This is a genomic window from Pseudomonas cremoricolorata DSM 17059 = NBRC 16634 (genome assembly GCF_000425745.1).
Lineage (GTDB): Bacteria > Pseudomonadota > Gammaproteobacteria > Pseudomonadales > Pseudomonadaceae > Aquipseudomonas > Aquipseudomonas cremoricolorata.
Genome location: NZ_AUEA01000017.1, coordinates 1 through 55,367, shown reverse-complemented (window position 1 = coordinate 55,367; position 55,367 = coordinate 1). Strand labels below are relative to the sequence as shown.

Below are 55,367 nucleotides of genomic sequence, written 5' to 3'. Positions count from 1 at the left end.
GATCAGCGAAAAGCGCCTCGCCAGCGGCCAGCTGCGCAGCGCTGCGCGAATCGTTCGGCATCGGCATCAACCGCCCACGCGGTTCGACGGGGGTCTGATCCGCAGCCAGCGGCAAGCTCGGCAACACCCCGGCGCCGACCAGCAGACGATTGGCTTCGGCGTAGCACGGCCCCATGCGGCGCAGCACGTGCGGCTCGAACAGCACGAGCAGTGCCTGGGTGCTCGCAGAATCGATAGCCCGCTCGGTGCATACCTCGACGAAACTGCGGCACAGCCACGCCGGGCTCAGCGGGTTACGCTGGCTGACCTCCAACGGCAATTCCAGCAGTGCCTCGAAACGCGCGTTGAGCTGCTCCAGCGCGGCGCCGTCGCGCAGCATGGCGCGCTCGATCATGGCCGCATCCGCTGCGTCGTCGCTCGCAGGCGCCGTGCCGGCGCTGCGCTGGAGCAGGGCGTCGTCGAGCAAGGCCATGCCATGGCCCTGAGTCAGTCGCGAAAAGGCCTCGTGGAACTGGTCGAGCACGCCCAGCTCGATGTGCTTGCGCTTGAAGCGCACCTCGCGCACCGCTTGCAGATAGCGAGGCTGCTCGGCTGCGTCGGCCTTGTCGACACGCTCGAGCAAGGTTTCGTCGGCGGCGTCGAACAGCGCCTGCAAGCCGTTACCCAATTGCACAGCGGCTTTGTCGCGCACTCTCAGCATCAGCAGCGGCAGGCCCGGCGCGAGCAGCGCGGCACGTCGGTCGATGGCCGAAGTCAGAGGGATAACGTTGCCTTCGTGGCGCATTTCAAGCTCCTTGCTGTTCATGGGCGGGGGTCAATCCGTGACGGCGCGCCGGCGCAGGTGTTGCTGTTTTTCAAAGACATAGAGCGACCGCTGCGGGGTTCGATACTGATTGACCGAAAAACGTTCCCGCTGCTCCCCTGGCCAGACCAAAGGTTGCCTGGCCAGCGGGTGTACACACCCGCCCCCTGCCCTATAATCGCCGCCACCTAGCCTGTGGAGCCGACCATGCCGAACCTACGCCTCGCCGACCTGACTGCCGAAATCGAAGCCAACGTGCGCCGCGCGCTGCTCGAAGACCTCGGCAGCGGCGACATCACCGCCCAGCTGATTCCCGCCGAGCGCCTGGCCAAGGCCACCATCATCACCCGTGAGGCATGCGTGATCGCCGGCAGCGCCTGGGTCGACGCCGTGTTCCGTCAGCTCGACCCGCGCGTAGCGGTGCATTGGCAGGTAGTCGACGGTCAGCGCGCCGAGGCCAATCAGGCGCTGTTCCACCTCGAAGGCCCGGCCCGCTCGCTGCTCAGCGGCGAGCGCACGGCGCTGAATTTTCTGCAGATGCTGTCGGGCGTGGCCACCCGGGCGGCCGCGCTGGCAAGCCTGGTAGAAGGCACTGGGGTGCGCCTGCTGGACACCCGCAAGACCCTGCCGGGCCTGCGCCTGGCGCAAAAGTATGCGGTGACCTGCGGCGGCTGCGACAACCATCGCATCGGCCTGTACGACGCCTTCCTGATCAAGGAAAACCACATTGCCGCCAGCGGCGGGGTTGGCGCTGCGGTCAAGGCCGCACACGGCATCGCCCCGGGCAAGCCGGTGGAAATCGAGGTGGAAAGCCTGGAAGAGCTGCGTGAAGCGCTGGCAGCGGGGGCCGATATCGTCATGCTCGACGAACTGAGCCTGGATGACATGCGCGAAGCGGTGCGTATCACTGCCGGCAAGGCCAGGCTGGAGGCCAGTGGCGGGGTCAATGAGCAAACCTTGCGGGTGATTGCCGAAACCGGGGTGGACTACATTTCCATCGGTGCCATGACCAAGGACGTCAAGGCGGTCGACCTGTCGATGCGCCTGAGCCTGTAACCCTGCCTCAAGGCACGACGGCGGTGGTCACCCGCCGTCGGCGCCCGATCAGAACGAAGCGTTGGCCAGGCCGTCGAGGTAGCGCTCGACGTCCAGCGCGGCCATGCAGCCAGCACCGGCCGAGGTGATCGCCTGACGGTAGACGTGGTCGGCCACGTCGCCTGCGGCGAACACGCCCTCGACATTGGTGGCTGTGGCATTGCCTTCACGGCCGCCATTGACCACCAGGTAGCCGTCCTTGAGGGTCAACTGACCTTCGAACAGCGAGGTGTTGGGGGTGTGGCCGATGGCGATGAACACGCCGTCGACGGTGATTTCGTCGAAGCTGCCATCGTTGTTTTTCAGTCGCGCACCGGTCACGCCCATGTTGTCACCCAGCACTTCGTCGAGGGTGGCGTTGAGCTTGAGTTCGATCTTGCCTTCGGCCACGCGGGCGTTGAGCTTGTCGATCAGGATCTTCTCGGCGCGGAAGGTATCGCGGCGGTGGACCAGGGTCACCTTGCTGGCGATGTTGGCCAGGTACAGCGCTTCTTCCACGGCGGTGTTGCCGCCACCGACCACAGCCACCGGCTTGTTGCGGTAGAAGAAGCCGTCGCAGGTGGCGCAGGCCGAAACACCCTTGCCCATGAACGCTTCTTCCGACGGCAAGCCCAGGTAACGGGCGCTGGCGCCGGTGGCGATGATCAGCGCGTCGCAGCTGTAGGTGCCGCTGTCACCGGTGAGGGTGTAGGGCTTGCTGGCCAGATCGACGGCGTTGATGTGGTCGAAGACGATCTCGGTCTCGAAGCGTTCGGCGTGTTCCTGCATGCGCTGCATCAGTGCCGGGCCGGTCAGGCCATGGGGGTCGCCCGGCCAGTTGTCGACTTCGGTGGTGGTGGTCAGCTGGCCGCCCGCCTGCAGGCCGGTGATCAGCAGCGGCTTGAGGTTGGCGCGCGCAGCGTAAACCGCAGCGCTGTAGCCGGCGGGGCCGGAACCCAGAATGATGACGCGCGAGTGACGAACTTCAGACATGACGAACTCCTGTGGAACCTGCCATCGACCGGCGGGCAAGCCGGTCAGACAGGGCTGGAATTGAAAGGGGCCTGTACAGCGCCGAAGGAAGACCTTCACCCACAGGCCCGCAAGAATGCATTGGGGCGGACTGTATCGAGGTGGCAGAGATTAAGGAAATATCCTTAGACAATCCACCTTATAGACAAGCTCTATGTACTGCTGTAGTCATTCAAAACCCTGCCAATGCTGCCTGACCCGGCCGGATCAGCCTGGGCGAACACCTTCCCCGCCTCGGCCAAACTCGGTAAGGTCAGCGCGTTTTTCCTTTCGATGGAGCCTGTCCATGTCCGCCCCCGTTCTGTCCGGCCCGCAATACCTGCGCGAAGGCCTGAGGCTGGTGCTCAGCCCCGGCCTGCGCCTGTTCGTGCTGCTGCCGCTGGCCGTCAACCTGTTGCTGTTCGGCGCCCTGGTGTACTTCGCAGGCCATCAGTTCAGCCTGTGGGTCGATACGCTGATGCCCGCCTTGCCGCAGTGGCTGAGCTTTCTCACCTATATCCTCTGGCCGCTGTTCGTGATGCTGGTGGTGTTGATGGTGTTCTTCACCTTCACCCTGGTGGCCAACATCGTCGCCGCACCGTTCAACGGTTTTCTGGCGGAAAAAGTCGAAGTGGTCGCCCGCGGCGAAGACACCTTCCCGCCATTCAGCTGGGGTGAACTGGTGGCGATGGTGCCACGCACGTTCAGCCGCGAGATGCGCAAGCTGGGCTACTTCCTGCCCCGCGCGCTGGGCCTGTTCGTGCTGTCGTTCATTCCCGTGGTGAACGTCATCGCCGCACCACTGTGGCTGATCTTCGGTATCTGGATGATGGCCATCCAGTACATCGACTACCCCGCCGACAACAACAAGATGAGCTGGCAAGACATGCTCGCCTGGCTGCGCAGCAAGCGCTGGCAGTCGCTGAGCTTTGGCGGCGTGACCTACCTGGCCCTGCTGATTCCTGGTGTCAACGTGCTGATGATGCCGGCGGCAGTGGCCGGGGCGACGTTGTTCTGGGTGCGCGAGAAAGGTGATACCCGCGTTGTCAAAACGACCGATCAGCGCCCCTGAGCCTGGCGCGCCCGCAGGAGCTTCCCATGAATCGCTTCAACCCCGCGAAACTCAAACTGTCGAAATGGACCGCGACGCAGCCGGTGAACCGTGAAAAGCACTTTCTGGTGACAGACCTCGAGCATGATGAAGCGGGCGTGCTGCTGCGCGTGGAACTGCAGGCCGTGCACAGCGGGCGCAGCGAGTGGCTCGACTGGCGGGTACTGCGCGACGCGCAGGTGTGGGCGATGGGCTGGAGATAGTGGTGGCTGAGCGCGGCTGAGACACATCTACCGCGTTGCGCGCTGGCATGCGGTTTTCAATGCGCGCCTGGCGGCACTTGCGCCGCCAGCCACCCATACAGGAAAACCACCATGACCGACGATCCACGCGACTACCTCGACCTCACCGACATTCCTGAACACCTGCAAGGGCTGCGTGTGCTGCAACACAAGGCAAGCTGGCGCCTTGACGAGAAACTCGGTGAAGCCGGTGTCACCACGCCAGCAGCGCAGATCTTCCTCAACAGCCATGACGGCAATGGCATGGTCATCGACTCGGCCTCGCTGGTGGATGTCGTGGTCAATGCCGTGCAGCACGGTGATCTGCCCACTCCGAGCGACGCATACTCGGGGCTGTTCTACGTGCAGTCGTCATTCGACGACGGCCATCGGGTCGGTGACGAACTGCCGCTCGATCAGGCCATGGACGTGGTCGCTCAGGTCCACGCCCAGTTGCAAGGCTGAACACTGTCACATCAGGCCCGCGCGCAGCGGGCCTGATGTCACTCAGCCGTTGAGCTGGTTGGAGAACTGCCCAACCGCTTCCACTACCCGCTTGGCCCCGTCCTGAATTTCCCCGATCACCCCACCGGTTTCATCTGCCAGCGACAGCCCCTGTTCAGCCTGGCGCTTGCTGGTGTCGATGATGTCCACCGCCGTTTGCGCAAGCTGCTCGTTCTGCTTCACCACGCGGGCAATCTCTTCGGTGGCGCTGCTGGTGCGTGAAGCCAGTTGCCGCACTTCATCGGCCACCACGGCAAAGCCGCGACCTTGCTCACCGGCGCGCGCCGCTTCGATGGCGGCATTGAGTGCCAGCAGGTTGGTCTGGCTGGCGATGTCGCTGATGGTCTTGATGATCGCGCCGATTACCCGCGATTGGGTGTCGAGCGCCTGAATGCCCTCTGCCGCCCGCTGCATCGACGATTCCAGGCCGCGCATGACCTCAACGCTCTGGGTCACCACGTCATTGGCCTTGTTGGCACTGGCGTCGGTGTCCAGCGAGGTCGAATAGGCGATGTCGGCGGCCTGCGCCACGGCCTGCTCGCGATTGACCTGATCGGTAACGACAGTGGCGAACTTGACCACTTTGTACAGCACGTCGTGGGCGTCGAAGATCGGGTTGTAGGACGCTTCCAGCCACACGATGTGGCCATTGGCATCGACACGTTTGAAACGATCGGCGATGTACTCACCACGACGCAGCTTTTCCCAGAACGCCTGGTAAGCGCTGGAGTTGTACTCGTGGGGTTCGCAGAAGATCTTGTGGTGGCGACCCTTGACCTGGTCGAGGCGATAGCCCATCGCATGCAGGAAGCGGTCGTTGGCGTGCAGCACCTCGCCGTCGAGGTTGAACTCGATCACCGCGGTGGAGCGCATCAACGCCTTGATCAGGCTTTCGTGCTCGCGCGAGGTCTTGATGGTGCGGGTCAGGTCGCTGGAGTGCAGGCTGAAGTGCTTGAGCCGGCCATCGGCGCAGCGCACCGGTTGCAGGATTGAGCGCAGCCAGGCTTCGTCACCATCGCCGCGCAGCAGACGGAATGCGCCGTGCAGATGCTCGCCCCGGGTCAGGGCCGAGTGCATGCGCTGGTAGAAGTCGAGTTTCTTGACATGCGCTGGCACGAACTCTTCCAGCGAGCGGCCGATCATCTGCTCGGGGCGGTAGTGCATTTCCTTGGCGAAGTTGTCGTTGACCTGCTCGATTTTCCCTTGCGGGTCGAGTTGCAACACCAGCATTTCGCTGTCAAGGCTGTCCATCACTTGCTGGACCGTGAGCAGATCCTCACGCAGCTGCTGCACCTTCTGCTTCAGTTTTGTATTGAACATCACCACACCCGCCCGAGCATCCGTCATTCGATGCCTGTTTCATCGGCAGCGCGCGCCCAGTTCTTGAGTGCTCGACGATTATATTTTCGCCATCCACGCCGCTGTTCCGACGCCCGGCGCCGCGCCAACGGTTGTCATGCAACCGCAACGCTGGAAGTGGACACTTTTTTCATGAATACAGCGCCCTTGCACATCGTTCTGGTCAGCGAAACCTTCCCGCCCGAAATCAACGGTGTGGCCAATACCCTTGGGCGCCTGAGCGAGGGCTTGCGCCAGCGTGGGCATCGGGTCGAAGTGGTGCGTCCGCGGCAAAAGGACGATGGCCCAGGCCAGCCCAACGCTGACCATCTGCTGACCCGCGGCTGGCCGCTGCCGGGCTACCCGGGGCTGCAATGGGGCGAGGTGTCGATGCACAAATTGCTGCGGCGCTGGCGGCGGCAGCGCCCGGATGTGCTGTATATCGCCACCCAGGGGCCACTGGGGCTGAGCGCCCTGCGCGCAGCACGGCGCCTGGGCATTGCCATGGTCAGCGGTTTTCACACCAACTTCCCGCAGTACTCGGGCCAGTACGGGCTCGGCCTGCTGGCGCGCTTGCTGACCTTCTACCTGCGCGCCTTCCACCGCCGTACCGCCATCACCCTGGTACCCAGTGCCAGCCAGCGCCTTGACCTGCAACGCCGCGGCTTCGAGCGACTGGCTTTGATGGCCCGCGGCGTCGATGCCGAGCTGTTCAACCCTGCCAAGCGCAGCCAGGCGCTGCGCGACACTTGGGGATTGGCCGCAGACGACATCGCCGTGCTGCAGGTTGGCCGGCTGGCGGCGGAAAAGAACCTGGGCCTGCTCGAACCGTGCATGGCGGCATTGCAGCGCGCCTACCCGCAGCGTCGCCTGCGCCTGATCGTCATAGGTGATGGACCGCAGCGCACACAACTTGAGCAACGCTTGCCCGACGCGCTGTTCTGCGGCGTACAGCGCGGTGAGCACCTGGCCGAACATTACGCCAGTGGCGACCTGTTCCTGTTTCCCAGCCTGACCGAAACCTTCGGCAACGTCGTGCTCGAAGCCATGGCCTCGGGGCTGGCCGTGGTGGCCTTCGATGAAGCAGCGGCTGTCCAGCACATCCAGCACGGGCACAGCGGCGCGCTGGCGATGCCGGGTGATAGCGCAGGCTTCGTGGAGGCCGCCTGCTGGCTGCTCGAAGAAGATGAAACCTTGCGCCGCGTGCGTCTGAACGCGCGCCAGCACGCCCGCCAGCAAGGCTGGGCGAGCATCGTCGAGCAGTTCGAAGGGTATTTGCTGGCTGCCGGCACGCAGAGCGCCAAGCAGGCTCAGCCAGCCAAACCGGTCGCCATGCGCAACAAGTCTGTCTGAATTCAGGCCAGGGCTTTCTCGATGGCCTGAATCAGCGCCGCATCGTCAGGTGCGGTGCGCGGCGCGAAGCGGCCCAGCACGCGGCCATCGCGGCCGACCAGAAACTTCTCGAAATTCCAGCTGATATCTCCGGGAAACTCAGCCCCCTCGCCCGCCAACAGGCGATACAGCGCGTGCCGCTGCGCACCGTTGACTTCGAGCTTGGCACTCATCGGAAAGCTCACGGCATATTCGCGGGTACAGAAGGCCTCGATGGCCTGCTCGCTGTCAGGCTCTTGGGCAGCGAACTGATTGCATGGCAGCCCGAGCACACTGAAGCCCTGGGCCTGGTAGCGTTCGTGGAGTGCCTGCAAAGCGGCGTACTGCGGCGTGAGCCCACATTTGGAAGCCACGTTGACCACCAGCAGCACGTGCCCTTTGAGGGCCGCAAGCGGCAGCTCGCCACCGGTCAACGCCTGTACCTTCACCTGATGAAACGCACTCATGCTCGACCCCTTTGCGGCTTGGCTGGACTCACAGCCGGCGCTGAACAGCGCCCACGAAAAAGGCGCTGGGCAAGCCGATTGGCCTTCCTGAGCGGAAGGCCCGGCTCGTCCGAGCGCCTGGCGACGTTCTGAGCGTAGCGCAGAATATCAGTGGTTGTGGCCACCTTCGCCGTGAACATGGCCATGGGCCTGTTCTTCCAGGGAGGCGTCGCGCACGTCGACGACCTTGACCTTGAAGGTCAGACGCTGACCGGCCAGCGGGTGGTTGCCGTCGACGGTCACGTCGTCGCCATCGAGGTCGCGGATGGTGACGATCTGCATCTGGCCGTCCGGCGCAGAAGCGTGGAACTGCATGCCTACTTCCAGCTCGTCGACGCCTTCGAACATGCTGCGGTTGAGGGTGCTGACCAGTTCGGCCGAGTATTCGCCATAGGCTTCTTCAGGCTCGATGGTGACGTTCAGCTCATCGCCAGCCTGCTTGCCTTCCAGGGCTTTTTCCAAGCCAGGAATGATGTTCGAGGCACCGTGCAGATAGACCAACGGCGCACCGCCGGAGGAGCTGTCGATGACCTCACCAGCGTCGTTGGTCAGGGTATAGTCGATAGAGACAGCCTTGTTGGCGGCGATCAGCATGGGGCGAGACCTTTGCAAAAGAATGTAGAACCTGGAAGTGTAACCAAGGCATCGCCTGATTGCGAACCTGCCATGGCCTCGGCACGACCCAGTGGTAGCCACAGGCGACCCGTCAGTCGGATCGAGGCTTTTCATCGTGACGAGGAAGGTCACTGGGTCGCCGAGCTGAGCTGCGGCCATACCCAGCACCTGCGCCATCAGCCGCCCTGGCAATCGCGCGCCTGGGTCATGGACGGCGCCGAGCGGCAGCGACGTATCGGCGCAGTATTCGCCTGCGGCTGGTGCGCCCAGGCCGTGGATGGCGCTACCCTTGCCGACTGATTCCTCGCAGGTTCAACCCGAGACCCTTCCATGCAGACATTCTTCATCGCGCCAACCGACTTTGGCGTCGGCCTGACCTCGATCAGCCTGGGCTTGGTCCGCACTCTGGAGCGCGCCGGGCTGAAGGTCGGCTTCTTCAAGCCCATCGCCCAGCCGCACCCAGGCGACACCGGCCCCGAGCGCTCCACCGAACTGGTGGCGCGCACCCATGGCATCCGCCCGCCCACGCCGCTGAGTCTGGGCGAGGTCGAGCGCATGCTCGGCGATGGTCAGCTGGACGAACTGCTCGAGCTGATCATCAGCCTCTACCAGCAGGCCTGCCGCGGCAAGGATGTGGTGGTGGTCGAAGGCATGGTGCCGACGCGCAATGCCAGCTACGCCGCGCGGGTCAACCTGCACCTGGCCAAGAGCCTGGATGCCGAGGTGATTCTGGTTTCGGCCGCCGAGCACGAGGTGCTCAGCGAACTGTCCGGGCGGGTCGAGTTGCAGGCGCAGATGTTTGGCGGGCCGCGCGACCCGAAAGTGCTCGGGGTGATTCTCAACAAGGTGCGCACCGACGAAAGCATGGCCGACTTCGCCCGGCGCCTGCGCGAGCATTCGCCGCTGCTGCGCGGCGATGATTTCCGCCTGCTGGGCTGCATTCCGTTCCAGGCCGAACTCAACGCGCCGCGCACCCGCGACGTCGCCGAACTGCTTGGCGCCCAGGTGCTCAATGCCGGCGACTACGAGCAGCGGCGCATGAACACCATCATTCTCTGCGCACGCACCGTGGCCAACACCGTGCCGCTGCTCAAGCCCGGCACCTTGGTAGTCACGCCGGGCGATCGCGACGACATCATCCTCGCCGTGAGCCTGGCGGCTATCAACGGCGTGCCCCTGGCCGGCCTGCTGCTGACCAGCGACAGCAAGCCCGACCCACGCATCCTCGGCCTGTGCCACGGCGCGTTGCAGGCGGGCCTGCCGATTCTGTCGGTGAGCACGGGTTCGTACGACACCGCGACCCAGCTCAATTCGCTCAACCGAGAAATTCCGGTGGACGACCGCGAGCGCGCCGAATTCATCACCGACTTCGTCGCCAGCCACCTCGACGCGGCCTGGCTGCACCAGCGCTGCGGCACGCCGCGCGAGCTGCGCCTGTCGCCTGCGGTGTTCCGCTACCAGTTGATCCAGCGTGCCCAACAGGCCAACAAGCGTATCGTTCTGCCCGAAGGCGCCGAGCCGTTGCTGGTGCAGGCCGCGGCGCTCTGCCAGGCCCGTGGCATCGCCCGTTGCGTACTGCTGGCCAGGCCAGATGAAGTCCACGCGGTGGCCCGCGCGCAAGGCATCAGCCTGCCGGCCGATCTTGAGATTCTCGACCCCGAACAGATTCGCAGCCGCTATGTCGAACCGATGGTCGAGCTGCGCAAGAGCAAGAACCTCAACGCACCGATGGCCGAACAGCAGCTCGAAGACCCTGTGGTGCTGGCGACCATGATGCTGGCCCTGGGCGAGGTCGATGGCCTGGTGTCGGGCCTGGTGCACTCCACCGCCAATACCATTCGCCCGGCGCTGCAACTGATCAAGACCGCACCCGGCTGCAGCCTGGTGTCGTCGGTGTTCTTCATGCTGTTTCCCGACCAGGTGCTGGTCTACGGCGATTGCGTGATGAACCCGCACCCCAGCGCGCCGGAACTGGCCGAGATCGCCCGGCAGAGCGCGGTGTCGGCCGATGCCTTCGGCATCGCGCCACGGGTGGCGATGATCAGCTATTCCAGCGATTCGGCCAGCGATGAGGAAGTCGGCAAGGTGCGCGAGGCCACGCACCTGGCGCAACAGGCGGTACCGCAGCTGTTGATCGACGGTCCGCTGCAGTACGACGCCGCGGCCAACCCCGACATCGCTCGGCAACTGGCGCCAGACAGCCAGGTCGCCGGGCGCGCCACGGTGTTCGTGTTCCCCGACCTCAACACCGGCAACACCACGCACAAGGCCGTGCAGCGCAGCGCCGATGGCGTCAGCCTCGGGCCGATGCTGCAAGGCTTGCGCAAGCCGGTGAACGACCTGCCACGTGGCGCCCAGGTCGACGACATCGTGCACACCATCGCCCTCACCGCCATCCAGGCAAGTCAGGTGCAATGAACGTGAAACGGGGCAGCCGGTTACCCGTGCTGCCCCGTTTGCGTCAGGCGCGATGAATCAGGGGTACTGCTGAACCTGACCCTGTTGTTGACCTTGCTGCTGGTATTGCTGGCCAGGAATCGGCTTGAGGTTGACTTCGACGCGGCGGTTCTGCGCACGGCCATTGGCATCGGCGTTGCTGGCGACCGGCTGGTCCGGGCCCAGGCCACGCACGGAAATCCGCGAGCCATCGACACCTTGCGAACTCAGGTAGGTACCCACGGCCTGAGCGCGGCGCTGCGACAGGTCCATGTTGTGCTGCCGGCTGCCGGTGCTGTCGGTGAAACCGACCACTTCGATGGTGTTCTGGTTGAACTGCTTGAACGAGCTGGCCAGGTTGTTCAGCGGCGAGTAGAAGCTTGGCGCGATGTTCGACGAATCGGTGGCGAAGGTGATGTTGCCCGGCATGATCAGCTTGATCTGATCGCCTTCACGCTGCACTTCCACACCGGTGTTGGCCATGCTTTCACGCAGGGCCTTTTCCTGGCGGTCGGCGTAGTAGCCGTAGCCGGCCGCGGCGGCACCGACAGCAGCGGCGCCGATCATCGCGCCTTTGCCACGGTGGTTATGGTCGATGGCAGCGCCGGCAACGGCACCGGCCAGAGCGCCGAGGCCGCCGTACTTGGCGGTCTTGCTCATGCCCGACGAGCCTTGCGCCTGACCTTGGTTTTCATAGGGGTTCTGGCTGGCACAGCCGGTCATCAGCGCAGCAGCGGTGGCGAGAACGATCAAAGGACGCAGGGAGAACATGGGCAAGCTCCTGGGGCAGGATGAAGAATGCAGCGGTCTGTGAGGCGACCCGTACGGGGTTTTGAGTGTACGCAGCGGGGAAAATTCCGTGGTGAGGTGAGCCCCACCACGCAGCAGAGAGGCAAGTGAGTGTTGCTCACCTCACTCGAAAGGGTTCAGCGCTGCCTCACCTGGCTCGTCGTGCACTGTGGAGCCTACGCCCAAATGCAGTTGCCTGAGCAGCACCGCTGGCAAGCGGATGGCCGCGCTGTCTTCCCATCGCTGAATCTTGATCTGCATAAGCCCCGAAGGTGGTACACGTCCAGAGCCCTGCTGCCATTGCCAGTGACGTATGGCCGCTACTCTGGCCCGCCACGACTCAGATTAAAAGCCCTGTTCGACCTTGCAGAAAGGGCCTACTCATGACACCAAAACCACCCAACCTGGGCAAAAACTCGACACAACCTACGCGCTGAAACTACGGCAGATACAACCTGAACAACCCCCCACCCAATTCCCCGCCATTGGCAATCTCGATACGCCCACGCTGCCCGCCCTGCTCGTGCAGTGCCGCGATGCGCGCAGCGAAGTACAGGCCAAGGCCGGTGCTGCCGCTGCTCTGGTCGATGCCCGGCACGTAGTCCAGTTGCTGCTCGATGAGCCGCTGCGGGTAGCCAGGGCCGTCGTCGTTGATGCAGATCACCAGCTCATTGCCTGACTCTTCGATGCTCAGCAGCAAGGCCTTGTCGGCATGGCGGATGGCATTGGTGAGCATGTTCGACACCACCGAAGCCACCAGCTCGCGGTCGAAGAAGGCCAGCGGCGCCATGGTGTCCAGGCGGCAGGTGGCGACGATGTCGCGGTGCCGGATGACTTCTTCGTGGGCCGCCAGCTGGGCCTCGAGGAAGTCGTCCAGCTCGTGATAGTCGGGGCACACCGGCAACTGGTTGACGCCCAGTTTGTACAGCCCGAGCAGTTGCACCAGCATGCCGTTGAGGTGGCTCAGCTCGTGCTCCACCACCCCCGGTTCGCTGCCGCTGCGCAGCTCTTCAGGCAGCCGCTCCAGCCATTGGTGATGGGCCTGGATCAGCGCCGACAGCGAGTTCTTCATGTCATGCACGGTGGAGGCGATCACCGTGGAAAAATCCAGCCCCTGGTCGTTCTGATTCATGCGCCGAACACTCGGATATGCAACTTGCGGTAACGGTCATAACGGCTGTCACTGGCAGGAATGCCGGCCACGCTGCCAAGGCAGTCGCGGCATTCCTGAATGACCTCCGGGGTCAGTTTCTCACCGGCCACGCGCAGCAGCGCCTGGGCGGTATTGAGCGCGATGCTGATGTTCTTGGCCTGCAAGGCCAGAGCCCTGCGGAACATGCTCAAGGCCAGTTCCAGGTGGCCTGCCTGGTAGGCACGCACACCCTGGCGGTTGAGGTCCACGGCATCGGCCACGGCGTTGAGCACATCCGGGTCTTCGGTCAACTGGCCGACCCGCTCCATCACCTTGGGGTCGTCGCCGTACGATTCCACGCAAGCCTTGAGCACCGATTTGGCCGCCGCGCCCTGACCCATGGCCTTCATTTGCGCGGCCACGGTCAGCGCCGAGTCGACCGAAAAGAACTGGTTCATCTTGCCCAGGCGCTGCATGGCCTGCTCGGTCAACTTGCCGGCCGATTCGGCGTCGCCGGCCTGCACCAGGCTCGAGGCTTTCATCATCCGCGCGCGCACTTGCAGGCCCTGGTCTTCCGGGTAGTCCTTGGCCACTTCGCCCAGGGCATTGTTGATCTCCACCCGGGTCCGCGCATCCAGCCCGCCGCTGCTGCGGCTCATCAGCGCCTGGGCCAGGCCCAGGTTGCTTTCCGGGTCCTTGTAGCGCGAGCTCTGGCCTTGGTTGACCGCATGTCGGAAGGCCTTGGCGGCGCTGTCGAAGTCTTCGTTCTCATAGGCCAGCTTGCCCAGCGTGGCCTGGCGCTTGACCGACAGCGGCGAGAGGCGCACGGCCTCTTCGAGAATGTTCTGCGCACGCTGGCTATCACCCTGGGCGATCAGCACATCGGCCATGCCGTCGTACAGGTTGGGCATGATCGGGAAGGCCTTGAGCGCCTGCTCGTAGATGCCCTGGGCCTGAACGTTGCGCCCACGCTTGTGCAGCAGCTTGCCCATGGCCGCGTAGACCCACGGCTGCGGACGGCTGGCAAGAATCGCACCGAGGTACTTTTCCAGCTCATCGAAGCGGCCCAGGTCACGCAGGGCATCGGCGCGGTAGCGCAGGCACAGCGGCGCGAAGCGCGGGTCCTGCTTGCAGATGTCGGTGCACGCCGCCAGCACTTCGGCGGGCCGGCCGCGGTCGAGCGCCTGCAGGATCGGCTTGAGCAGCGTCTTGCGCTGCACCAGCTTTTCCAGACGCTGGGCCAGGCCCATGCGGTTGAAGGGTTTGGTGATGTAGGCGTCAGGCTCGTGCTCAAGGGCGCAGAGCACGATCGACTGACTGCTCTCGGCAGTCACCATGACGAACACGCATTCGTGGCTGATCTGCTTGTCGAGAATCAGGTCCTCGAGCACCTGCTGGCCGTTCTTCTTGCCGTCGCCGAGGTGGAAATCCTGAAGGATGAAGTCGTAGCGCTTCTGCGCACACATGCGCAGCGCCTGCTCGCCACTGTCTGCGGTATCGACCTGGGTTGCGCCGAGCTCGCGAAGCATGGAGCGGGTCGCCGTGCGGAAATCGGTGAAGTCGTCGACGATCAGAAAGCTTTTTTGCCCGTACTGCAGCATCAACACGACCTGTTGTAGTGAAAAGTTGAAGACATGGCGCGCGGGGACGCGTACCGCCGGTCGCTGTATCGGCCGGTGTACGGAAAAGCTGAAAGAGAAAAACCCGCCGCTGACTGATAGCTTAGAGCCATCATTGTATCGACCGTGTGTGGCTCAAGGCCAGCTGGGCGGGATGACGCGGAGCATCAAGCGAATGTCGAGCGCCCATCAGCGGGCGCTCGGCCAGATATCGAGGGACGAACCCTCAACGCACCCCATCCTGGCGCAGTGCGTTGGGCTGGAAGTCGCCCTTGCTGGCGCTGAAGCCGAAGTCGAATGCGCGGCGCTCTTCGTTCTTCATGCCCAGCGCCAGGTAGCGGCCCGACTGCAGGTCGTAGATGGCTTCGAGGGTGTACCACGGCACCTGGACGTTGTAGTACGACTGCGCATGGGCTTCGGAGACCCGCCACAGCTGCCCGCGACCGTCGTACTGATCGATCACCGCCGCCTGCCAGGTGTCTTCGTCGATGTAGAAATCACGCTTGGCATAGATGTGCCGCTGACCCGGCTTGAGGGTTGCGACCACATGCCAGACCCGGCGCAATTCGTAGCGAGTGAGGTCCTGGTTGATGTGCCCGGCCTTGACGATCTCGGCGTACTTGAGGCTCGGCGAGTCGAGCTTGAAGGCGTTGGAGGCGATGTACAGCTCCTTCTTGCCCTCCAGCTTCCAGTCGTAGCGGTCGGGCGCGCCGTTGAACATGTCCAGGTTGTCGGAGGTGCGCAGGCCATCGGCCGCCGTACCGGGCCCGTCGTAGGCCACCTGCGGGGCCTGGCGCACACGCCGTTGCCCAGCGTTGTACATCCACGCCTTGCGCGGTTCGCTGACCTGATCGAGGGTCTCGTGCACCAGCAGCACGGTGCCGGCCAGCCGCGCCGGAGCGGTGACCTTCTGCTTGAAGTAGAACAGCACGTTGCCAGGGTTGGCCGGGTCGTAGTCCTTCATGCGGTCGCGGAAGACGAACTGGTCCTGGAACGACACCGGGCTGTAGGAGCCATTCTGCTGCGGCGTCACCTGAATCACCTGACGGTTGACGCTGCCGCCGCGGTAACGGGTGATGTGGTTCCAGATCACCTCTAGCCCGTTTTGCGGAATCGGAAACGGGATGGCCGTGCGAAAGTCATTGAGGCCGTTGCCGCCCTGCACCAAGGTAGTCTTGGTGGCGTTTTCCTTGATGGCGGCGAACACCTCGTCAGGCACGGTGGCGCTGCGGTGGGTCTTGTACACCGGAATGCGGTAGGTGTCGGGGTAGCGCTTGAACATCGCCAATTGGCCCGGCGCGAGCTTGGCCTGATACTGCTGCGCGTTCTGCGCGGTGATGGTGAACAGCGGCTTCTCGCTGCCGTACGGGTCAGACAAAAAGCCCTTGGCGTCGACACTGCCGGCGGTCTTCGCCAATGGCTCCCACGGGCCGATCGAGCCGTCGGCATTGCCGGCCTTCTCGGCGCCCATCGGCGTCAGGCTGGTGCCAAGCTTGGCCGCTTCGCCGGCCGACACTGCGGCCATGACCCCGGTGCTCAGCAAAGACAGCCCCAGCACACCGACTTTCAACAGACTTGAGGTGCTCTTCATACGCGTGTCGTCCTGATCGAATGCTTAGAAGTTGACGCCGAAGCTGAGGGCGACGAAGTCGCGGTCATCCACGGTGCTGTACTTGCCGTCGAAGAAGTTGGTGTACGAAAGGCTCGCCGTGTAGGTGTTCTGGTACTCGGCGTCCACGCCCAGGCTGACCGCCTTGCGCCCTTCCTCGAAGTTGCCACCCGGGCCTGGCGAGTAGCCGGACACATCGTGCGACCAGGCCACGCTGGGCTTGAGGTTGACCCCGGCGAAGACGTCGGGGTAGTCCCAGATCACTCGGGTACGGTAGCCCCACGAAGTGCTGGTGGTGTAGCCGTCGTTCTCGCACTTGCGGCTGAGGTTGCTGGTCGAGGCGCCCGCGCCGGCGCCGCCGATGGTGCTGGCGTTGAGCGCCTGGCAGGTGTTCTGCCCGCCGGTGTCGGGCAACGGGCCTGGGCCGAACACCGGGTCGCGGCCGTAGCGGGTGTCGTGGGCACTTTCCAGACCGCCGACATGGGTGATGCCCAGCTCGCCGACCAGGGTCATGCGGCTGGCGCCCATCACCTGGTCGAAGAAGTGCGTCAGGGTGGTCTGAAACTGCGTCACTTCCTTGCGTCGGTAGCCATGCAGGTCCTGACCGGGCACGCCGTTGAGCAAGGAGGCGTTGCTCAGGGCGCCGCCCAGCGGCTTGACCCCGGAGAACAGAATATCGGTGGTGTTGAGCTGTACCGGGGCGTTGGGTCGGTAGCTGAGTTCGCCGCTCCAGGCCGTGCCGGTGGGCAAGGTGGTGGAGAAGCTCAGGCCGTACAGGCGGATATCTTCCGGGTACTCGACGAAGTACTGCGAGTTGCCAGCGACGATCAGCGGCGCCAGCGCCCGCAGCGCCGGCGGCAGGCCGGCCACGCCCTGGAACACCGAGGCCGGCGCGCCGGTGGCGCTGAAGATCGGCGCACGGCTGTGGTAGTTCATGAAGTAGGCGCCGAACTCGGTGTCCAGCGGGTCGAACATGTAGCGCAAGGCGACCCCGAACTGGCCGCTGTCGCGGGCGTCGCGGTCGCCGCCACGGGCCACGCGCACGCCCTCTTCGTTGACGTCTACACCCTGGCTGGCCAGAAACCCTTGCGCCGCCAGGGGCAGGCTGCGGCTGCTGTTGAGCACGCGCAGATTGTTGTTGCAGCCGTCGGCGATGATATCGGGCTGGGAGAAGAACGTGCCGCAGTTGTCGACCACCGTCTGGTCCCATTCCAGCTGGTAGAAGGCCTCGGCGGAGAGGTTGTCGGTCAGGCTCTGGGACACGTAGAACATGTTGACCGGAATCAGGCCTTCCTTGATTTCCGCACCAGGCCGGCGAAACGCTGCCACGTCGATCGGGTTGATAGCGTTGATGCCATTGCCGATGAAGGTGCTCTCGCCCCAGCTCACCACCTGCTTGCCGAAACGCACCGAGCCGGGTTGATCGGCGATGGAGTAATTGTGGTAGACGAAGGCGTCGAGCAGCTCGGCCCCCGAAGACTTGGCGCCTTCCTTGCGGTTCGAGTCGCTGATGTCCTTGAACTGGCGGTGTTCGTCCTTGAGTTCGAAGTCGTACCAGTACTTGCCGCGCACGAAGATGCCGGTATCGCCGTACTTGAGTTCGAGGTCGTGGATGCCTTTGAAGATTTTCGAGAAGGTTTCGCCGCGCTTGAAGTTCAGGTGACCGTCGTCGGAGGTTTGCGACAGCCCTTTGCCGCCGTTGTTGACGCCGATCAGGTTGCGGTTCGGGCTGGCGGTGGACCAGCTTGCGCCAACCGAGAGCGATGAGTCGAACTGGCCCTCGATTTCACCGATGTTGAAGCTGACGCCCAGCGCTGGACTGGCAAGGGATGCAAGGCTCACCGCCAGGGGCAACCTGGCCCGGCGCCACAAGGTGTTGGCAGATTTCATCGACCCTACTCCATGTCATTTATTGTTATGGCAGCGAAGGCCTGCGCAACGGCCCGGCGCACGCAGCGCGTGGCGCCGCCCCATCCGTTTGCGAAGATTCCCTGCCAGGACTGTGGCCGCCGAGATGACGCGGCAAAATCCTCTAACGTGTGATTGGTTTGCGACGCCAGCAAGCATGGCTGATTTGCCGGCAATGGCAAGTTGCCATCCGCGCTGCGCCACGGCTTGCCTCAGACCGACCTGGGCGCGGGATGTTCACAGGGTCGATAAAAACCCGCTGTCGCTGGCCTGCCACTGGGCAACATCGAGGCGAATACGTTTCTTGTCCAGCTTGCCGACGCTGGTCTTGGGGATTTGCGCCACCGCTGTGATCTGCCGCGGAATCGCCCAGGCATTGATCTGCCCATGCTCGACGAACGGCTGCAGATGCGCCTTGAGCGCCTGCGCATCCAGGTGCTGCCCCTCGTGCAGTACCAGCAGGGCGAAGGGCCGCTCGCCCCATTGCGCATCGGCAACCCCCACCACCGCCACCTCGCGCACCGCCGGGTGACGGCTGATCAAGTCTTCCAGAGCCAGTGACGACAGCCATTCGCCGCCACTCTTGATCACATCCTTGATGCGGTCGCGGATGTCGATGAAGCCCATGCCGTCGAGGGTGGCGACATCGCCGGTATGCAGCCAGCCGCCCTGCCACAGCTCGCGGCTTTGTTCCGGCTGGCGGTAGTAGCCGGCGCTCAGCCAGGGTGCACGCAACACCAGCTCGCCCTGGGTCTGGCCATCAGCGGCCAGGAAGCGGCCTTCGCCGTCGACGATGGCCGCCTCGACCAACGGCACCGGCACACCGGCCTTGAGACGGAAGCTGATCTGCTCATCTTCGCTGCTGGCGAGCAGCTCTTCGTTGAGGTGGGCGCAGGCGATCAATGGGCAGGTCTCGGACATGCCGTAGGCGGCCGTGAGCTGAATGCCGCGCGCGCGGGCTGCGTCATACAGTGCGCGGTTCAGCGCGCTGCCTCCGATGATGATCTTCCAGCCGTTGAAATCCTCGCCATGGGCCGCAGGGCAGTTGAGCAGCATCTGCAGAATGGTCGGCACGCAATGGGAGAACGTCACGCCCTCGTCGCGCCACAGGCGCAACAGCATCTGCGGCTCGTAGCGTCCCGGATACACCTGCTTGAGGCCGAGCAAGGTCGCCACATAGGGAATGCCCCAGGCGTGCACATGGAACATCGGCGTGATGGGCATGTACACGTCGTCGCTGCCCATCAGCCGCACGCTGTCCAGCCCGCCGAGCACCGCCGCCTCGGCCAGGGTGTGCAGCACCAGTTGGCGGTGACTGAAATACACGCCCTTGGGGCTCCCGGTGGTGCCGGTGGTGTAGAAGGTGGTGGCCACCGAGTTCTCGTCGAAGTCGGGGAAATCATAGTGCGGGCTGGCCGCAGCCAGCAGTTGCTCGTACTCGCCGAGCAGGCCTGGCAGCTCAGCCGTGGATACCTGCTCATCGCTGAGCAGCAGGGTCTTGTCGACCGTGGTCAGTTGCCCGGCAATCGCCTGATACAGCCCGACGAACTCGCTGTTGACCAGCACCAGGCGGTCTTCGGCGTGGTTCATGGTGTAGAGGATCTGCTCGGGCGACAGGCGCACGTTGATGGTGTGCACCACGGCACCGATCATCGGGATGGCGAACATGCATTCCAAATAGCGATGGCTGTCCCAGTCCATCACCGCAACGGTGTCGCCCGCCTTGACCCCGGCCTGGCTGAGCACATTGGCAAGACGCGCGATGCGTTCGATCAGTTGCGGGTAACTCAGGCGCACCTGGTCGCGGTAGACGATTTCCCGCGTGCGCTCGTAACGCCCGCCCGACAGCAACAGGCGCTTGATCAGCAATGGGTAGGCGTGGGCGCCTGGGGTGGCTTCGAGGATGCGTGTCTGCAACATGACAATCCCTTTTATGGCAGGCGATGGGTCGAGGGCTGCCCCTCACTGTAGACGCTGAGCGAGTCGCCGTGCCCGCCCCTGCCTTGACACTGCCACACCGCTTCAGGTTGATTGACAGCCCCTGCCCATTGCCTGCACCGGAGCCTTCATGTCCAGCCTGCGCCGCGTTGTCTTTCTCGACCATGCCTCCCTCGACCTGGGCGACCTCGATCTGAGCCCGCTGCACGAGGCCTTCGATGAGGTGCAGTTGCATGACGCGACAGAGCCCGCGCAGGTGGCGCAGCGGTTGCAAGGCGCAGTGGCGGTGATCAGCAACAAGGTGGTGATCGACGCCGAGATTCTTGCCGCCAACCCGCAACTTAAGCTGGTGCTGGTGGCCGCTACCGGCACTAACAACATTGACCTTGCCGCAGCCCGCGCCCAAGGGGTGACGGTATGTAACTGCCAGGGCTACGGCACCGCGTCGGTGGCCCAGCACACCCTGGCGTTGCTGCTGGCTTTGGCCACGCGCCTGTGCGATTACCAGCGCGCGGTCAGCGAAGGCCGCTGGGCCGCGGCCAAGCAGTTCTGCCTGCTGGACTTCCCCATCAGCGAACTGTCCGGCAAGACCCTCGGCGTGCTCGGTCATGGCGAGCTGGGCGGCGCCGTAGCGCGGCTGGCCGAAGCCTTTGGCATGCGCGTGCTGAGCGGGCAGATTCCCGGGCGGCCGGCGCGCGCCGAGCGCATCCCGCTGGCCGAGCTGCTGCCCCAGGTCGATGCCCTGACCCTGCACTGCCCGCTCAACGAGCACACCCGGCACATGCTCGGCGCCGCAGAGTTGGCCCAGCTCAAGCCGGGTGCGCTGGTGGTCAACACCGCCCGCGGCGGGCTGATCGATGAACAGGCCTTGGCCGATGCCCTGCGCCGCGGGCACCTGGGCGGTGCGGCGACCGACGTGCTCAGCGTCGAGCCGCCGGTCGACGGCAACCCGCTGCTGGCGGCGGACATCCCGCGGCTGATCATCACCCCACATTCGGCCTGGGGCGCAGTGGAAGCGCGCCAGCGCATCGTCGGCCAATTGGCAGAAAACGCCCGCAGTTTCTTCGCCGGGCAAGCGTTGCGGGTGGTCAGCTGATACAGGCGCCTCTGGTACACTTCGCCCCCTTTTTTTCAGGAGGCGTCGTCCATGGACCCGCGCAGTGAAGTGTTGCTCCGCCAGGCCGAGCTGTTCCGCGGCCCGTTGCTGATCGCAGGGCCGCCCCCGGATGGTCTGCTCGGGCAGTTACCAGAGGCGCATGGCTGGAGCTGGCATGCCGGCGACCAGGCGCTGCTCGACAGCCGCTTCTCCGGTCGCTGCCACTACGGCACCGAGGTGCCGGATGTCGCCTTCGACGCCGCCGTGGTCTTCCTGCCCAAATCCCGCGAGCTGGCCAACTACCTGCTGACCGCCCTGGCCTCGCGCCTGGCTGGAAAGGCGTTGTTTCTGGTCGGGGAAAAACGCGGTGGTATCGAGGGCGCGGCCAAGCAACTGAAGGCCTTGGGCCACGCGCGCAAGCTGGACAGCGCCAGGCATTGCCAACTGTGGCAGGCGAGCATCGAGCAGGCGCCGCCCGCGCCCGTGCTGACTGACTTGGCGCAGCGCTTCGAGCTGGCGCTGGAGGAAGGCCCATTGCAGGTGGTGAGCTTGCCGGGGGTGTTCAGCCACGGCCGGCTCGACCGCGGCACTGCACTGCTGTTGCAGCATCTCGATCAGTTGCCCACCGGCAAGGTGCTGGACTTTGGCTGCGGCGCCGGGGTGCTCGGCGCCATCGTCAAACGCCGTTACCCGCAGAGCGAAGTTACCCTGCTCGACGTCGACGCCTTCGCCGTGGCCAGCAGCCGCCTGACCCTGCAGGCCAATGGCCTGCAGGGCGAGGTGCTGAGCGGTGATGGCATCGATGCCGCGCCAGTTGAACTGGACGTGATTCTGAGCAACCCGCCGTTTCATACCGGCGTGCACACCGACTACCAAGCGGTGGAAAACCTGCTGGCAAAATCCCGCGAACACCTGCGAAAAGGCGGCGAAATGCGCCTGGTGGCGAACACCTTCCTACGCTACAAACCGCTTATCGAGGCGGCGTTGGGCAACTGTGAGGTGCGCGTCGAAGACCAGGGCTTCCGGATTTACCAGGCCCGGCGTCAGTGAAAAACAGGGCTTGCCGAAAGTCCAAGGGCTAGGCAGAATCCGCTCCGTCCTAGGGGAGTAGTCTCCCGCGAGCGCCACGCTCGCCCGGTACGCGTCAACATGCTTGGTCCACCGACCATGGCGCGTGCGACCCGAGGACCCGCGCAGACGGGTCCGGGGTTTGACAAGACCTATGACACGCACACCTTACCCGGGGCGGGGAGGTCGTTCGTGTCATAGCCGTGTCGACCCGCCCCTTAGGAACCCTGATGCTGGAATCCCTGCTGGTCCCCACCGCCATCGTTGCCCTCGCCGAAATCGGCGACAAGACGCAACTGCTCGCGCTCATTCTCGCTGCCCGCTTCCGCAAGCCGTGGCCGATCATCGCCGGTATCGTCGCCGCCACCCTGGCCAACCACGCCGCAGCCGGTGCGGTCGGTGCCTGGGTCAGTGGTTTCTTCACCGAGTCGGTGCTGCACTGGATTCTGGCCGCAAGCTTCACCGCCACGGCCCTGTGGACCCTGGTGCCCGACAAGATGGACGATGACGAAGCCAGCAATGCGCGGCGTTTCGGGCCGTTCCTGACCACCCTGATCGCCTTCTTCCTCGCGGAAATCGGCGACAAGACCCAGGTGGCGACGGTGATGCTGGCAGCGCAGTACCCGCACCTGATCATGGTGATCATCGGCACCACGCTGGGCATGCTGATCGCCAACGTGCCGGTAGTGCTGGCCGGCAACTTCGCCGCCGACAAACTGCCATTGGCGCTCATTCGTCGCCTGGCTGCCGCAGCGTTCATCGTGCTGGCGGTGGTGGCGGTGTACTCGGCTATGAAAACCAGCGGCTGGATCGGCTGACACCGCCGCCATTGGGAGGGGTCGCAAGCCTGCCTGGCAGGCTTGCGCGCAACACTTACTTCTTCGCAGCCTGATACAGCGGCATGACTTTCGGAATCGCCGCTTCCAGCGCGGCGATACGGCTTTGCGAGGCCGGGTGAGTGCTCATCCATTCAGGCGGCGCGCCCTCGGAAGCCTTGCTCATCTTGTTCCACAAGGTGATCGCGGCATTCGGGTCGTAACCGGCACGGGCCGACAGCTCGAGGCCCAGCAGATCGGCCTCGTTCTCGTTGGCGCGGCTGTTGGGCAGGGTCATGGCGTAGTTGACCACGGTGTCGGCCAGCGCCAGGCCGCCCTCACCCAGCCCCAGCAGCGCACCGGCGCCGTTGCGCGCCATCTGCACGCCATAGGCCTTGGACATTGCCTCACGGCCATGCTCGCGCAGGGCGTGGGCGATTTCATGGCCCATCACCGCAGCGATTTCGGCATCGGTGAGCTTGAGTTTGTCGATCAGCCCGGTGTAGACGATGATCTTGCCGCCAGGGCCGCAGTTGGCGTTGAGCTCATCGCTCTTGATGACGTTGACTTCCCATTTCCACTGCGCCGAATCGGGACGCAGCTTGGGCGCCTGGGCGATCAGGCGGTCAGCGATGGCCTGCACGCGACGGGCATCGGCACCACTCTTCTCCAGCGCACCCTTGCTCGACGCCTCGCTCAGGGTCTTCTGGTACGACTGGGCGTACATCTGGTTGACCTCGTCGGTCGACAGCATGCTGAACATGTACTGCTTACGCTGCACGCCAACCGAATCACCACTGGTGGTGTTGACGGCCTGGCAGCCGCCCAGCAGCACGCTCGCGCTGAGCAGGCTGACGATAAATTGCTTACGCATGGAAACGCTCCTTTTTACACGCCGCGTATCCTAGGCGCAGAGGCCAACGCAGCGCCAGAGGCAGATGGAAAATGGGTGTGACACGCTAATCAGGCTGGCGTGAGGCACTCCGGCGCATCCAGCTTGGGATCATTGACCAGGTTGGCGAGCACTCGTTCGCGCAGGGGCGCCGGTGGGCTGGCCAATAATTCCTGCAGGCGTGACAGAGGCGTTTGCGGGTCGAGCCAGGCCTCTTGGCCGGCGGCATCGAGAATCAGCGGCCGGCGTTGGCTCATCGCCGCCTGGGTCACCACCGCGCAACTGAGCCAGACCTGCTCCTGCACCGGGTACTCCTCCCACAGCGCTGCGAAGAACAGCGTCGCGCCCTCCCCCTGAGTCAGCCAGTACGGCCGCTTGCGGGCCGTGCCGCGCCACTCGTAGAAGCCATTGGCAGGCAGCAGGCAGCGGCGCTTGCGCAGCGGCTCACGGAACATCGGCTGCTCGGCCAAGGTTTCACTGCGGGCATGGGCGGGCGTACGCGAGAGGTCGGTGAGCCAGGCCGGGGTCAGGCCCCAGCGCGCCCGGGCCAGTTGCGTGACGCCGTCGAGGCGGCGCTGGATCAGCACCGAGGCGCCGGGCGAGATGTTCCATTGCGCGCGCTGGTCGGTCGGAAAGCCGGGCAAGGCGGCGAATGAGGGCGTCCAGCGAAACAGGGCGTAGCGTCCACACATGGGAAAAATTGGCGACCTAGCAGATGAGTGTGCCGGGATAGCTGTCCGGCTCGTCGCCCATGACGGGCTGGGCGGCATTGTACGCATCGATCAGCTGCCGTGCGTAGCCGGCCTGCTCGTCGGCCACCGCCAGGCCCAGCAGGCCATGGATCGGCAGCTCGCCGGCAGCGCCGACCAGATCGCGCCCGATCAGGAACACCTCGATGCCCTCATTGGCCAGCATGCCGACCAGCATTTGCGCTTCCATGAGGTTTTCCGGCTCGTAGATGCGCTGCATCAGGCTTCATCCTCGCGCCTGAGGTCGAGCATCCACTCCTCCCCATGCACCTGGAGAATGAACACGATCGGCTGACAGCAGACCTGACAGTCTTCGGTATAGACCTGATCGCCCGCAGACAGATCGACCAGCGTCTGTACACGCTCGCCACAGTAAGGACAATCGTACGACTCCTCTTCCAGCATCGCGGTCTCCCCTTGGAGTTGTGCGTATAATCGCCGTTCTGTTCGCAGGAGCTGCCGGTGGCCGAACCGTTTCTCGGCACCCACCCTGCCTTTATCACCTTAGCCGTTTCCAACAAGAGAGCATGATGGGCGAATTCGATGCCATCCGACCCTACGACGACGCTGAAGTACCCGCCGTTCTCGCGCGCCTGCTCAGCGACCCGGCGTTTCTGGATATCCTCACCCACTACCGTTTCCCGCGTGCCGCGAGCCTGTTCGGCTGGCTGCTCAAGCCGCTGATCGCACGCAAGCTGCGTCAGCAGTTCGCCGGGGTCAGCTGTGTGTCGACCTTGCAGGACAAGGTCGAGTACTACGTCGACCGCACCATCGACCAGGCCACCGACGGCGTCACCTACACCGGCGTCGAACAGCTCAAGTCCGGCACCCCGTACCTGTTCTTCGCCAACCACCGCGACATCGTCATGGACCCGGCCTTCGTCAACTATGCGGTGTACCACGCAGGCCTGCCGACGCCACGCATCGCCATCGGTGACAACCTGCTGCAAAAGCCCTTCGTCAGCGACATGATGCGCCTGAACAAGAGCTTCATCGTGCACCGCTCACTGACCGGTCGCCGGGAAAAGCTCGCTGCTTACCAGTTGCTGTCTGCCTACATCAACCACTCGATCCGCGAAGATGGCGCCTCGATCTGGATCGCCCAGGCCGAAGGCCGCGCCAAGGACGGTGACGACCGTACCGAATCGGCAATCCTCAAGATGTTCCACATGAGCCGCAAGGACGAGCCATTCGGTGCGGTGATTCAGAGTCTGAACCTGATTCCGGTGACCATCAGCTACGAATACGACCCGTGCGACCTGGCCAAGGCTCGCGAGTTGTACATTCGCGCCACCACCGGCAGCTATGCCAAGGCACCGGGCGAAGACGACAAGAGCATCGCCCTGGGCATTACCGGCTACAAAGGCCGCGTACACATTCACTTCGCCCCGCCGGTCACTACCTACCACGACGACACCAAGCAACTGGCCCAGGCCATCGATCAGCAGATTCTGGCCGGCTACCGCTTGTTCCCTGTGCACTACCTGGCCTACGCCATGTGGGCGGACAAGGACGACTCGCTGCAGGTGCCCAGCGCCGAGCAGGTGTTCCCGCGCGATGAACTGGACAAGGCCAGGGCGCAGTGGCAGAGCCGTCTGGACGCTTGTCCGGCCGAGCAGCGGCCGTACCTGGTGCTGCAATACGCAACACCGGTGCGCAACCAGTATCAGGTCAAGCGCCAGAGTGAAGTGCTGGGCTGAGGCGGGCGAACGCCCCGGTCGTTGCGACCGGGGTGGGTAAATTTTTGCTGTCACACGCTCGTCATTGTCAGAGGGCACGCTAGCGGCCCTTCCTCACAACGGAGTGTGACCATGCTGCATGCCCAGAATCAGGACCGTCTGTACCTGATTGCCCCAAGCGATGAACAACAGGCGCTGATCGACGGTTTCGCCATCAACGTGCAGGACCGTCAGTGGCTGGTGTATTGCGCCCTGGGCGGGCACAGCCACCGCGACCTGCCGGAAGTCGACCTGCTGACCGGCATCAGTGTGCTCGACCTGCATACCGAAGCTGCGTGAAGTCGCCGCGAACCCACTGTGGTTCGCGGCTGCGCATCGGCGTTCGACCGACGGATTACTGGCCCAGCACCTGGCCGATGCTCTGGTCCTTGAACAGTCGGGTCAGCGCATCGCTCAGCACATCGCTGACCAGCTTGTTGTTGGTTTCCTGATTGGGCGCCATGCCGAAGCGCTGGTCGAGGGACGCGCCGTAGCGGCCGCTGTAGGTACGACCGCCATTGGCCACGTCAGCACGGAAGGTAGCGCCGATGGTCGCCTCGGTGACGTACATCTTGTCCTTGGGCGACTGATACTTGAGTTCGGCCAGGGTCACGGTCAGCTTCGGCGCGTTGTAGGCGTTGCCGGTCGGGGTGAAGCCGAGCAGGCGCACCGCCGCCTCGGCCTGGGCCTGCAGCTTTGGCACCACCTCATTGCCGCTGACGCTGATGGTGCTGGTTTCAGGGTACATGCCACCACGGGTCCCCAACGAAGGCGACGGACGGCCATCGACCACTCGCACCACCACAGGCTGGCCGTGCCCGACCGGCGCCAGTTGCGCGTTGATCTTGGGCTGCGGGGTTAGCTGCTGCGGACTGTGGGCACACCCGGCAAGGCCCAGGCCCGCCACTGCGATCAAACCGAACACCAGACGTTGCAACATGCGCATTTCTCCAGAAAAAGCCGCAAAGGCGTCGAGTATACCCAGCCCTTGAATCGCCAGCCATCGGCCCGACGCGCTTGTCACATTGGTTTAACCCGGTGGGTCTAGCCTTGCTCGCAGTCACCCACCTCCAGGAACTCCGTCATGGCCTCGCTCTGGAATCTGCTGCTGCAACGCCCGCGCCACCGCACCTACGCCCGTCTGGACGGCCAGGGTCGCTGCCTGGCGTTCAAGACCTGCATTGGCCGGCCGGAAAACGGCATCTGGGTCGAGGTCAGCGAACAGCGCCTGGCCTGGCTGGGCCAGCCTCTGCCGCAAAGCGCGCGAATTCGCCGCAACACCGGCAACCGCTGGCAGGGACGCAGCGTTCCGGCCTGACCAAGGGCAGAAGAAATTCCCGCCAGGGGGGACTTTTCTCCCCGCGACCTGGCTATAATCTGGCCCCGATTATAAGGACGTCTCCTGATCGGGCCCCCGCATCCGCCGCCTCACCCCGGCACGTTCACCGCCTCGCCCACAGAGAGCCTTCCACTCAGGTCTTGCCCTGGCAGTCGCCCACCTTCACGGACGCCTGACCGCGCATGAACCTGCGGGTTGTCTGCGCACAGCCTGCTTTTGAGGTTCACGTCTCCAAAAGAGCGTGAAAAACGGGTTACTAAAACTTCACAAGAGTGTGGCGAGCAATGAACAGTCTGGCATGTGTAAATGCGACGCAAGTGTCTCCAACAGCGCCGAACGCACGGCGATCCTACCGCTCTAACGCCGGTATGAACGCCACGGCATAGCTCAATCCTGACACCTTGACCATAAGTCGAATTGCCGCAGGCAGGGCAAACAGCGTTCAATAGGCGAACGTGAAGGCTTAATGGCGGTGTCCGCGAGCGATGCACGAACTGCAAAACGTCGGACATGGCGTACCTGGGCTTCGTTGAAAACAACACCCAGGGGCTCCTGTGCTGTCAATTAGGTTGCTGTAGATTGTGGAGACGCGGTAATGGCGCAGAACGAATCGGTTGATGTAGTACTGGTAGGCGCGGGCATCATGAGTGCCACCCTGGCCGTACTGCTCAAGGAGCTCGACCCCAGCCTCAAGCTGGAGGTGGTCGAAGCGATGGACTCCGGAGCTGCGGAAAGCTCCAACCCCTGGAACAACGCAGGCACCGGCCACGCCGGCCTGTGCGAGCTGAACTACACACCGCAGGCAGCCGATGGCAGCATCGACATCAAGAAAGCCGTGCACATCAATACCCAGTTCGAGGTCTCCCGCCAGTTCTGGTCGTACCTGATCCGCAAGGGCAGCCTCGGCTCGCCGCGCGCCTTCATCAACCCGGTGCCGCACCTGAGCTATGTCGAAGGTGACAAAGGCGTTGCCTTCCTCAAGAAGCGCTTCGAGCTGCTCAAGCAGCACCACGCCTTCGCCGAGATGCAATACACCGAAGACAAGACCGTGATGCAGCAGTGGATGCCGCTGATGATGCCAGGCCGCCCGGCCGACCAGCACATCGCCGCCACCCGCGTGATGAAGGGCACCGACGTCAACTTCGGCGCACTGACCAATCAGCTGCTGGCGCTGCTCGGCAAGGTGCCGGATGCGCAGGTCAAGTACAGCAAGAAAGTCACCGGCCTGCGCCGTAACGGCAGCGGCTGGAGCGTGACCATCAAGGACGTCAACAGCGGCAACAGCCGCGACGTCGACGCACGTTTCGTCTTCCTCGGCGCCGGTGGCGCGGCACTGCCGCTGCTGCAAGCCTCGGGCATTCCGGAAAGCAAAGGCTTCGGCGGCTTCCCGGTCAGCGGCCAGTGGCTGCGTTGCGACAACCCGGAAATCGTTCGCCAGCACCAGGCCAAGGTCTACAGCCAGGCTGCGGTCGGCGCGCCGCCGATGTCGGTGCCGCACCTCGACACCCGCGTGGTCGACGGCAAGACGTCGCTGCTGTTCGGCCCCTACGCCGGGTTCACCACCAAGTTCCTCAAGCACGGCTCGTTCACCGACCTGCCGTTCTCGGTGCGCATGGGCAACATCGGCCCGATGCTCGCGGTGGCCCGCGACAACATGGACCTGACCAAATACCTGGTCAGTGAAGTGATGCAGTCGATGGAACAGCGTCTGCAGTCGCTGCGCCGCTTCTACCCCGAGGCCAAGGCCGAGGACTGGCGCCTGGAAGTGGCCGGTCAGCGCGTGCAGATCATCAAGAAAGACCCGAAGAAAGGCGGCGTGCTGCAGTTTGGCACCGAGCTGGTCGCCGCCCAGGACGGCAGCCTGGCGGCACTGCTGGGCGCCTCGCCTGGCGCTTCGGTGACCGTGTCGATCATGCTCGACCTGATCGAGCGCTGCTTCCCCGAGCAGGCCAAGGGCGCCTGGGCCGGCAAGCTGGCGGAGATCTTCCCCGCCCGTGAAAAGACCCTGGCCACCGATGCCGCGCTGTACCAGAAGATCAGCGCCGAGTGCGACGCTGCCCTGCAGATGGTCGAAACCACGCCGGCGCAGCAGTTCGCCTGAGTCTTGCGGCCACAAAAAAACGCCCTTCGGGGCGTTTTTTCATTTCAGCGAAGCGACTCAGCCGCGGGCGTTGTCGATGATCTCGATGTACTCGGGCGCGGTACGCTGATCGGCGATCTGCTCGACGAAGGTCTTGCCCTCGGCATCCTTGCCATCGAGGTCGAAGCCGGCTTCGACGAAGAAGCCGACGAAGCGCTGGAAGTCGTCGACACGCAACCCGCGATAGGCCTTGACCAGCTTGTGCAGCGATGGCGAGGTCACCCCATCGGCCGGCTCGAACAGCAGGAAAGCCTTGATGTAGTCGTCGCTGATTTCATCACCAATGATCTGCTTCTTGTCTTTGCGCATCTAAGGCTCCAGCCGCCTGGCTCGGGAAATTCGAAGGCCGGCAGTGTACCGCCCCTGCCCCGCGTGCCTCAACGCGTACGCACGGTCCCGGTGTGCAGGTCGGCCCAGATGTGGCCGTTGGCATAGGTGAGGAACTGCACGTACAGGGTTTCATTGCGCAGCAGGTCCATGATCACCCGGTAGTCGCTCACCGGGTAGGTCAGGGTCAGGCGTCGGCTGGCCTCATCGTATACCGGCTTCTTAAGGCTCTTGCCGCCCTCGGCATCGAAGCTGAGCAGCACCTGGGCGATGCTCGCACCCTTGCTCAGCGGCTTGCCCTTGAGCTTGATCTGCAGGCTCGAGGTGATAGGGATCGGTTGCTGGTCGGACTGGCGCTGGGCGCCCACGACCACGGCATAGTCGGTGACCTGCAGCAGTTGCTGGGCGGTCGGCGCTTGCTGGCGCAGGGCCTGATCGTCAGGCGGGAGGAACTGGCTGTGCAACGGGGCCGCGAACAACGGCAGGCTGACAGCCAGCAGCAGTGGGGCAAGTGCGCGCATGGGAGGCTCCTGGGCATGAAGCGGCACTCTAGCATGCCGACCCGCCGCCGCTGCCCATCAGCCCATCGTGCGCCGCAGCCATGCAGGCCTGAAGCGGCTCAGGCCAGGCTCACATGCCCTTGACGGCGAAAATGCCATTGGCATTGCGCCAGTAGCCTTTGTAGTCCATGCCGTAGCCGAAGATGTAGCGGTCGACGCAGGGCAGGCCCACGTAGTTGGCCTTGAGCTCAGGGCTGGCCTTGCGGTCGTGGTCTTTGTCGATCAGCACTGCGGTGTGCACGGCGCGGGCGCCGGAATGCGTGCAGAAATCGATGATGGCGCTGAGGGTATGACCTTCATCGAGGATGTCGTCGACGATCAACACGTCGCGGTCGATGAACGACACCTCCGGCTTGGCTTTCCAGAACAGCTCACCACCGCTGGTCTGGTTGCGGTAGCGGGTAGCGTGCAGATACGAAGCCTCCAGCGGGAACTGCAAATGGGTGAGCAGTTTGCCGGCGAAGATCAGACCGCCGTTCATCACGCAGAACACCACGGGGTTCTTGTCGTGCAGCTCCTGGCAGATCTGCTGGCCGACCTTGGCGATGGCGGCTTCGACTTCTGCTTCGCTGTACAGACAATCTGCCTCGTGCATGACTTGACGGATATGCTCGAGATCGGCGGGCATGGCGCGCTCCAGGGGCTGGGAAATGGAAAAGCGGGCAAAGGTACGCATCCGTTCCCCGCAGATCAAGCGAATATGCACTAACGTGCTGAATGACCGCACGACATGCCGAACCGAATCGATTAATCTAGCGCGGTTTTTTTGCCCGCCTTCCGGAGCCCTCTTTATATGCCCACGCGTGAAATCCGCCATCCGCTGATCCGTCACAAGCTCGGTCTGATGCGCCGTGCCGATATCAGCACCAAGAATTTTCGCGAACTGGCCCAGGAAATCGGCGCGCTGCTGACCTACGAAGCCACCCAGGACCTGGCCCTGGAAACCTATGAAATCGACGGCTGGTGCGGCAAGGTGCCGGTCGAGAAGATCGCCGGCAAGAAGATCACCGTGGTGCCGATCCTGCGCGCCGGTATCGGCATGCTCGACGGTGTGCTCAGCCTGATTCCGGGCGCCAAGGTCAGCGCCGTGGGCGTTGCGCGCAACGAAGAGACCCTCGAAGCGCACACCTACCTGGAAAAGCTGGCACCGGAAATCAACCAGCGCCTGGCGCTGATCATCGACCCGATGCTGGCCACCGGCAACTCCATGGTCGCCACCATCGACCTGCTCAAACGCGCCGGGTGCCGTGACATCCGCGCCATGGTCCTGGTGGCCGCGCCTGAAGGCATCGCGGTGGTGGAAAAAGCCCACCCGGACGTGCGCATCTTCACCGCCTCCATCGACGAAGGTTTGAACGAAGACAGCTACATCGTGCCGGGCCTGGGCGATGCCGGCGACAAGATCTTCGGCACCAAGCAGAAGGACGCCTGAGCATGCAGGACGGCTTCAACGACCCGCTCTGGCGCCAGGTCGTTTCCGGCGCGCAGATGCTCTTCGTGGCCTTCGGCGCGCTCGTGCTAATGCCGCTGATCACTGGCCTGGACCCCAATGTCGCGCTGTTCACCGCGGGCTTGGGCACCTTGTTGTTCCAACTGGTGACCGGCCGTCAGGTGCCGGTGTTCCTGGCCTCGAGCTTCGCGTTCATCACCCCGATCATCCTCGCCAAGGGGCAGTTCGGCCTGGCCGAAACCATGGGCGGGGTGATGGCCGCAGGCTTCGTCTACACCTTCATGGGCATGATGGTGAAGATCAAAGGCACCGGCTTCATCGACCGCCTGCTGCCGCCGGTGGTGATCGGTCCGGTGATCATCTCCATCGGCCTGGCGATGGCGCCGATTGCCGCCAACATGGCGATGGGCAAGGCTGGTGACGGTTCGGCGCTGATGCCATACCAGACCGCCATGCTGATCTCCATGCCGGCCCTGCTCACCACGCTGCTGGTCGCCGTGTTCGGCAAGGGCATGTTCCGCCTGGTGCCGATCATTTCCGGGGTGCTGGTGGGCTTTGCCCTGGCGTTCGCCTTCGGCGTGGTCGACACCGCGAAGATCGCCGCCGCTCCCTGGCTGGAACTGCCCAACTTCACCGCCCCGGCGTTCAACTGGCAGGCCATCCTGTTCATCGTGCCGGTCGCCCTGGCACCGGCCATCGAACACATCGGTGGCGTCATCGCCGTGGGCAGCGTGACCGGTCGCGACTACCTGAAAAAGCCCGGTCTGCACCGCACCCTGCTCGGCGACGGCCTGGCGACCACGGCTGCCGGCCTGTTCGGCGGCCCGCCCAACACCACTTACGCCGAAGTCACCGGCGCGGTGATGCTGACCAAGAACTACAACCCGAAGATCATGACCTGGGCGGCGGTGTTCGCCATCACCCTGGCCTTCATCGGCAAGTTCGGGGCCTTGCTGCAAAGCATTCCGGTGCCGGTGATGGGCGGGATTCTCTGCCTGCTGTTCGGCTCGATCGCGGCGGTGGGCATGAACACCCTGATTCGCCACCGCATCGACCTGGCCGAGGCACGCAACCTGGTGATCGTCTCGGTGACCCTGGTGTTCGGCATCGGCGGCGTGCTGATCGGCAGCGGCGACGGCCCGGACGACTGGGGCCTGAAGGGCATTGCGCTGTGCGCGGTGGTGGCGATCGCCTTGAACCTGATCCTGCCTGGCAACGACGGCTGGAAAAACAACAAGCTCGACGATCAGTTGCCGTAATTACGCTTCGCTCAGTTGAAAACGACGAACCGGCCAATGGCCGGTTCGTCGTTTTCAGGGCTCAGGCGCGCTCGCAGAGCCTTGCCAGCACCTCGGCCCAGTGCGGGTCATCGTTCAGGCACGGCACCAGCACCAGTTCCTCACCGCCCGCCTCGATGAACTGCTCGCTGCCGCGCATGCCGATTTCTTCGAGCGTCTCGATGCAGTCGGCGACGAACGCCGGGCACATCACCAGCAGCTTCTTCACCCCCGCCCTGGCCAGTTCCTCAAGACGATTTTCGGTGTAGGGCTCGATCCATTTGTCTCGGCCCAGCCGCGACTGGAACGACACCGACCATTTTCCGTCGGCAATGCCCAGGCGCTGAGCGAAGGCCTTGGCCGTGGCCTGGCACTGCCCGCGATAGCACACCGCACGCACCTCGGCACTGGCGCCTGCGCAGCACTGCGCCGCACGCAGGTCATGCCCGCTGCCCTTGGGCAACAGCTTCCTGATATGCCGCTCAGGTAGGCCGTGGAAGCTCAGCAGCAGATGGTCATAGCCTTGTTCGAGGTGCGGCCGGGCGCTGTTGGCCAATGCGTCGATGTAGCTCGGATCGTCATAGAACGGTGCAAGCACGCGCATCTGCAGCGCCAGTCGGTGTTCGGCGATGGTCTGCCGGGCCTGCTCGACCACGGTGGTCACGGTGCTGTCGGCAAACTGCGGGTACAGCGGCGCCAGTGTCACCTGGCGCACGCCCTGGGCAGCCAGGCGCGACAGCACTTCGGGCAAGGCGGGCTGGCCATAGCGCATGGCGATTTCCACCGGGCCATGGGGCCAGTAAGGCGTGATCGCCGCCTGCAAGCGACGGGTCAGCACGATCAGCGGTGAGCCGTCATCCCACCAGATCGATGAGTAGGCATGGGCCGACTGCTCCGGACGCTTGATCAGAATCAGCGACACCAACAGCCGGCGCAGCGGCCACGGCAGGTCGACCACGTAAGGGTCCATGAGGAACTGGTTGAGGTAACTGCGCACATCGGCCACCGAAGTGGAGGCCGGCGAGCCCAGGTTGACCAGCAGCAGGGCGTGATCGGTCATGCAGCATCCTATGTCAGAGAGCGCTGGACAGATCGTCCAGCGCCGATTGCAGATCGTTGAAACGGAAGGTGAAACCGGCGTCCAGCAGCCGCGCCGGGCGTGCCCGCTGACCGCCCAACAGCAACCCGGACAGCTCGCCCAGCAAGGCTTTGAGCACCAGCGCCGGCAGCGGCATGAACGCCGGACGGTGCAGCACCCGCCCCAGTTGTTGGCTGAATTCGCGGTTGCGCACCGGTTGCGGGGCGCAGGCATTATACGGACCACGTGCCTCGGGGTTTTGCAGCAGGAAATCGATCAGCGCCACCTGGTCGGCAATGTGAATCCACGGCATCCACTGCCGGCCATTGCCAATCGGCCCGCCCAGGCCCAGCTTGAACGGCACGCGCAGGCGCGCCAGCAACCCGCCCTCGGCGGACAGCACCAGACCGGTGCGCACCAGCACCACACGCAGGCCTAATGGTTCTGCACGCAGCGCCGTCTCTTCCCAGGCGATGCACAGCTGGCTGGCGAAATCTTCCTTGACCGGCGGCGAGTCCTCGTTCAGTTCGCGCTCACCGCCATCGCCATACCAGCCCACCGCTGAGCCTGAGAGCAGCACACTGGGGCGCTGGCGGCGTTGCTCCAGCCAGCTCAGCAGTTGTTCGGTGAGGGTGATGCGGCTGGCCCACAGCAGTGCCCGGCGCGCGCTGGTCCAAGGACGGTCGGCGATGGGTGCCCCCGCCAGGTTGACCACCGCGTCGACCACCTCATCCGCTGCCAGCTGATCCAGCCGGGCAATACCCCGCACACCCGGGCCGCAACGTTCTGCCACGGTTTCAGGAGATCGACTCCAGACCGTGACACGATGCCCTCGATAACTCCAAAGGTGGCAGAGCTGGCGACCTATCAGGCCTGTACCACCGGTCAGCAAGATATGCATGGCTGTGTCCTCGCGGTCTTTGGCTGTGGTCTATTTTTACGACCATGGCACTTTTTCAACGCAAACGCTCTCGGATAAACATAGGCCAAACCATGGACCTGGCGGTATAACCTTATACACAAGTTTTGCATTGTACAGGTTTGTCCAGCGGCGTAGGCTGCCTGAAAGCATGCTGCAACGAGGCCAACATGACAGTACCTATTGCCATCATCGGTGCCGGTATCGCCGGCCTGTCAGCCGCTCAGGCGCTGCAGGCCGCGGGCCAGACCGTGCAAGTCTTCGACAAGGGCCGCGGCAGCGGTGGACGCATGGCCAGCAAGCGCAGCGATGCCGGCGCGCTGGACCTCGGCGCGCAGTATTTCACCGCCCGCGACCGGCGCTTCGTCGAACAAGTGCGCCACTGGCTCGATGAAGGCTCGGTGCAGGCCTGGAAGCCGCAGCTGTACAACTACCGTGACGGCGTACTCACCCCCTCCCCGGACGAACAGACCCGCTGGGTCGGCATCCCGCGCATGAGCGCCATCACCCGCGGCATGCTCGGCGACCTCACGGTCAGCTTCGGCTGCCGCATCACCGAGGTGTTCCGTGGCCAGCAATACTGGCACCTGCAGGATGCCGATGGCTGCAATCACGGCCCCTTCAGCCGCGTGGTGATCGCGGTTCCGGCGCCGCAGGCCACGCCGTTGCTGGCCTGGGCACCGAAACTTGCAGGCATCGCGGCCGGCGTGCAGATGGAGCCAACCTGGGCCGTCGCGCTGGGCTTCGCCGAGCCATTGCAGACGCCGATGCAAGGCTGCTTCGTGCAGGACAACCCGCTCGACTGGCTGGCCCGCAACCGCAGCAAGCCCGGCCGTGACGAGCACCTGGACACCTGGGTACTGCACGCCACCTCGGACTGGAGCCGCCAGCACATCGACCTGCCCAAGGAGCAGGTCATCGAACAGCTATGGGGCGAATTCGCCGAGCTGGTCGGCTGCGTGGTCCCTGCCGCGACCTTCTCGCTGGCTCACCGCTGGCTCTACGCGCGCCCGGCCGGCAACCACGAATGGGGTTCTTTGGCCGACCCTGACCAAGGCCTGTACGCCTGTGGCGACTGGTGCCTGTCCGGGCGTGTGGAAGGCGCCTGGCTGAGCGGCCAGGATGCGGCCAAGCGCCTGCTGAGCCACCTCGACTGATCGGTCCGCGGCGAATTTTATTGAACGAGTTCGTCGTTTTGCCGGTATTACTTGTATAAGATTTTAACCTTGTACAAGATTTGGAGGCTGCGATGACTGGATCATCTACCACCGGCAAGTTCCGCATCGGCATCAGCGCCTGCCTGATTGGCGAAAACGTGCGCTTCAACGCCGGTCACAAACAGTCGTCGCTGTGCCACGAATTGTTCGACGAGCACTTCGACTGGGTATCGGTATGCCCTGAGGTCGCCATTGGCCTGGGCATCCCCCGCGAACCTATTCGCCTGGTCGGCGACCCTGATCACCCTCAGGTGGTCGGCACCCGCGACCCCGAGCAGGATTTCTCCATCCCCCTGCGCGACTACGGCGCCTTCATGGCCGAACAGCTGCACGATATCTGCGGCTACGTGTTCATGCAGAAATCGCCCTCTTGCGGGCTGGAGCGGGTCAAGGTGTATCAGAGCGGCGGTCGCCCGGCAGTCAAAGGCGGCCGCGGCGCCTTTGCCGAAGCCTTCACCGCGCGGCGCCCGGATTTGCCGGTGGAAGAAGAGGGCCGTCTGCACGATCCAGTGCTGCGAGAAAACTTCATCAGCCGTGTGTACGCCTACGTCGACTGGCAGCAGGTAATGGGGCAAGGCCTGACCCGCGGCGCGCTGATCGCCTTTCACTCGCGCTACAAATACCTGCTGATGGCCAACAACCCCCAGGCCTATCGCGATATAGGCCGGCTGCTGGGCACGCTCAAGCGTGACGACGATGCCAACGAAATCGGTGCACGCTATTTCAGCCGTCTGATGCAGGCCCTGCGCCGCTGCGCCAGCCGCGGCACCCACAGCAACGTACTGCAACACCTCTCTGGCTATTTGCGCGAGTCACTGGATGTCGACGACCGCCAGGAGCTTCAGCAACTGATTGAGCAGTACCACCGCGGCAGCGTGCCGCTTGTGGTACCGATGACCTTGTTCAAACACCATCTGCGCAACCACCCGGACCCTTACCTGATGCAACAGGCCTACCTGCACCCCCACCCCGCCAAACTTGGGCTGCGCAATGCAATCTGAACAGTTGCTGCCCATCCGTGAAGTGGCCCGGCTCACCGGGGTCAACCCGGTCACCCTACGTGCCTGGGAGCGCCGCCATGGGCTATTGTCGCCGCACCGGACGGCCAAGGGTCACCGGCTTTATGCGCTGGATCAGGTCCTGCGGGTGCAGGACATCCTGCACTGGCTGGCACGCGGCGCCTCGGTGGGCCAGGTGCGCGACCTGCTGGAACGCCAACCTACCGTTGCCCCGCAGGGTGATTGGCAGATGCGCTGCCAGCAACTGACCGACGCCATCACCCAGTTGTCGTCGCGGGCGCTGGACCAGCACTTCAATCAGGTCATGGCGCTCTACCCTGCCGTGACCCTGTGTGAGCACCTGCTGGTGCCGCTGCTGGCGCAGCTTGCCGAGCGCTGGCGCAACCAGTTCAACGCGCGCCTGGAGCAGGTGTTCTTCTTCACCTGGCTGCGCAGCAAGCTGGGCGCGCGGGTCTACCACGACAACCAGTCGCTGGAAGGCCAGCCGGTGTTGATCGTTCAGGAAGAAGCTGCGCCGTTCAGCGCCGATGCCTGGCTGTGCGCCTGGCTGCTGAGCAGCAGTGGGCAGCCGGTGGTGGTCCTCGAACAGCCCATTGGCCTGGCACAGTTGCGTCCTGCGGTGGCGCAGCTTCGCCCGACTGCGGTGGTGCTGTGCATGGGTGCGCAGTTCGAGCGCGCCAACCTGCTCAAGGCCCTGCACGAATCGCCAACGCCGATTCTGCTGGGCGGGCTGGCGGTCAGCATCCATGAGGCCGAACTGCTGGCACTCAACCTGCCCGCCTTGCACCTGTTCAGCAGCGCGCACGAAGCCCTGCGCCAGTTCCAGCGTCTACGCGCCGCCTGACCTTTCATCTGTCTTTCGGAAAAACTGCCATGCAATTGATCTGGCTGCGCAACGATTTGCGCATCACCGACAATACCGCCCTGACCGCCGCCTGCCAGCGCGGACCGACCCTTGCCCTGTGGATCGCCAGCCCCGAGCAATGGCTCGAGCACGACGAAGCGCCGTGCAAGGTGGATTTCTGGCTGCGCAACCTGCGCGATCTGCGCAAATCCCTCGAAGCGTTGAACATTCCCCTGCTGGTGCGCACCACGCGCACTTGGCAAGACGTGCCGCAGGCCGTGCTTGAGCTGTGCCAGAAGCACCAGGTCGAAGCGGTGCACTGGAACGACGACTACGGCGTCAATGAAACTCGCCGCGACCAGGCCACCCGCGAGGCGCTGGAGGCCGCCGAGATTGGCGTCAACAGCTACCTCGACCAATTGCTCTTCAGCCCTGGCAGCATCCTCACCCGCAGCGGCGGCTACTTCCAGGTCTTCAGTCAGTTCAAGAAGGTCTGCATGGAACGCCTGCACGTTGGTGTGCCGGGGTTGGCGGGCAAGGTCGCGGCGCAGACGCCGCTGAAGATCAGCAGCGATGCCATCCCCCGGCACATCGAGGGCTTCGAGACGCCCCCGGAAACCCTGCGCAAGCTCTGGCCCGCAGGTGAAGAAGAAGCGCAGACGCGCCTGCAACGTTTCGTCGACGAGGCCATCGACGATTACCAGGTAGCCCGAGACCTGCCCGCACGCCCCGGCACCAGCCAGCTTTCGGCGTACCTGGCTGCGGGTGTGGTCTCACCCAGGCAATGCCTGCACGCGGCGCTGTCGAGCAACCGTGGCGAATTCGACAGTGGCAGTGTCGGCGCGCAGACCTGGATCGGCGAGCTGATCTGGCGCGAGTTCTACAAGCACATTCTGGTCGGTTACCCACAGGTATCGATGCACCGCGCGTTTCGCGCGCACACCGAGAAGCTGCCCTGGCGCAATGCGCCGAAGGATCTGCAAGCCTGGCAAGAAGGCCGAACCGGTTTTCCGCTGATCGATGCCGCTATGCGACAACTGCTGGCCACCGGATGGATGCACAATCGCCTGCGCATGGTGGTTGCGATGTTCCTCAGCAAGAATCTGCTGATCGACTGGCGCGAAGGCGAGCGCTTTTTCATGCGCCACCTGATCGACGGCGACCTGGCGGCGAACAACGGCGGCTGGCAATGGAGCGCGTCCACAGGCACTGACTCGGTACCTTATTTTCGGATTTTCAATCCTGTGACGCAGTCCACACGTTTCGATCCAGAAGGCCGGTTCATCGCCCATTGGCTTCCAGAACTTGAACAACTGGACAAGAAATCGATCCACATGCCCGTGAAATCGGCAAATGAGTTTGCTACAACTAATTACGTCAAACCCATAGTCAGTCTCGATAGTAGTCGTAAGCGCGCGCTGGAGGCGTTCAAAAGCCTCCCCGGCTAACAGAATCAGAGGGGCGGCATCTTGAATAACTCACGGCGGTTCTGGGTTACCGGGAGTACTAACGGGCTAGGGACAGCTCTAGTCGAACACTTGGTGGCGCAGCAGCAGCGCGTCGCCGCCAGCGGACGCAACAATCTGCAGTTTCATGCAATGGCCAGGCGCCAGGGCAGCCGCATGCTGGCATTGCCTGGCGCACCGCAGACTGGCGGGGAGTACCTGCAACAGGCCTGGGGAGCGCTGGATACCCTGATCGTCAATGCCGGCACCTGCGATTACTTGCCCACCCAGATCACCGAGAGCCAGCTGGTGCATGCGGTGATCAAGACCAACATGCAGGCATTCGAACAATTCCTCGAGGCTGCTTTGCCGCTGCTCGAACGCGGAGAGCGCCCGCAGCTGGTGGTCATTCTCAACCTCTATACCGTTTCGCAGCTGTCTGATCCCAGCCTGCCGCCCTCGCCTTCCAACAGCCTGCCCTGTCGGCTCGAACAGCTAAGACCACAGCTGCAGGAAGCCGGCATCGACCTGACCGTTATCACACCCCATGCTCAACACGCCCCATGGGCGATCGACCCTATCCCCGAGCGCTGGACTGCGCAAACGGCGGCCACCGAGATTCTTGGCAGATTGCCCGAACGTCAGCAGGAAGTGGTGCTGGAGGCGCTGGGTCTGAGGGCGTTGTGGCCACTGATGTCGATCTAGTCAGCCAACCACAACAGCGTCAGGGCCTGCGCAGGTAGGCAGGCCCTGGCGCGGGGGATGCTTAAAGCGCCATCCGGTAGTGCACAGAATAGGCTTCCACGCCGTCGTTGGGCTGCTTGATGCCGGCGTTGGAGTAGTGAATGGCGCGCACGCCCACTTCGTGACCACCGGCGAAGCGAAGGCCGAAACCGACGCGATCTTCGAACTGGAACGAGCCACCCAGGTCGTTGCTTTCCAGTTTGGTACGGGAAAACGCCGCCACGCCGATGCCTGCCTCGATATACGGCTTCACCGACTCGCCGGCGAATTCGTAGACGAAGACCGGAGCGAACGACAGGCTGTGGTTGCTGGCGCGGTCATCGCCATCCCAGAAGGTATAGGCCCCATCCCAATACCCGGTGACGCGACCGACGCTGGTCTGCCACCAACTGGCATCCCAGTTCGACTGAACACCCAAGCGGTAGACCATGGTGGAATCACCGGTCTGCCCCACCGACAACGAGACGTCCGCCGCCTGCGCCGTCACCGCTTGCCCCAGTGTCAAAGCAGCAACCGCCGCCAAGCCGAGCAGTTTCTTCATGAGAAACATCCTTCTTACGATGCTGTTATTAGTGTATGCCTCAACAGGCCGTTGTGTAGAAAACGCCACTAGTACGATAGTTCAGCTTTCAGCACGGCTTTTCACATTTTTTTTACAAGCGAAAGCTTTGCACACTGTCGGATTTATTCCACAACAAAGGAAGAATTTTTCTCAGATTCTGCGGATCTGCGCTGGTCCAGAAATCGGTGTCGCGCGCAGGCCCCTCGGCAAGCAATCCGCGCTCGTCCAGCAAACGCTGCAGTTGCCGCGCCACCGCTGCGCCGGTGTCGATGATCGCGACATCCTGCGGCACCATCGTCGCCAACAACGGGCGCAGGAAGGGGTAATGCGTGCAGCCGAGGATCAGCGTGTCGCAGCCGGCCTCGAGCAAGGGTTGCAGGTACCCGGCAAGCAGCTCGCGCAGCGCCGGGCTGTGCAGGTCACCAGCTTCGATGCACTCGACCAGGCCCGGACACGGCTGAGTGATCACCCGCACATCACTGGCGAAGCGGTCGAGCAGCGCTGCGAACTTGGCGCTCTGCAACGTGCCAGTGGTGGCCAGCACCCCGACCACGCCGGACCGGGTGGCTGCCGCAGCCGGCTTGACCGCCGGCTCCATGCCCACCAACGGCCAGTCCGGGTACAGCGTGCGCAGATCGGCGACGGCGGCCACGGTGGCGGTGTTACAGGCCAGCACCATGGCCTTGGCGCCCTGTTCACGGAAGAACGCGGCAATCTGCCGGCAGCGCTGGCGAATGTACTCGGGGGATTTTTCGCCGTACGGCACGTGCCCGCAATCTGCCACATAGAGCAGCGACTCGCTGGGCAGCAAGCGCTGAATCTCGGCCAGGACAGACAGGCCGCCGACCCCGGAATCCATCACGCCGACCGGCGCTGCGCGGTCACTCATGGCGGCTGGCGCATACCGCACAGGCCGGATCACGCTTGACGCGCAATTCGCGCATGCGGCTGCTGCTGGCATCGATCAGCAGCAGCCGCCCCACCAGCGGTTCGCCGAAGCCTGCCAGCAGCTTCAGCGCTTCCAGGGCTTGCAGGCTGCCGACCATGCCCACCAGCGGGCCGAGCACACCGGCTTCGCTGCAGCTCAGCTCCGCCTCACTGCCATGGCCGTACAGGCAGTGGTAGCACGGGCTTGCCGCAAGGCGTGGGTCGAACACCGACAACTGCCCCTCGAGGCGAATCGCCGCCCCGCTGACCAACGGCTTGAGCGCTGCCACGCAGGCCGCGTTGACCGCTTCGCGGGTGGTGAAATTGTCGGAGCAATCAAGCACCACATCGACCGCCGCCACCGCTGCCGCCAGGGCATCACCCTCGAGCGCCTGGCGATGGGCATGCAGCACCACCTCGGGGTTGATGGCCTGCAGGCGGGCCATGGCCGAATCGACCTTGCTCATGCCGACGCTGGTGCTGTCGTGCAGCACCTGGCGTTGCAGGTTGGTCAGGTCGACGCTATCGAAATCGGCCAGGTGCAACTCACCAACGCCGGCGGCGGCCAGATAAAGCGCCGCCGGCGAGCCCAGCCCGCCCAGCCCGACCAGCAGTACCCGGCTGTTCTTGAGGCGCAACTGGCCGTCGATGTCGACCTGCGCGAGCAGAATCTGCCGGCTGTAGCGCAGCAGTTCTGCATCGCTCAGCATGGCAGCCGACCCAGCGAGACCCGGGCGTGGCCGCCCAGATCGAGACGACTCTCGACCTCGACGAAACCCTGCCGGGCAAGCAGTTCGCGCACTGCCGGCGCCTGGTCGTAACCGTGTTCGAGGAGCAGCCAGCCACCGGCCTGCAAGTGCTGCGGAGCCTGGGCAATGATCTGGCGCAGGTCTTCGAGGCCATCGGCACCGGCCACCAGGGCACTGCTGGGCTCGAAACGCACATCGCCACGCAGCAGGTGCGGATCGTGCTCGGGAATGTAGGGGGGGTTGCTCAGGATAAGTTGGAAACGCTGCCCGGCCAGATTCTCGAACCAGTTGCTGGCCAGCACGCGGACATTCTTCAGCCCCAGCCGCTGACGGTTGCGCTCGGCCAGGGCCACCGCGGCTTCGACGCGGTCCACCGCAGTGACCTGCCAGGCCGGCCGCTCGCTTGCCAGCGACAGGGCAATGGCCCCGCTGCCGGTGCCAAGATCGAGCACCTGCGCCGGAGTTGCCGAGAGCAGCTCGAGCGCGCTTTCCACCAGCACTTCGGTGTCAGGACGCGGAATCAAGGTGTCTGGCGCCACCTCCAGGTCCAGGGTCCAGAAGCCCTGGTGCCCGAGGATGTAGGCCACCGGCTCGCCGCCACGGCGCCGCTCCAGATACCCCTGAAAGCACTGCGCCGCCTCGCTGCTGACGATGCGCTCGGGCCAGGTGCGCAGGTAGCTGCGCGACTTGCCCAGGGCCGCTGCAAGCAGCAGTTCGGCATCCAGACGGGCGCTGTCCGACTCGGGCAACTGCGCGTCGCGCAGCAGGCTGGCAATGATGGTCATTCAGTCCCCCAGAGCAGCCAGTTGATCGGCCTGGTATTCGCTGAGCAGCGGCTCGATCACCGCTTCCACGCCGCCTGCGAGCACTTCGTCGAGCGAGTACAGGGTGAGGTTGATGCGGTGATCGGTGACCCGGCCCTGAGGGTAGTTGTACGTGCGAATGCGTTCGGAACGGTCGCCCGAACCGACCAGCAACTTGCGCTCGCTGGCGATGGCGTTCTGCGAGGCGCTGGTCTGCATGTCGTTGAGCTTGGCCGACAGCCACGACAGCGCGCGGGCGCGGTTCTTGTGCTGCGAACGCTCTTCCTGGCACTCGACGACGATGCCGGTGGGCAAGTGGGTGATGCGAATCGCCGAGTCGGTCTTGTTGATGTGCTGACCGCCGGCACCGGAGGCGCGGTAGGTATCGACCCGCAGATCGGCCGGGTTGATTTCGATCGCCACCTGCTCGTCAGGCTCGGGCAGCACCGCCACGGTGCAGGCCGAGGTGTGAATTCGGCCCTGGCTCTCGGTTTCCGGCACACGCTGCACGCGGTGGGCGCCGGATTCGAACTTGAGCTTGGCGTAGACGCTGTCGCCCTCGACCCGGGCGATGATTTCCTTGTAGCCGCCGTGCTCACCTTCGTTTTCAGAGAGCACTTCCAGGCGCCAGCCACGTTTTTCCGCATAGCGCGAATACATGCGGAACAGGTCGCCGGAGAAGATCGCCGCCTCGTCGCCACCGGTGCCGGCACGAATCTCGAGGAACACGTTGCGGTTGTCGTTGGGGTCCTTGGGCAGCAGCATGCGCTGCAACTGCGACTCCAGCTCGAGCAATTGCGCCTTGGCCTCACGCACCTCTTCCTGGGCCATTTCGCGCAGGTCGGGGTCGGCATCCTTGAGCAGCGCCTGGGCGCCTTCGAGGTCATCCTGCACCTTGCGCCAGGCCTGATAAGCGCCGACCACCGGCTCCACCTCGGCGTATTCGCGCGAATAGGTGCGGAAGCGGGTCTGGTCGGCGATCACTTCGCCGTCACCGAGCAAGGCGGTGAGTTCTTCGAAGCGGTCCTGGAGGGTGTCCAGTTTGTTCAGCAGCGACGCTTTCATTGCGGGGTCTTGTCCGTCGAGCCCTCATGGAGGGCGAAGAGTTCCTGAGCCATCGCCAGCGCATCGACGCGGCCTTCGGCAGAGAGCTTTTTCAATTGCACGCTGGGCGCGTGCAGCAGTTTGTTGGTCAAGCCCCGGGCCAGTTGCGCCAGTACCTCTTCCGGGTTGCCGCCATTGGCCAGCAAGCGCTGGGCCTTGTGCAGCTCTTCGTCGCGCAGGCGCTCGCTCTGCTGGCGGTAGGCACGCAGAACATCGACAGCGGCCAGCTCGCGCAGACGCAGCATGAAATCATCGGCGCCGACCGCGACCAGTTCCTCGGCGGCCTGGGCAGCGCCCTGGCGGCTCTTGAGGTTTTCCGCGACCACGTCGTGCAGGTCATCGACGGTGTACAGGTAGACATCGTCGAGTTCACCGACCTCGGGCTCGATGTCGCGCGGCACGGCGATGTCGACCATGAAAATCGGCTTGTGCCGACGCGCCTTCAGGGCACTTTCCACGGCGCCCTTGCCAAGAATCGGCAGTTGGCTGGCGGTGGAACTGATGACGATGTCACTGTTGGCCAGTTCCTGGGGAATATCGGCCAGCAGTACGGCATGGGCGCCGAACTGCTCGGCGAGAATGCTGGCCCGCTCCAGGGTGCGGTTGGCGACGACGATGCGCCGCACGCCTTGCTCGTGCAGGTGCCGGGCGACCAGGGTGATGGTTTCGCCGGCACCGATCAGCAACGCCTGGCTGCGGCCCAGGTCACTGAAGATCTGCCGCGCCAGGCTGACCGCGGCAAAGGCCACCGACACCGGGTTCTCGCCGATGGCAGTATCGGTGCGCACCTGCTTGGCGGCGCTGAAAGTGGCCTGGAACAGTCGCCCCAGCAAAGGCCCGACCGTGCCGGCCTCGCGGGCCACGGCATAGGCCGATTTCATCTGGCCGAGAATCTGCGGCTCGCCGAGCACCAGCGAGTCGAGCCCGGAGGCGACGCGCATCATGTGCTTTACTGCAGCATGTTCTTCGTGCACGTAGGCACTGGCGCGAAGCTCGTCGAGGCTCAAGCGGTGGTAATTGGCCAGCCACAGCAGTACATCGTCAGCCGAGAGGGTGTCTTGTTCCAGGTACAGTTCACTGCGGTTGCAGGTCGAGAGAATCGCCGCCTCGCGGCTGGCGGTCAGGCGACACAGCTGCTGCAGGGCATCGACCAGCTGCTCGGGCGTGAACGCCACGCGCTCGCGTACGTCGACCGAGGCAGTCTTGTGATTGATCCCGAGTGCGAGAAAGGCCATGCGCGGTCGCTGATTGTGACGTGAAGCCGATAATTGTCCTACTTCGCAGGATTCAGAACAACCACCGTTCGCTATTGTCCCTATAAAGCGCGACCATCGTCGGTGGGTTTGCCACCGCGCTTGTGTCATCATGCCCCACACCGCCGGTTAGCCCCCTTAAGCCTCCTTTATGAACAGACGCTACGCATTGCTGCTCGCCCTCGCCCTGCTCCAGGGCTGCCAGAATCTGCCGCCGCATCATGCGGCCTCCGAACCCGAGGCGCCCGAGGCTAGCGAGCAAGAGGCACCGGCCGAACCTGTGGTGTACGGCTCGTTCAAGCCCGATACGCTCTACAGCCTGCTGGTGGCCGAGCTGGCCGGTCAGCGCAACCGTTTCGACATTGCCTTGGCCAACTACGTCGATCAGGCGGAAAAAACCCAGGATTCCGGGGTTTCCGAGCGCGCCTACCGCATCGCCGAATACCTCGGCGCCGACGAGCCGGCGCTCGACACCGCGCTGCTCTGGGCGCGTAACGATGCCGACAACCTTGACGCCCAGCGCGCAGCCGCCATCCAGCTGGCCCGCGCCGGACGCTACGACGAATCCATGACGTACATGGAAAAGGTCTTGCAGGCCAAGGGCGATACCCATTTCGACTTCCTCGCCCTGTCGGCTGCCGAAACCGACCAGAGCACCCGCGACGGCCTGCTGCAGAGCTTCGACCGCCTGCTGGTCAAGCACCCGGCCAACAGCCAGCTGCTGTTCGGCAAGGCTTTGCTGCTGAATCAGGATGGCAAGAGCGAGCAAGCCCTGGAGCTGCTCGAATCGCACCCGGTGCAGGATGGCGAGATCGCGCCGATCCTTCTGCGCGCCCGCCTGCTGCAGGCTCTGGAGCGTGGCGACGAAGCTCTGCCATTGCTGCGCAGCGCCATCCGCGAAAACCCTGACGACAAGCGCCTGCGGCTGACTTACGCGCGCACGCTGGTCGAGCTCGATCGTATCCCCGAGGCCAAGAGCGAATTCGTCAGCCTGGTCCAGCAATACCCGGAAGACGACGAACTGCGCTATTCCCTGGCGCTGATCAGCCTGGAAAACAAGGATTGGGACGAGGCCGAGGGCTACCTGCAAGAGCTGGTCGAGCGCGACGCCAACGCCGATGCCGCGCACCTGAACCTGGGCCGCATCCGCGAAGAGCGCAACGACCCACAGGCCGCGTTGCGCGAGTACGCCCTGGTAGGCCCAGGCCCCGACTACCTGGCCGCGCAGTTGCGTCAGGCCGACATCCTCATCGCCAACGGCCGCGCCAGCGAAGCCTCACGATTGCTGGCCGAGGCCCGCGAAGCCCAGCCGGACTACGCCATCCAGCTGTACCTGATCGAATCGGAAAGCTACAGCAACAACGACAAGGACGCCGAAGCCGACCAGGTACTGCGCCAGGCCACCCAGCGCTTCCCCGACGACCTCAACCTGCTCTACAGCCGGGCCATGCTCGCCGAGAAACGCAACGATCTGGCGCAGATGGAAAAAGACCTGCGCGCCATTCTCGAGCGCGAGCCGGAAAACGCCATGGCCCTCAACGCCCTGGGCTACACCCTGGCCGACCGCACCACCCGCTTCGAAGAAGCCCAGCGCCTGATCGAAAAAGCCCTGTCGCTGACCCCGGACGATCCGGCGGTGCTCGACAGCCTGGGTTGGGTCAACTACCGCCAGGGCAACCTCGATGAAGCCGAGCGCTATCTGCGCCAGGCCTTCGAGCGCCTGCCCGACCCGGAAGTCGCAGCCCACTTGGGCGAAGTGTTGTGGGCCAATGGCAAACGCCGCGAGGCGCGCCAGGTCTGGAGCAAAGCCCTGGCCAACCAACCCGACAGCGAAGTCCTGCGCAAGACCATCCTGCGCCTGACCGGATCCGAGGCTCTATAAGACATGTTCATGCGTCAACTCATCACCTTCAGCCTGATCGCCCTGCTCGCCGGCTGCGCCGGCATAGGTTCCCGCGAAGCCTTGCAAGGGCAAGGCAATTCCCAGCAATGGCGTGAGCACAAGGCTCAACTCAGCAGCCTCGACGGCTGGCAGATCAACGGTAAGGTCGGCATCCGCGCGCCGCAGGACTCGGGCAGCGGCACGTTGTTCTGGCTGCAGCGCCAAGACTACTACGACATCCGCCTGGCGGGCCCGCTGGGCCGTGGCGCCGCACGCCTGACCGGGCGTCCCGGCGCAGTGGCGCTGGAAGTTGCCAACCAGGGCCGCTATGAAGCGGCCGACCCTGAAGCACTGCTGCAAGAACAGCTGGGCTGGCGCCTGCCGGTGTCGCACCTGGTGTGGTGGGTGCGTGGCCTGCCGGCGCCCGACAGCAAGAGTCAGCTGACCCTCGACGGCGACAGCCGCCTGGCCAGCCTGAAGCAGGATGGCTGGCAGGTCGAATACCTCAGCTATGCCGAGCAGAACGGCTACTGGCTGCCTGAGCGACTCAAGCTGCACGGCGAAAATATCGACGTCACCCTGGTGGTCAAGGACTGGCAGCCGCGCCAGCTGGGACACTGATCCGTGCTGACCCTGCCCGCTCCCGCCAAGCTCAACCTGTGGTTGCACATTCTGGGTCGCCGCGACGATGGCTACCACCTGCTGGAAACCGTGTTCCAGTTTCTCGACCACGGCGACACCCTGCGCTTCTCGCTGCGTGAAGATGGCGAAATCCGCCTGCACGACGCACTTGAATCAGTGCCGCACGACAGCAACCTGATCGTGCGTGCCGCGCGTCAATTGCAACGCCTCGCCGGCTGCCCGCTGGGCGCCGACATCTGGCTCGACAAACTGCTGCCCATGGGCGGCGGCATCGGTGGCGGCAGTTCGGATGCCGCCACCACACTGCTCGGGCTCAATCATCTGTGGCAACTCGGCTGGGACCTCGATCGCCTGGCGCAGCTGGGCCTGGGCCTGGGCGCCGACGTGCCGGTGTTCGTACGCGGTCATGCAGCGTTCGCCCAGGGCGTCGGCGAACAGCTGACACCGGTCGCTCCACAAGAGCCCTGGTACGTCGTACTGGTGCCGCAAGTGTCTGTCAGCACAGCGGAAATTTTTTCACATCCGCAGTTGACACGTGATTCCCTCCCCCTTAAGATGCGCCCCGTTCCCGAGGGAAACAGTCGTAATGACTGCCAACCGGTGGTAGAGCAACGTTATCCAGAAGTTCGCAACGCGCTGATTTCATTGGGTAAATATACGGACGCTCGATTAACCGGTACTGGAAGTTGCGTGTTTGGGGCCTTCCCAAGCAAAGTCGAAGCTGATAAAGTTCTGGCCCTTCTTTCAGAGACCCAAACAGGGTTTGTCGCTAAAGGTTGCAATGTATCGATATTGCACCGCACGCTTCAAGGCCTGCTCTAGAAGTCGAATACACAGTATTCGCAGCAACAGATACAGGGGCGTCGCCAAGCGGTAAGGCAGCAGGTTTTGATCCTGCCATGCGTTGGTTCGAATCCAGCCGCCCCTGCCATTTTCCTATTCTCATCCAGGTTACCCTCAGCCTTCAGGTACTGCGCGTGTCCAAGATGATGGTCTTCACGGGGAATGCCAACCCCGATCTGGCTCGGCGTGTCGTACGTCAGCTGCATATCCCACTGGGTGATGTTTCTGTCGGTAAGTTCTCCGACGGCGAGATCAGCACTGAGATCAATGAAAACGTTCGCGGCAAAGACGTCTTCATCATTCAGCCGACGTGTGCCCCGACCAACGATAATCTGATGGAACTGGTAGTGATGGCCGACGCCTTCCGCCGCTCCTCAGCCTCCCGAATCACCGCCGTGATTCCCTACTTCGGATACGCCCGCCAGGATCGCCGTCCGCGTTCGGCACGTGTAGCCATCAGCGCCAAAGTCGTCGCTGACATGCTCACTGTCGTCGGCATCGACCGTGTACTCACCGTCGACCTGCACGCAGACCAGATCCAGGGCTTCTTCGATATCCCCGTCGACAACATCTACGGCTCGCCCGTACTGGTCGACGACATCGAAGACCAGCGTTTCGACAACCTGATGATCGTCTCCCCGGACATCGGCGGTGTGGTGCGTGCTCGCGCCGTCGCCAAGTCCCTGGGCGTCGACCTCGGGATCATCGACAAACGCCGTGAAAAGGCCAATCACTCCGAAGTGATGCACATCATCGGCGACGTCGAAGGACGCACCTGCATCCTGGTAGACGACATGGTCGACACCGCCGGCACCCTGTGCCATGCGGCCAAGGCATTGAAAGAACACGGCGCTGCCAAGGTTTACGCCTACTGCACGCACCCTGTCCTTTCCGGCCGGGCGATCGAGAACATCGAGAAGTCGGTACTCGACGAGCTGGTGGTGACCAACACCATCCCGCTGTCGGCCGCTGCTCAAGCCTGTGACCGTATCCGCCAACTGGATATCGCACCGGTCGTTGCCGAAGCGGTTCGCCGTATCAGCAACGAAGAATCGATCAGCGCGATGTTCCGCTAGGGCCTGCCCTGCCGCTAAACGTCCGTTGATGAAGCGCCCCGCCCCAACACCTTCGTTGGGGCGGGGCTTTTTTGCCCACCCCGCCTTGGCACTGGTCGCAAGTGTCACTCGGGGCTGGCTACTTTGGAGAAGTAAAATGAACGAATTCACCCTGAACGCCCAAGCGCGTACTGACCTGGGGAAAGGTGCGAGCCGCCGCCTGCGTCACTCCGCCAGCATCCCTGCCGTCGTTTACGGCGGTAACCAGGAAGCACAATCCCTGACCATCGTGGCCAAGGAAATCGCCAAACTGTTCGAGAACGAAGCTGCCTACAGCCACGTTCTGGAACTGAACGTCGACGGCGCCAAGCAGAACGTCATCGTCAAGGCCATGCAGCGTCACCCGTCCAAAGGCTTCATCATGCACGCCGACTTCGTTCGCGTCGTTGCTGGCCAGAAGCTGACCGCCAAGGTTCCGGTTCACTTCGTCAACGAAGAAACCACCCTGAAGAACGGCGGCGAGATCTCGCACACCGAAACCGAGATCGAAGTGTCCTGCGAAGCCAAGGACCTGCCTGAGTTCATCGAAGTCAACCTCGACGGCGCTGAAATCGGCACCATCATTCACCTGTCCGACCTCAAGGCTCCGAAAGGCGTCGAGTTCGTGGCCCTGGCCCACGGCGACGACAAAGCCGTTGCCAACGTTCACGCGCCACGCATCGTTGCTGAAGAAGAAGGTGAAGAAGGCGCTGCCGAGTAATCACTCGCACGCCGGTGTTGCTCAGGGTACAGTGCCGCGCACCGTACCCTGACTACCCCAAGGAAGAGCCCCTGACGTGACCGCCATCCAGTTGATCGTCGGCCTGGGAAACCCAGGCCCCGAATACGAACAGACCCGGCATAACGCAGGGGCTCTTTTCGTTGAACGCATCGCCAGCGCCCAGCGTGTTTCACTCAGCGCTGACCGCAAGTATTTTGGTCTGACGGCGAAATTCAGCCATCAGGGCCGTGATGTTCGTCTGTTGATCCCCACCACCTACATGAACCGCAGCGGCCAGTCCGTGGCGGCATTGGCCAATTTCTTCCGCATCGCGCCGGAAGCGATCCTGGTGGCCCACGACGAACTCGACCTGCCTCCGGGCGTCGCCAAGCTCAAGAAGGGCGGCGGCCACGGTGGCCATAACGGTCTGCGCGACATCATCGCGCAACTCGGCAACCAGAACGATTTCCATCGCCTGAGGCTTGGCATCGGCCACCCAGGTGACGCCAAGCTGGTGTCCAACTTCGTCCTTGGCCGCGCCCCGCGCGCCGAGCAGGACAAACTCGACACCAGTATCGATTACGCCCTCGGCGTGCTGCCGGATGTCCTCGCTGGCGACTTCGCCAAGGCGATGCGCGAGCTGCACGGCCAAAAGGCCTGACTTCCTAGAGAGGGGAATTCCCATGGGTTTGAATTGCGGCATCGTCGGTCTGCCCAACGTTGGCAAGTCCACCCTGTTCAACGCGCTGACCAAGTCGGGCATCGCCGCTGAGAACTTCCCCTTCTGCACCATCGAGCCAAACAGCGGCATCGTGCCCATGCCCGATGCACGCCTCGCGGCACTGGCAGAAATCGTCAAGCCCAACCGCATCCTGCCCACCACCATGGAATTCGTCGACATCGCCGGCCTGGTCGCGGGCGCCTCGAAAGGTGAAGGCCTGGGCAACAAGTTCCTCGCCAACATTCGCGAGACCGATGCCATCGCCCACGTGGTGCGCTGCTTCGAAGACGAGAACGTGATTCACGTCTCCAACAGCGTCGACCCCAAGCGCGACATCGAGATCATCGACCTGGAACTGATCTTCGCCGACCTCGACAGCTGCGAGAAGCAACTGCAGAAGGTTGCACGCAACGCCAAGGGCGGCGACAAGGAAGCCTTGGCGCAGAAGGCCATCCTCGAACAACTGATTCCACACTTCACCGAAGGCAAGCCGGCTCGCAGCCTGATGAAGCGCATGAGCGCCGACGAGAAGGCCGTGGTGCGCAACTTCCACCTGCTGACCAGCAAGCCGGTGATGTACATCGCCAACGTCGCCGAAGACGGCTTCGACAACAACCCGCACCTGGACGTGGTCAAGGCCATCGCTGAAGAAGAAGGCGCGGTGGTGGTGCCGGTGTGCAACAAGATCGAAGCGGAAATCGCCGAGTTGGACGACGGCGAAGAGAAAGACATGTTCCTCGAAGCCCTGGGCCTCGAAGAACCTGGCCTGAACCGCGTGATCCGCGCCGGGTACGAACTGCTCAACCTGCAGACCTACTTCACTGCCGGCGTGCAAGAAGTACGTGCCTGGACCGTGCGGGTCGGCGCCACCGCCCCGCAGGCCGCTGGCGTGATCCATACCGACTTCGAGAAAGGCTTCATCCGTGCCGAAGTGGTGGCCTACGACGACTTCATCCAGTTCAAGGGTGAAAGCGGCGCCAAGGAAGCCGGCAAATGGCGTCTGGAAGGCAAGGAATACATCGTCAAGGACGGTGACGTGATGCACTTCCGCTTCAACGTCTGACGTTCCCTTCAGCGTTCGGCAACGTTCGCTGGAATCGGCAGGCCCTTTGCCCAGGGGTCTGCCGCACCCGCCGCTCCGCCGACCCCGCCGTACTGCCAGCAATAGCTGCCCCCGCTACGCCCCCTTCCTCTGATGCGCCCTGTCAGCGCTTTTCAAGTGGGCACTCTCTCCTGCTGCAACCACTCACAACGCGCTTTTCCAGGCACGCCTCGAGCCTTACAACGAGAAAAGGACGCTTCCTGCACGATCCTCAGACCGTTCTCAATTCCCAACCTCGGATGATGCTTCTAAAAAGAGTGACCGCCACTTGACGCCAGAGACGGCCATTCAAGTTCGTCCTCACCGGGAGCTCACCATGACGATTTCATCTTTCATCACCCGCTGGATAGCTGACGCTCGCCACAGGATCGCTGCCTGCAGGGGAGCTGCCTGATGAACGCAACGTCCGAGTTTCCCGACTATTCGCGCCAAGTGGTCAAGGCATCTCCCACACCGGACTGGGCCACACTGCAACAAAGCGCTCGGGCGTGGGTCTGGCTGAACGGCGCACTGAGCCCGACCCTCCAGGATGAACTCAAGCAGCTCGACCGATTCTTCAGCGGTCGCTGGCTGTGGTACGGCACACCGTGGGCGTTCACCCCACCGGGCTATCGTTCAGGGCCGCTGCTGGTGACGCTCGATGAGTCGATCTTCAACCACGCGCTCGCTCACTGGCTGCCCCAGCAGATCGGCTTGATTGTGCTGGCGCCGGACGATGAAGACAGCCTCGTGGCCCACCTCGAGCATCTGCAACAGCTGACAGGTGCCAACGGTCAAGCGCTGTCGTTCGGCCTCGGTGCCTTTCGCGCCCTCGAAGAACTCTGCGAAGCCTTGCCAGCCGAGCGGCTGGCGCAACTGCTCGGCCCTATTCAACGCCTTGTCTGGTACGCCGGCGACCAATACTCGGGCGAGTGGTTATCGGTCGATGCGCCCGTGACCGGCGCGGCGCCGACCATCGCGCAATGGCCCTTCGAGCTGAGCACCTACGATGAGGCGGCGCTGAACCCGGCCACCCGGGCCTGGTTCATGCGCGATTGCGCCCGTGAGTTTCGCAGGCGCTTCCCGGTTTACGACGCTGCAGACGCTCAGGCCGAGCTCTGGCGCCGGCTGAACGCCTTCGCCCTTGAAGCCAGCGAATTGACGCTACGCACGGAGCGCGACGTGCGCCACTTCATGGAGCTGCGGTTGCGGTATCCGCAGCGCTTCTTCGACCACGACCGGATGCTTCGCGAAATCATGCTGCGGCGCGCGGTCGAGGGAAAACAGCGGCTGATCGATGCAGAAGCACGGCTCGCGCAATTGGCAGCGCAGGATGTGACCGGAGAAACGCCATGACCCGCACGTACAAGATCGCCCTCGGCACCAACCGGCCCAATCAGAAGGAAGTCGGCATCGGTATCATGCACCCGCCGTGCGAACCCAGCATCCCGATCTACCCGTTGCGCTACGGCATCGTCGACACGCCGCTCGAACCCAGTATCTTCCCCACCCTCTGCACCGACGGCTATCCCGCCCTTGGCTCAGGTAAAGCCTATGGCCTGCGCTTATTGCGCCCTGGCAGCTACGTCTACCTGTGCTACTTCAAGGACGGGCGGATGTGGACTCAGCACTATCAGGTCACCGAGGACATCCGCTTCGCGCGCATCTGGTGGGACCGCTGCGACGAAGTCGACGCCACCCCAGGTCGCCAGGGCGTGCCCGAAGTCCAGCAAGCCAGGCCCTACCTGCAAGCCCCGGAAAGCCATATCGCCGAGCAGGTGTACGTGATGATCAGCGACACGCTGCTCAGCCACCGTGCGCTATGGGCCATCGAAACCAATCAGGATGGCTTGCGCGACACCCTCGCCGTCAGGCTCGACCCCGCGGCCGGGCCTGAGCAGCCCCATGCCTTCAATGCCGTGCTGGTCGGCAATGCCACCCCGGAACTGATTCCCAGGGGCTACAGCACGCCCAGGCACTTCGAGTGGAGCGAGATCCAGTTTCCCAACAGCGCACCTGACTACAACGCCATCATCCAGGGCCTCCATGCCGGACTCTACGGACGCCGCGATATCACGCCGCTGGCCGTTGCCCTGCCCGACCCCATCGGCATTGCCAGCGAGTTGCACTACCTGGTCAGCAGCGCGGTGGAGCGCAAGACGAAGTATGCCGGCCAGAATGCCCACGCATTGCAGAGCGCGACGCTCATCAGCAACTACTTCGAGGCCATGCACAAGCAGGCTGCGTATTCCGAAGAGGGGGCCGATGCGCTGATCCGGCAGAAAAAGCTCGTCAAATACACTG

55 protein-coding genes, 1 tRNA gene and 3 pseudogenes (1 of these 59 running past the window's edge) are annotated in these 55,367 nt (G+C 63.8%); 31 read left to right on the top strand and 28 right to left on the bottom strand.

Annotation, left to right across the window (positions count from 1 at the left end):
- Positions 1-784, bottom strand: partial view of a DUF1631 family protein gene (locus H618_RS0117965; protein ID WP_028696385.1) — the 5' portion only. The gene continues 1,358 nt to the left of window position 1, outside the view; 784 of the gene's 2,142 nt are visible here — the first part of the coding sequence; it begins with the start codon at positions 782-784; its stop codon lies beyond the left edge, outside the window.
- Positions 785-1,009: 225 nt separating this feature from the next.
- Here H618_RS0117965 and nadC point away from each other — a divergent pair, with 225 nt between their 5' ends.
- A complete protein-coding gene (gene nadC / locus H618_RS0117960; RefSeq protein WP_028696384.1) occupies positions 1,010-1,858 on the top strand; it encodes a carboxylating nicotinate-nucleotide diphosphorylase in 849 nt (282 codons plus the stop codon).
- 48 nt (positions 1,859-1,906) lie between these two features.
- Here nadC and trxB read toward each other — a convergent pair whose 3' ends face one another.
- Positions 1,907-2,869 carry a thioredoxin-disulfide reductase gene (trxB, locus tag H618_RS0117955; RefSeq protein WP_028696383.1) on the bottom strand — a complete coding sequence of 321 codons (963 nt, stop codon included), beginning with the start codon at positions 2,867-2,869 and terminating at the stop codon, positions 1,907-1,909.
- Between the two features lie 325 nt (positions 2,870-3,194).
- On the opposite strand from trxB, the gene cysZ reads away from it, so the two are divergent.
- The 3 genes from cysZ (at position 3,195) to H618_RS0117940 (ending at position 4,684) form a co-directional block, all read left to right on the top strand.
- On the top strand, positions 3,195-3,959 hold the full coding sequence (gene cysZ / locus H618_RS0117950) for a sulfate transporter CysZ (protein WP_028696382.1): 765 nt from the start codon (positions 3,195-3,197) through the stop codon (positions 3,957-3,959).
- Positions 3,960-3,985: 26 nt separating this feature from the next.
- A complete protein-coding gene (locus H618_RS0117945; RefSeq protein WP_028696381.1) occupies positions 3,986-4,201 on the top strand; it encodes a TIGR02450 family Trp-rich protein in 216 nt (71 codons plus the stop codon).
- Positions 4,202-4,312: 111 nt separating this feature from the next.
- A complete protein-coding gene (locus H618_RS0117940; protein WP_028696380.1) occupies positions 4,313-4,684 on the top strand; it encodes a hypothetical protein in 372 nt (123 codons plus the stop codon).
- Positions 4,685-4,726: 42 nt separating this feature from the next.
- On the opposite strand, the pseudogene H618_RS23505 reads toward H618_RS0117940, so the two are convergent.
- Positions 4,727-5,152: pseudogene (locus H618_RS23505) on the bottom strand (methyl-accepting chemotaxis protein); the annotation flags it as partial.
- 114 nt (positions 5,153-5,266) lie between these two features.
- A pseudogene (locus tag H618_RS23500) lies at positions 5,267-5,953 on the bottom strand (PAS domain-containing protein); the annotation flags it as partial.
- A gap of 261 nt (positions 5,954-6,214) precedes the next feature.
- Here H618_RS23500 and H618_RS0117930 point away from each other — a divergent pair.
- Positions 6,215-7,414 (top strand): glycosyltransferase family 4 protein, encoded by a 1,200-nt coding sequence (locus H618_RS0117930; RefSeq protein WP_028696378.1) that lies wholly within the window; start codon positions 6,215-6,217, stop codon positions 7,412-7,414.
- A gap of 2 nt (positions 7,415-7,416) precedes the next feature.
- On the opposite strand, the gene H618_RS0117925 is transcribed toward H618_RS0117930, so the two are convergent.
- Complete coding sequence (locus H618_RS0117925; RefSeq protein WP_028696377.1) at positions 7,417-7,899, bottom strand: glutathione peroxidase; 483 nt, start codon at positions 7,897-7,899, stop codon at positions 7,417-7,419.
- A gap of 147 nt (positions 7,900-8,046) precedes the next feature.
- Complete coding sequence (locus H618_RS0117920) at positions 8,047-8,532, bottom strand: FKBP-type peptidyl-prolyl cis-trans isomerase (RefSeq protein WP_028696376.1); 486 nt, start codon at positions 8,530-8,532, stop codon at positions 8,047-8,049.
- On the opposite strand from H618_RS0117920, the pseudogene H618_RS0117915 reads away from it, so the two are divergent.
- Together H618_RS0117915 and pta are read left to right on the top strand one after the other, a co-directional pair.
- A pseudogene (locus tag H618_RS0117915) lies at positions 8,531-8,853 on the top strand (DUF3565 domain-containing protein). The gene H618_RS0117920 and the pseudogene H618_RS0117915 overlap by 2 nt on opposite strands.
- 30 nt (positions 8,854-8,883) lie before the next feature.
- Positions 8,884-10,971, top strand: a complete 2,088-nt coding sequence (pta, locus tag H618_RS0117910) for a phosphate acetyltransferase (RefSeq protein ID WP_028696374.1) — start codon at positions 8,884-8,886, stop codon at positions 10,969-10,971.
- 57 nt (positions 10,972-11,028) lie between these two features.
- Here pta and H618_RS0117905 read toward each other — a convergent pair whose 3' ends face one another.
- The 6 genes from H618_RS0117905 to H618_RS0117875 form a co-directional block, all read right to left on the bottom strand.
- The gene (locus tag H618_RS0117905; protein ID WP_028696373.1) at positions 11,029-11,760 is read right to left on the bottom strand and encodes a YiaD family glycine zipper/OmpA-like lipoprotein; all 732 of its coding nucleotides are present in this window, start codon (positions 11,758-11,760) and stop codon (positions 11,029-11,031) included.
- 457 nt (positions 11,761-12,217) lie between these two features.
- Positions 12,218-12,910, bottom strand: a complete 693-nt coding sequence (locus H618_RS0117895) for a sensor histidine kinase (RefSeq protein WP_028696372.1) — start codon at positions 12,908-12,910, stop codon at positions 12,218-12,220.
- Positions 12,907-14,511, bottom strand: a complete 1,605-nt coding sequence (locus H618_RS0117890; protein ID WP_028696371.1) for a tetratricopeptide repeat-containing response regulator — start codon at positions 14,509-14,511, stop codon at positions 12,907-12,909. Before H618_RS0117890 ends, H618_RS0117895 begins: the two co-directional genes overlap by 4 nt.
- 244 nt (positions 14,512-14,755) lie before the next feature.
- Positions 14,756-16,120 (bottom strand): DUF1329 domain-containing protein, encoded by a 1,365-nt coding sequence (locus H618_RS0117885; RefSeq protein ID WP_028696370.1) that lies wholly within the window; start codon positions 16,118-16,120, stop codon positions 14,756-14,758.
- A gap of 24 nt (positions 16,121-16,144) precedes the next feature.
- Positions 16,145-18,028 (bottom strand): DUF1302 domain-containing protein, encoded by a 1,884-nt coding sequence (locus H618_RS0117880; protein ID WP_028696369.1) that lies wholly within the window; start codon positions 18,026-18,028, stop codon positions 16,145-16,147.
- Between the two features lie 255 nt (positions 18,029-18,283).
- The gene (locus H618_RS0117875; RefSeq protein ID WP_028696368.1) at positions 18,284-19,966 is read right to left on the bottom strand and encodes a fatty acid--CoA ligase; all 1,683 of its coding nucleotides are present in this window, start codon (positions 19,964-19,966) and stop codon (positions 18,284-18,286) included.
- A gap of 148 nt (positions 19,967-20,114) precedes the next feature.
- On the opposite strand from H618_RS0117875, the gene H618_RS0117870 reads away from it, so the two are divergent.
- The 3 genes from H618_RS0117870 (at position 20,115) to H618_RS0117860 (ending at position 22,966) form a co-directional block, all read left to right on the top strand.
- Positions 20,115-21,080, top strand: a complete 966-nt coding sequence (locus H618_RS0117870; RefSeq protein ID WP_028696367.1) for a 2-hydroxyacid dehydrogenase — start codon at positions 20,115-20,117, stop codon at positions 21,078-21,080.
- 51 nt (positions 21,081-21,131) lie between these two features.
- Positions 21,132-22,130: a methyltransferase gene (locus tag H618_RS0117865; RefSeq protein ID WP_028696366.1), complete on the top strand. Its 999-nt coding sequence runs from the start codon at positions 21,132-21,134 to the stop codon at positions 22,128-22,130.
- Positions 22,131-22,378: 248 nt separating this feature from the next.
- On the top strand, positions 22,379-22,966 hold the full coding sequence (locus tag H618_RS0117860) for a TMEM165/GDT1 family protein (protein WP_028696365.1): 588 nt from the start codon (positions 22,379-22,381) through the stop codon (positions 22,964-22,966).
- 55 nt (positions 22,967-23,021) lie between these two features.
- On the opposite strand, the gene H618_RS0117855 is transcribed toward H618_RS0117860, so the two are convergent.
- From H618_RS0117855 to H618_RS0117840, 4 genes are all read right to left on the bottom strand, one after another.
- Complete coding sequence (locus H618_RS0117855; protein ID WP_028696364.1) at positions 23,022-23,837, bottom strand: M48 family metallopeptidase; 816 nt, start codon at positions 23,835-23,837, stop codon at positions 23,022-23,024.
- Positions 23,838-23,926: 89 nt separating this feature from the next.
- Entirely contained in the window at positions 23,927-24,547 is a 621-nt protein-coding gene (locus H618_RS0117850) for an SOS response-associated peptidase (RefSeq protein ID WP_028696363.1), read from the bottom strand.
- A gap of 16 nt (positions 24,548-24,563) precedes the next feature.
- Positions 24,564-24,824 carry a putative signal transducing protein gene (locus tag H618_RS0117845; RefSeq protein WP_028696362.1) on the bottom strand — a complete coding sequence of 87 codons (261 nt, stop codon included), beginning with the start codon at positions 24,822-24,824 and terminating at the stop codon, positions 24,564-24,566.
- Entirely contained in the window at positions 24,824-25,009 is a 186-nt protein-coding gene (locus H618_RS0117840; RefSeq protein WP_028696361.1) for a CPXCG motif-containing cysteine-rich protein, read from the bottom strand. The genes H618_RS0117845 and H618_RS0117840 overlap by 1 nt, the downstream gene beginning before the upstream one ends.
- Positions 25,010-25,134: 125 nt before the next feature.
- On the opposite strand from H618_RS0117840, the gene H618_RS0117835 reads away from it, so the two are divergent.
- Together H618_RS0117835 and H618_RS0117830 are read left to right on the top strand one after the other, a co-directional pair.
- Positions 25,135-26,304 carry a 1-acyl-sn-glycerol-3-phosphate acyltransferase gene (locus tag H618_RS0117835; RefSeq protein WP_028696360.1) on the top strand — a complete coding sequence of 390 codons (1,170 nt, stop codon included), beginning with the start codon at positions 25,135-25,137 and terminating at the stop codon, positions 26,302-26,304.
- 111 nt (positions 26,305-26,415) lie between these two features.
- Positions 26,416-26,622, top strand: a complete 207-nt coding sequence (locus tag H618_RS0117830; RefSeq protein ID WP_028696359.1) for a hypothetical protein — start codon at positions 26,416-26,418, stop codon at positions 26,620-26,622.
- A 55-nt stretch (positions 26,623-26,677) separates the two neighbouring features.
- On the opposite strand, the gene H618_RS0117825 is transcribed toward H618_RS0117830, so the two are convergent.
- Positions 26,678-27,262: a YajG family lipoprotein gene (locus H618_RS0117825; protein ID WP_028696358.1), complete on the bottom strand. Its 585-nt coding sequence runs from the start codon at positions 27,260-27,262 to the stop codon at positions 26,678-26,680.
- Positions 27,263-27,406: 144 nt separating this feature from the next.
- Between H618_RS0117825 and H618_RS0117820 the strand changes: the two genes are divergently transcribed.
- Positions 27,407-27,640 carry a hypothetical protein gene (locus H618_RS0117820; RefSeq protein ID WP_028696357.1) on the top strand — a complete coding sequence of 78 codons (234 nt, stop codon included), beginning with the start codon at positions 27,407-27,409 and terminating at the stop codon, positions 27,638-27,640.
- Between the two features lie 616 nt (positions 27,641-28,256).
- Positions 28,257-29,762, top strand: a complete 1,506-nt coding sequence (gene mqo, locus H618_RS0117815) for a malate dehydrogenase (quinone) (RefSeq protein WP_028696356.1) — start codon at positions 28,257-28,259, stop codon at positions 29,760-29,762.
- Between the two features lie 57 nt (positions 29,763-29,819).
- Here mqo and H618_RS0117810 read toward each other — a convergent pair whose 3' ends face one another.
- From H618_RS0117810 to H618_RS0117800, 3 genes are all read right to left on the bottom strand, one after another.
- Positions 29,820-30,110: a PA4642 family protein gene (locus tag H618_RS0117810; RefSeq protein ID WP_028696355.1), complete on the bottom strand. Its 291-nt coding sequence runs from the start codon at positions 30,108-30,110 to the stop codon at positions 29,820-29,822.
- A gap of 68 nt (positions 30,111-30,178) precedes the next feature.
- Positions 30,179-30,649: a hypothetical protein gene (locus H618_RS0117805; RefSeq protein ID WP_028696354.1), complete on the bottom strand. Its 471-nt coding sequence runs from the start codon at positions 30,647-30,649 to the stop codon at positions 30,179-30,181.
- A gap of 109 nt (positions 30,650-30,758) precedes the next feature.
- Positions 30,759-31,316: a hypoxanthine-guanine phosphoribosyltransferase gene (locus tag H618_RS0117800; protein WP_028696353.1), complete on the bottom strand. Its 558-nt coding sequence runs from the start codon at positions 31,314-31,316 to the stop codon at positions 30,759-30,761.
- A 165-nt stretch (positions 31,317-31,481) separates the two neighbouring features.
- Here H618_RS0117800 and upp point away from each other — a divergent pair, with 165 nt between their 5' ends.
- On the top strand, positions 31,482-32,120 hold the full coding sequence (gene upp, locus H618_RS0117795; RefSeq protein WP_028696352.1) for a uracil phosphoribosyltransferase: 639 nt from the start codon (positions 31,482-31,484) through the stop codon (positions 32,118-32,120).
- A 2-nt stretch (positions 32,121-32,122) separates the two neighbouring features.
- Positions 32,123-33,397, top strand: coding sequence for a uracil-xanthine permease family protein (locus H618_RS0117790; RefSeq protein ID WP_028696351.1), 1,275 nt, complete (start codon positions 32,123-32,125; stop codon positions 33,395-33,397).
- 61 nt (positions 33,398-33,458) lie between these two features.
- On the opposite strand, the gene hemH is transcribed toward H618_RS0117790, so the two are convergent.
- Positions 33,459-34,475: a ferrochelatase gene (hemH, locus tag H618_RS0117785; RefSeq protein WP_028696350.1), complete on the bottom strand. Its 1,017-nt coding sequence runs from the start codon at positions 34,473-34,475 to the stop codon at positions 33,459-33,461.
- A gap of 13 nt (positions 34,476-34,488) precedes the next feature.
- Positions 34,489-35,394 carry a TIGR01777 family oxidoreductase gene (locus H618_RS0117780; protein WP_028696349.1) on the bottom strand — a complete coding sequence of 302 codons (906 nt, stop codon included), beginning with the start codon at positions 35,392-35,394 and terminating at the stop codon, positions 34,489-34,491.
- A gap of 188 nt (positions 35,395-35,582) precedes the next feature.
- On the opposite strand from H618_RS0117780, the gene H618_RS0117775 reads away from it, so the two are divergent.
- From H618_RS0117775 to H618_RS0117755, 5 genes are all read left to right on the top strand, one after another.
- Entirely contained in the window at positions 35,583-36,569 is a 987-nt protein-coding gene (locus H618_RS0117775) for an NAD(P)/FAD-dependent oxidoreductase (RefSeq protein ID WP_028696348.1), read from the top strand.
- Between the two features lie 92 nt (positions 36,570-36,661).
- The gene (locus tag H618_RS0117770; protein WP_028696347.1) at positions 36,662-37,630 is read left to right on the top strand and encodes a YbgA family protein; all 969 of its coding nucleotides are present in this window, start codon (positions 36,662-36,664) and stop codon (positions 37,628-37,630) included.
- Positions 37,620-38,492 carry a MerR family transcriptional regulator gene (locus H618_RS0117765; protein WP_028696346.1) on the top strand — a complete coding sequence of 291 codons (873 nt, stop codon included), beginning with the start codon at positions 37,620-37,622 and terminating at the stop codon, positions 38,490-38,492. The genes H618_RS0117770 and H618_RS0117765 overlap by 11 nt, the downstream gene beginning before the upstream one ends.
- A 29-nt stretch (positions 38,493-38,521) precedes the next feature.
- Positions 38,522-39,940 carry a deoxyribodipyrimidine photo-lyase gene (phrB, locus tag H618_RS0117760; RefSeq protein ID WP_028696345.1) on the top strand — a complete coding sequence of 473 codons (1,419 nt, stop codon included), beginning with the start codon at positions 38,522-38,524 and terminating at the stop codon, positions 39,938-39,940.
- 21 nt (positions 39,941-39,961) lie between these two features.
- Complete coding sequence (locus tag H618_RS0117755; protein ID WP_028696344.1) at positions 39,962-40,642, top strand: SDR family NAD(P)-dependent oxidoreductase; 681 nt, start codon at positions 39,962-39,964, stop codon at positions 40,640-40,642.
- A 61-nt stretch (positions 40,643-40,703) separates the two neighbouring features.
- Here H618_RS0117755 and H618_RS0117750 read toward each other — a convergent pair whose 3' ends face one another.
- The 6 genes from H618_RS0117750 to hemA form a co-directional block, all read right to left on the bottom strand.
- Positions 40,704-41,231, bottom strand: coding sequence for an acyloxyacyl hydrolase (locus tag H618_RS0117750; protein ID WP_033727773.1), 528 nt, complete (start codon positions 41,229-41,231; stop codon positions 40,704-40,706).
- Positions 41,232-41,334: 103 nt separating this feature from the next.
- Positions 41,335-42,132 (bottom strand): glutamate racemase, encoded by a 798-nt coding sequence (murI, locus tag H618_RS0117745; protein WP_028696342.1) that lies wholly within the window; start codon positions 42,130-42,132, stop codon positions 41,335-41,337.
- Positions 42,125-42,880, bottom strand: coding sequence for a molybdopterin-synthase adenylyltransferase MoeB (moeB, locus tag H618_RS0117740; protein WP_028696341.1), 756 nt, complete (start codon positions 42,878-42,880; stop codon positions 42,125-42,127). The genes murI and moeB overlap by 8 nt, the downstream gene beginning before the upstream one ends.
- A complete protein-coding gene (gene prmC, locus H618_RS0117735) occupies positions 42,874-43,704 on the bottom strand; it encodes a peptide chain release factor N(5)-glutamine methyltransferase (protein WP_028696340.1) in 831 nt (276 codons plus the stop codon). Before prmC ends, moeB begins: the two co-directional genes overlap by 7 nt.
- Positions 43,705-44,787: a peptide chain release factor 1 gene (prfA, locus tag H618_RS0117730; RefSeq protein WP_028696339.1), complete on the bottom strand. Its 1,083-nt coding sequence runs from the start codon at positions 44,785-44,787 to the stop codon at positions 43,705-43,707.
- Positions 44,784-46,061 carry a glutamyl-tRNA reductase gene (gene hemA / locus H618_RS0117725; RefSeq protein ID WP_028696338.1) on the bottom strand — a complete coding sequence of 426 codons (1,278 nt, stop codon included), beginning with the start codon at positions 46,059-46,061 and terminating at the stop codon, positions 44,784-44,786. Before hemA ends, prfA begins: the two co-directional genes overlap by 4 nt.
- A gap of 169 nt (positions 46,062-46,230) precedes the next feature.
- On the opposite strand from hemA, the gene H618_RS0117720 reads away from it, so the two are divergent.
- The 10 genes from H618_RS0117720 to H618_RS21865 all read left to right on the top strand — a co-directional run.
- Positions 46,231-47,961 (top strand): tetratricopeptide repeat protein, encoded by a 1,731-nt coding sequence (locus tag H618_RS0117720; protein ID WP_028696337.1) that lies wholly within the window; start codon positions 46,231-46,233, stop codon positions 47,959-47,961.
- Between the two features lie 3 nt (positions 47,962-47,964).
- On the top strand, positions 47,965-48,582 hold the full coding sequence (gene lolB / locus H618_RS0117715; RefSeq protein ID WP_028696336.1) for a lipoprotein insertase outer membrane protein LolB: 618 nt from the start codon (positions 47,965-47,967) through the stop codon (positions 48,580-48,582).
- A gap of 3 nt (positions 48,583-48,585) precedes the next feature.
- Positions 48,586-49,425: a 4-(cytidine 5'-diphospho)-2-C-methyl-D-erythritol kinase gene (gene ispE / locus H618_RS0117710; RefSeq protein ID WP_028696335.1), complete on the top strand. Its 840-nt coding sequence runs from the start codon at positions 48,586-48,588 to the stop codon at positions 49,423-49,425.
- Between the two features lie 34 nt (positions 49,426-49,459).
- A tRNA-Gln gene (locus H618_RS0117705) sits at positions 49,460-49,534 on the top strand.
- A gap of 46 nt (positions 49,535-49,580) precedes the next feature.
- The gene (locus tag H618_RS0117700; protein ID WP_028696334.1) at positions 49,581-50,522 is read left to right on the top strand and encodes a ribose-phosphate pyrophosphokinase; all 942 of its coding nucleotides are present in this window, start codon (positions 49,581-49,583) and stop codon (positions 50,520-50,522) included.
- A 136-nt stretch (positions 50,523-50,658) separates the two neighbouring features.
- A complete protein-coding gene (locus tag H618_RS0117695) occupies positions 50,659-51,261 on the top strand; it encodes a 50S ribosomal protein L25/general stress protein Ctc (RefSeq protein ID WP_028696333.1) in 603 nt (200 codons plus the stop codon).
- Positions 51,262-51,337: 76 nt separating this feature from the next.
- Complete coding sequence (gene pth / locus H618_RS0117690; RefSeq protein WP_028696332.1) at positions 51,338-51,922, top strand: aminoacyl-tRNA hydrolase; 585 nt, start codon at positions 51,338-51,340, stop codon at positions 51,920-51,922.
- Positions 51,923-51,944: 22 nt separating this feature from the next.
- Entirely contained in the window at positions 51,945-53,045 is a 1,101-nt protein-coding gene (gene ychF / locus H618_RS0117685; protein ID WP_028696331.1) for a redox-regulated ATPase YchF, read from the top strand.
- 432 nt (positions 53,046-53,477) lie between these two features.
- Positions 53,478-54,419 carry a DUF4123 domain-containing protein gene (locus tag H618_RS0117680; RefSeq protein ID WP_028696330.1) on the top strand — a complete coding sequence of 314 codons (942 nt, stop codon included), beginning with the start codon at positions 53,478-53,480 and terminating at the stop codon, positions 54,417-54,419.
- On the top strand, positions 54,416-55,367 hold a 952-nt coding region (locus H618_RS21865; RefSeq protein ID WP_033727771.1), incomplete at its 3' end, for a toxin VasX. The genes H618_RS0117680 and H618_RS21865, both read left to right, overlap by 4 nt.

Coding starts and splice junctions, on each gene's coding strand:
- H618_RS0117925 (WP_028696377.1), bottom strand. CDS start 7,899: ATGAGTGCGTTTCATCAGGTGAAGGTACAGGCGTTGACCGGTGGCGAG.
- H618_RS0117885 (WP_028696370.1), bottom strand. CDS start 16,120: ATGAAGAGCACCTCAAGTCTGTTGAAAGTCGGTGTGCTGGGGCTGTCT.
- H618_RS0117810 (WP_028696355.1), bottom strand. CDS start 30,110: ATGCGCAAAGACAAGAAGCAGATCATTGGTGATGAAATCAGCGACGAC.
- H618_RS0117835 (WP_028696360.1), top strand. CDS start 25,135: ATGGGCGAATTCGATGCCATCCGACCCTACGACGACGCTGAAGTACCC.
- trxB (WP_028696383.1), bottom strand. CDS start 2,869: ATGTCTGAAGTTCGTCACTCGCGCGTCATCATTCTGGGTTCCGGCCCC.
- H618_RS0117825 (WP_028696358.1), bottom strand. CDS start 27,262: ATGTTGCAACGTCTGGTGTTCGGTTTGATCGCAGTGGCGGGCCTGGGC.
- pta (WP_028696374.1), top strand. CDS start 8,884: ATGCAGACATTCTTCATCGCGCCAACCGACTTTGGCGTCGGCCTGACC.
- H618_RS0117875 (WP_028696368.1), bottom strand. CDS start 19,966: ATGTTGCAGACACGCATCCTCGAAGCCACCCCAGGCGCCCACGCCTAC.
- H618_RS0117780 (WP_028696349.1), bottom strand. CDS start 35,394: ATGCATATCTTGCTGACCGGTGGTACAGGCCTGATAGGTCGCCAGCTC.
- H618_RS0117870 (WP_028696367.1), top strand. CDS start 20,115: ATGTCCAGCCTGCGCCGCGTTGTCTTTCTCGACCATGCCTCCCTCGAC.
- moeB (WP_028696341.1), bottom strand. CDS start 42,880: ATGCTGAGCGATGCAGAACTGCTGCGCTACAGCCGGCAGATTCTGCTC.
- hemH (WP_028696350.1), bottom strand. CDS start 34,475: ATGACCGATCACGCCCTGCTGCTGGTCAACCTGGGCTCGCCGGCCTCC.
- murI (WP_028696342.1), bottom strand. CDS start 42,132: ATGAGTGACCGCGCAGCGCCGGTCGGCGTGATGGATTCCGGGGTCGGC.
- phrB (WP_028696345.1), top strand. CDS start 38,522: ATGCAATTGATCTGGCTGCGCAACGATTTGCGCATCACCGACAATACC.
- H618_RS0117840 (WP_028696361.1), bottom strand. CDS start 25,009: ATGCTGGAAGAGGAGTCGTACGATTGTCCTTACTGTGGCGAGCGTGTA.
- H618_RS0117920 (WP_028696376.1), bottom strand. CDS start 8,532: ATGCTGATCGCCGCCAACAAGGCTGTCTCTATCGACTATACCCTGACC.
- H618_RS0117775 (WP_028696348.1), top strand. CDS start 35,583: ATGACAGTACCTATTGCCATCATCGGTGCCGGTATCGCCGGCCTGTCA.
- H618_RS0117880 (WP_028696369.1), bottom strand. CDS start 18,028: ATGAAATCTGCCAACACCTTGTGGCGCCGGGCCAGGTTGCCCCTGGCG.
- H618_RS0117905 (WP_028696373.1), bottom strand. CDS start 11,760: ATGTTCTCCCTGCGTCCTTTGATCGTTCTCGCCACCGCTGCTGCGCTG.
- upp (WP_028696352.1), top strand. CDS start 31,482: ATGCCCACGCGTGAAATCCGCCATCCGCTGATCCGTCACAAGCTCGGT.
- H618_RS0117790 (WP_028696351.1), top strand. CDS start 32,123: ATGCAGGACGGCTTCAACGACCCGCTCTGGCGCCAGGTCGTTTCCGGC.
- cysZ (WP_028696382.1), top strand. CDS start 3,195: ATGTCCGCCCCCGTTCTGTCCGGCCCGCAATACCTGCGCGAAGGCCTG.
- H618_RS0117895 (WP_028696372.1), bottom strand. CDS start 12,910: ATGAATCAGAACGACCAGGGGCTGGATTTTTCCACGGTGATCGCCTCC.
- H618_RS0117940 (WP_028696380.1), top strand. CDS start 4,313: ATGACCGACGATCCACGCGACTACCTCGACCTCACCGACATTCCTGAA.
- H618_RS0117695 (WP_028696333.1), top strand. CDS start 50,659: ATGAACGAATTCACCCTGAACGCCCAAGCGCGTACTGACCTGGGGAAA.
- H618_RS0117680 (WP_028696330.1), top strand. CDS start 53,478: ATGAACGCAACGTCCGAGTTTCCCGACTATTCGCGCCAAGTGGTCAAG.
- H618_RS0117805 (WP_028696354.1), bottom strand. CDS start 30,649: ATGCGCGCACTTGCCCCACTGCTGCTGGCTGTCAGCCTGCCGTTGTTC.
- H618_RS0117720 (WP_028696337.1), top strand. CDS start 46,231: ATGAACAGACGCTACGCATTGCTGCTCGCCCTCGCCCTGCTCCAGGGC.
- prfA (WP_028696339.1), bottom strand. CDS start 44,787: ATGAAAGCGTCGCTGCTGAACAAACTGGACACCCTCCAGGACCGCTTC.
- H618_RS0117945 (WP_028696381.1), top strand. CDS start 3,986: ATGAATCGCTTCAACCCCGCGAAACTCAAACTGTCGAAATGGACCGCG.
- H618_RS0117865 (WP_028696366.1), top strand. CDS start 21,132: ATGGACCCGCGCAGTGAAGTGTTGCTCCGCCAGGCCGAGCTGTTCCGC.
- H618_RS0117930 (WP_028696378.1), top strand. CDS start 6,215: ATGAATACAGCGCCCTTGCACATCGTTCTGGTCAGCGAAACCTTCCCG.
- prmC (WP_028696340.1), bottom strand. CDS start 43,704: ATGACCATCATTGCCAGCCTGCTGCGCGACGCGCAGTTGCCCGAGTCG.
- H618_RS0117800 (WP_028696353.1), bottom strand. CDS start 31,316: ATGCCCGCCGATCTCGAGCATATCCGTCAAGTCATGCACGAGGCAGAT.
- H618_RS0117770 (WP_028696347.1), top strand. CDS start 36,662: ATGACTGGATCATCTACCACCGGCAAGTTCCGCATCGGCATCAGCGCC.
- H618_RS0117890 (WP_028696371.1), bottom strand. CDS start 14,511: ATGCTGCAGTACGGGCAAAAAAGCTTTCTGATCGTCGACGACTTCACC.
- H618_RS0117860 (WP_028696365.1), top strand. CDS start 22,379: ATGCTGGAATCCCTGCTGGTCCCCACCGCCATCGTTGCCCTCGCCGAA.
- H618_RS0117850 (WP_028696363.1), bottom strand. CDS start 24,547: ATGTGTGGACGCTACGCCCTGTTTCGCTGGACGCCCTCATTCGCCGCC.
- H618_RS0117820 (WP_028696357.1), top strand. CDS start 27,407: ATGGCCTCGCTCTGGAATCTGCTGCTGCAACGCCCGCGCCACCGCACC.
- nadC (WP_028696384.1), top strand. CDS start 1,010: ATGCCGAACCTACGCCTCGCCGACCTGACTGCCGAAATCGAAGCCAAC.
- H618_RS0117765 (WP_028696346.1), top strand. CDS start 37,620: ATGCAATCTGAACAGTTGCTGCCCATCCGTGAAGTGGCCCGGCTCACC.
- hemA (WP_028696338.1), bottom strand. CDS start 46,061: ATGGCCTTTCTCGCACTCGGGATCAATCACAAGACTGCCTCGGTCGAC.
- H618_RS0117750 (WP_033727773.1), bottom strand. CDS start 41,231: ATGTTTCTCATGAAGAAACTGCTCGGCTTGGCGGCGGTTGCTGCTTTG.
- mqo (WP_028696356.1), top strand. CDS start 28,257: ATGGCGCAGAACGAATCGGTTGATGTAGTACTGGTAGGCGCGGGCATC.
- lolB (WP_028696336.1), top strand. CDS start 47,965: ATGTTCATGCGTCAACTCATCACCTTCAGCCTGATCGCCCTGCTCGCC.
- H618_RS0117855 (WP_028696364.1), bottom strand. CDS start 23,837: ATGCGTAAGCAATTTATCGTCAGCCTGCTCAGCGCGAGCGTGCTGCTG.
- ychF (WP_028696331.1), top strand. CDS start 51,945: ATGGGTTTGAATTGCGGCATCGTCGGTCTGCCCAACGTTGGCAAGTCC.
- H618_RS0117830 (WP_028696359.1), top strand. CDS start 26,416: ATGCTGCATGCCCAGAATCAGGACCGTCTGTACCTGATTGCCCCAAGC.
- H618_RS0117845 (WP_028696362.1), bottom strand. CDS start 24,824: ATGCAGCGCATCTACGAGCCGGAAAACCTCATGGAAGCGCAAATGCTG.